The sequence below is a fragment of the Actinoplanes sp. NPDC051537 genome (genome assembly GCF_055586105.1).
Genome location: NZ_JBVJIU010000008.1, coordinates 207,389 through 264,223, shown reverse-complemented (window position 1 = coordinate 264,223; position 56,835 = coordinate 207,389). Strand labels below are relative to the sequence as shown.

The following is a 56,835-nucleotide window of genomic DNA, read 5'->3' as shown; positions in this document are numbered from 1 at the left end:
AGGCCGCGGCGCAGCAGCCAGTTCACGTTGATCCAGGTCGGGCCCCGCCAGTAGCGCAGGGTGTCGAAGTCCGGCGCCGTGCGGTCGTAGCTCGGGGCCGGCCGCTCGCCCAGGCCGAAGCGCTCGGAGCGGGCCTCGGCCATGATCGCCTCGACCTGGTCGCCGGGCAGGTCGGGCAGCATGAGCGGCAACAGGCCGGCCACCGTGTGCGCGTCGGTGAGCTTGCCGGCGAGCAGGTCGCGGGCGTGGAACATGCGGGTCTCCGGGCTCCACAGCCGCTTGGCGATCGCGTTGGTGATCGTCTCGGCCCGGTCGCGGTGCGCGGCGGCCTCGGCCGGCCGGCCCAGCACCCCGGCGATCTGCGCGAGCGACAGCTCGGCGGTCGCGAGGATCGCGTTGAACGCCGGGCACTCGACCGCGAACCCGTGCCGGCCGAGCAGGCCGGTGTCGTCGTAGCGCTCGGCGCGATAAGTCAGCACCAGGCCCACGTACCGGGCGTAGTCGAGGTCGGTCGGCCGGTGGGCCGCGTCGGCCCGATCCAGGTCACGCCGCCGGTACGTCGCGAGCAGCCCGAGGTCGCCGGGCACGTTCGCCATCGCCTCGTCCCAGGCCGGGCTGTTGTCGAGCCCCGACTCCCACGGGTGCACGATGCTCACCAGCCCGCCCCCGCCCAGGTCGCGGCGGCCGGTCAGGTAGCGCTGCTGGGCGACCAGGCGCGGGTAGAGCCACTCGAGCTCGGTGCGGGCTTCCTGCGCGCAGGCCGCGCCGTGCGCCGCCGCGTGCCGGTAGACGTCCCAGGCCGCGATCGCGTGCAACGGCGGCTGCACGATGCCGGTGCTGCCGCGGGGCGGGCGGTTCGCGTACGCCGGAATGTCCCAGAAACCCGGTCCCGGGAAGTAGTCCTCCTCGGCCGTGGCCGGATCGAAGACGATGTGCGGCACGCGACCGTCCGGCCATTGCGCCTCGAACAGGCTCCGCAGGTCGCGCCAGGCCCGGGTCGGGTTCACGTAGGCCAGGCCGATGGCGATGAAGGCGGCGTCCCAGCTCCACTGGTGGGGGTACAGCGAGCGGGACGGCACGGTGTGGTCGTCCTGCCAGTTGGTCTCGAGGACGCGAACGGCGGAGTTCCAGAGTTCGGCAGACATCTCAGTTCTCGGGGCAGCGGGGTGCAGGTCGCGGAGCATCTAATCAGAAACCCTTTCCACTCCGTGCATCGGCAAACTCTCTTATCGGGTCATCGGTAGAGAACCTGCACGTCGCCGCCCCCGCACGGACCGCGAGTGCGATCTTCAGGTCTCGATCGCCCGCCATCGGTCGTCGCGTTGCCCGGGCAGATAGGGCGAGTCGAGCCGTTTTGCCACGATATTTGGGAGGCCCTGGGCGCGGGCCGCTTCGAGCGCGAACCGGCCACCGCCCGGGAAGTAGGGCGGGGTCTGCCAGTGCTCACCCGCGATCGCCAGACCTTCCAGCAGCTCACGGCGCTGGGCATAGCCGATGTTCCCGGTCGTCGCGTGCCCCTCGAGCCAGAGCAGGTCGTAGGCGAGGTACTGGACCGGGGTGCGCTCGGCCGCCCGTCGCGCCGCGCCGGCGTCCTTCGGCGCCTTCCGGCGATCGAGCAACTGGGCGTCCGGTCGCTGTCCGTCGAACGCGACGATCTCGCCGTCGAGCACGGCCTCGATCGGCGCGAGCGCCGGCCCGAGCGCCCGGATCTCCGGGAACCACGAGGTCAGATCCTCGCCGCCGGCTCCCTGCAGGCGCACTCTTCCCCCGCTCACGTACGCGATGACGCGGCGACCGGACCAGCCCATCTCGTACGCCCATCGGTCGTCGTTCCGCGGGATCCGCGCCGCCTTCTCCGGCTCCATCGGCCGCAGGTCGTCGGGCATCGGCTCCCACCCCGGCTCCGGCGGGTCCATCCGGCGGACCATCCAGTCGGCGCCGCCGGTCTGGAAGAAGATGTACCGGCCGGTGGCGCGCTCGCCGTGGAACGTCACCTCGATCTCGTCGTCCCGCCACTTGAGCGTGTCGTAGGCGCCGGTGTCGAAGATCTTCATGGTGCCGGCGCCGTACTCGCCGGCCGGGATGTCGCCCGCGAAGGTCAGGTATTCCAGCGGGTGGTCCTCGGTGTGCTTGGCCAGGTTGTTGTGGGTGCGGTCGCGGGGGAGGCCGCGCGGGACGGCGAAGCTGACCAGCACGCCGTCGCGTTCCAGCCGCACGTCCCAGTGCAGGGCGCGGGCGTGGTGCTGCTGGATGACGAACCTGTTCTTCCCGGTCTCGTCCGGATGCTCGTCCGGGATCGGCTCGGGCGTCTTCGCCTTGTCGCGTTTGCGCCGATATTCACCCAGGCGATCGGTCATCCCCTCATTCTTGCCCGCCCGGCTTTTGTCATACCCCTGTGTCAGGGTTGCGATATGTACTCGGAACGGGCGTCGACGTTGCCGCACGTGGTGGCCTGGTGGAGCGTCTCCACGGCGGCTCGCCGGTCGCGCATCCTGCCCGATGGCTGTCTCGACATCATCTGGCAGGACGGGCGCGTCTTCGTGGCCGGTCCCGACACGACCGCCCAGGTCGGGTGCGCGTCGCCGGGCAGCCGATGTTTCGCGCTGCGCTTCGGCTCGGGCACCGGCCCGGGGGTGCTCGGCGTGCCCGCGTCGGCGCTGGTCGATCAGCAGGTGCCGCTCGATTCGATCTTTCCCGCTTCGGCGGTACGGCCGCTCGCCGGCGCCGATGATCCGCTGGCCGCCCTCACCGACTTCGCGGCGCGCCGCTGGGCCGAACCGGACAAATCGATGGTGGCGCTGGCCTCGGCCGCCCGCGCCGGTCGCTCGATCTCCGCCATCGCCTCGCTCTGCGGGCTGAGCGCGCGGCAGCTCCAGCGGCGCAGCAACGCCGCCTTCGGCTACGGGCCCAAGATGCTGGAGCGGATCCTCCGCATGCAGCGGGCCGTCTCGCTGGCCCGGCACGGCTCGCCGTTCGCCGCGGTGTCGGCCGACGCGGGCTATGCCGACCAGGCCCACCTCGCTCGTGAGGTGCGGGCCATGGCCGGCGTCCCGCTCGGGGTCCTTATTGCTTGAGCCACGCGAAAAGCTCGACGAGGTAGCCGTCGGGGTCGCGGAGCTGGGCGTACCGCTGGCCCCACTCGGCGTCCCACGGCGACTTCTCGTTCGCATGCCCGGCCGCCGTCAGGTCGGCGTGCACGCGGTCGACCTCGGCCGGGTCGGCACAGAGGAAGGCGAGGCTCGGTCCGGTCTTGCGATCCGGGCCGGAAATGTAGCCGGGGTCCATTGAGGCGAGCGACTTGTGGGTATCCCACATGAGCCGGATGCCGCCCGGCAGCTCCGTCTCGGCGTGCGGCTCGCTCTCGGCCGCGGCCGGCAGGTCCAGCCCGAGACGACGGTAGAAGGTGAAGGAGGTTGCCATGTCGGCCACCGCGAGGCCGATTCCATTGATGGTGGGTGCCATGCCATCGACGCTACGGACGCCCGCCCGGGGTGTCTTGAACAATTCGGACGCCGCGTTGATCGAGACTTTCCCCTCTCGGTGGCTAGGGGTAGTGTTCTGGCTCCGACGCGTGTCCGACCACCGGGAGGCAGTGCCGCGATGACCTTGCGCATCCTCGTGGTGGGCGCCGGAATTGCCGGTCTCTCCGCCGCTCGTGCGCTGCGGCTCGCCGGGTACCGACCGGACGTGGTCGAGGAACTGCCCGCCACCATGCTGCCCGGCGCCGGCATCTACCTGCCCGGCAACGCGTCCCGCGCGATGCGCCAGCTCGGTCTCGACGCGCCGCTGCGGCCGCTCGGCGACCTAATCTTCCGGCAGGTCTTCCTGGACGCCCGCGGCCGCTCGCTGTTCGAGATGGACGTGGCCGGTCTGTGGGCCGGCGTCGGCGAGTCCCGGGCCCTGTCCCGCGGCGATCTCCAGCAGGTGCTGCTGACCAGCGTCGGCGGCGAGGTGCGCTACGGCACGGTGGTCAGTGACCTGGAGATCTTCGACCGCACTGTCAAGGTCGAGTTCGGTGACGGCAGCGTCGCGGAGTACGACCTGGTGATCGGCGCCGACGGGCGCCGCTCGACGATCCGCACCAAGGCCGGGCTCGGCGGCCCGGCGACGCCCACCGGCCAGATCGTGTACCGCTCGGTGGTCAGCGGCGGGCCGCCGCTCAGCGACTGGACGGCGCTGCTCGGGCGCCGATCCTCCTTCGTGGCCATGCCGATGGGCGGCCGGCGGCTGTACTGCTACATCGACGAGACCGCGCCCGACACGCCCAACCCGCCCGATCCGCGGGCCCACCTGCGCAACGCGTTCGCGTCCTTCGGCGGCCCGGTGCCGGCGATCCTGGCCGCGATGGAGAAGGTCTCGGTCGCCCGCACCGACGAGGTCGTGCTCGACAGCTGGTCGCGCGGGCCGGTGCTGCTGGTCGGCGACGCCGCACACGCCACCGCGCCGACGCTGGCCCAGGGCGCCGCCATGTCGTTCGAGGACGCGGTGGTGCTGGGGGAGGAGCTCAAACGGTCTGCTGAGGACGTTCCGGCGGCGCTCCGGGCGTACGAAAATCGCCGCCGTCCCCGCTGTGGCGCGGTGCGTGACCGTACCCGCGAGCGCGATCGCACCCGCGACGTGCCGCCCGCGCTGCGCGATCCGATGCTGCGGCGGCGCGGCCTGCGGATCTTCGCCGACCACTACCGGCCACTGGTCCCACCCGCCTGACCCCGCGCCGAGGGGGCGTTGGTGAAGGACTATTCTGCCTGCGAGGTACGCCTATTCCTACGGACGTACTGAGCGGTACGAACGAGACGACGGAGGCTATTCGTGACGACCGTTGCGCCTAAGCCGATCGTGACCCGGCCCTACCCGGTGCGGCGGCAGGTCAAGGGTTCGGCTCTCGCCCGGATCCTGCGCACGACGGACGCGAAGCAGATCGGGATCATGTACATGATCACCGCCTTCGTGTTCTTCCTGCTGGGCGGCCTGATGGCCCTGCTCATGCGAGCGGAACTGGCTCGGCCGGGCATGCAGATCCTGTCGCCCGAGCAGTACAACCAGCTGTTCACGATGCACGGCACGATCATGCTGCTGTTCTTCGCGACGCCGATCGTGTTCGCCTTCGCGAACTTCGTGGTGCCGATCCAGATCGGCGCGCCGGACGTGTCGTTCCCCCGGCTCAACGCCTTCGCGTACTGGCTCTACCTCTTCGGCGGCACCATCGCGGTCGCCGGCTTCATCACCCCCGGCGGCGCGGCCGACTTCGGCTGGTTCGCCTACACGCCGCTGAGTGACTCGCTTCACTCGCCGGGCATCGGCGGCAACATGTGGGTGGTCGGCCTCGCGATCAGCGGCCTCGGCACCATCCTCGGTGGTGTCAACATGATCACCACGATCCTGACCCTGCGCGCGCCCGGCATGACCATGTTCCGCATGCCGATCATGACGTGGAACATCCTGGTCACCAGCCTCCTGGTGGTCATGGTCTTCCCGTTCCTGGCCGCCGCGCTGTTCGCCCTCGCCGCCGACCGCATTCTCGGCGCGCACGTCTTCGACGTGAATACCGGCGGCCCGATGCTGTGGCAGCACCTCTTCTGGTTCTTCGGCCATCCCGAGGTGTACATCGTGGCGCTGCCGTTCTTCGGCATCATCACCGAGGTCATCCCGGTCTTCAGCCGCAAGCCGGTCTTCGGCTACAAGGGCCTGGTCTCGGCGACCCTGCTGATCGGCGCACTGTCCATGTCGGTGTGGGCGCACCACATGTTCGTCACCGGCCAGGTGCTGCTGCCGTTCTTCAGCTTCCTGAGCTTCCTGATCGCGGTCCCGACCGGCATGAAGTTCTTCGTCTGGATCGGCACCATGTGGCGCGGCCAGATCAGCTTCGAGACACCGATGATGTTCGCGCTCGGCTTCCTGGTGACGTTCCTGTTCGGTGGACTGTCCGGCGTTCTCCTGGCCGCGCCGCCCATCGACTTCCACGTCTCCGACTCGTACTTCGTGATCGCGCACTTCCACTACGTGCTGTTCGGCACCATCGTGTTCGCCGTCTTCGCCGGCATCTACTTCTGGTTCCCCAAGATGTTCGGCCGCATGCTCGACGACCGCCTCGGCAAGGTCCACTTCTGGCTGACCTTCCTCGGCTTCCACGCCACCTTCCTGGTGCAGCACTGGCTCGGCACCGAGGGCATGCCCCGCCGCTACGCCGACTACCTGCCCTCCGACGGGTTCACCTTCCTCAACACGTTCTCGACGATCGGCTCGTTCGTGCTCGGCCTCTCGACGCTGCCGTTCATCTACAACTGCTGGAAGTCGTACAAGGTCGGCCAGGTGGTCAACGTGGACGACCCGTGGGGCCACGGCAACTCCCTGGAGTGGGCGACGTCCTCGCCGCCCCCGCTGCGCAACTTCGACCGCATGCCCCGCATCCGCTCGGAGCGCCCCGCCTTCGACGCCAAGTTCCCGGAGCTCGCCGCCGGCGCCCAGTCGATCGCCGGCCCGCCGGAGGGTGGCGCCCGCGTTTTGACCTCGGAGGCCGACGGCGGCGCCAGCTACGACGAGGACGTCGACGCCAACCGCGACCGCTGAGCGCTTAACTCAAGAACGGCCCGCCCCGCCTGGGGCGGGCCGTTCTGCTTTCCGTCCCGCCCCGCCCGCGCCCCGCGCCTCCGCGCCCGTGCCCCTGCTCCGGCCGCGCGCTGGTCGCCTTCGTCTCCGCGACCTCGCCGTCCCGTGCTCGCGCCGCCGCTTGCGTCCGCGGCCTGCGCCATCCCCTGCTCGCGCCGCCGCTTCCGCCCGCGAGCCTCGCCCTCTATCTGCCCGCCGCCGCGTCCCCGCCGCCTCGCGTTCCCCCGGCCGGGGTGTTGGTCGGGTGCCGGTCGGGTGCGGATCGGTTGCCGGCATCGGGCTGAAGTCCGGCCCATCGGCAGCCGGAAAGCCGATGTGAGGAAATCTCGGAGCTCTTGTACGATCGTACTTGTACAGACGTACAAGAAGAGGTGTGGACGTGGCTTACGTGTTTCTGCTCGGTGCGATTGCGGCTGAGATCGCGGCGACCAGCCTGATGAAGGCGACCGAGGGGTTCACGCGGCTCTGGCCGACCCTGGCGTGCATCGTCGGCTATGCGATCTCGCTGATCCTGCTCTCGCAGGCGGTCAAGGGAGTCTCGGTCGGCGTGGCGTATGCGCTGTGGTCGGCGGTCGGCACGGCGGCGATCGTGGCCATCGGCGCCGCGTTCCTGGGCGAGCCGATTACCGTCATCAAGGTGGCCGGCATCAGTCTGATCATCGCGGGAGTCGTCACCCTGAACCTCGGCGGTGCGAGTTGACCAAGTCCTCCGCGACGGCGGGGGAGCGGCAGGTCGCGGGTGAGCAGAAGGCTGCCGGGGGGCAAAAAGCCGCCGGGGGGCAAAAGGCCGCGGGAGAGCAGCAGGCCGCCGGGGAGCAAAAGGCCGCGGGCGAGAAGCAGGGCGCGGGCGAGCAGCAGCCCACCGGCGGGCGGCGGACCAGAAACCCGCAAGCTCGTCGGGAGGCGCTCGCGGCGGCGACCATCGAGGTCGTCGCCGAGCTCGGGATCGGGCGGACCACGCACCGGGCCGTGGCGGCTCGGGCGGGGCTTCCGCTGGGGGCCACCACCTATTACTTCCCGACGCTCGACGCCCTGATCGCGGCGGCGCTGCAGAAGGCGGCCGACGATCAGGAAGAGGACCTTCGGCAGTGGGCGGCCCGCCTGCGGGAGTCGGACGATCTCGCGGTGGCGCTGGTCGAGCTGGTGGCCGACTACATGGCGGACCGGCAGCGGGCGCGGATCGAGTTCGAGCTGTGTCTGGCCGCGGCCCGGGACACGACGTTGCGGCCGCTGGCCGAGGACTGGCTGCAGGGACTGCACGAACTGCTGGCCCCGCACGTCGGGAGCGACGCGGCGGACAACATCTCGGCGCTGCTCGACGGCACGATGCTGCACCTGTTGGTGACCGGCAGCCCGCTCAACGCGCCGGCCCTCACGGCGGCGATCCGGAGCCTCGCCGGGCGGTGAGGGTCAGTCCTCGAGGCAGCGGCCGTTCGGGAGTTTGCCGACGATGTCCTGCTCGGGGCGCTCCCCGACCTTCGCGTAGCCGACCAGGCACGCGGTCTCGGCCGGGTTCAGCGGATTGTTGACCAGCGTCGCGAACGTGACGGCGCCGTCCGGCGCGGGATCCTTGCGGCGGGTCAGGCGGACCTCGGGGTCCGGAAACCCGACATCGATCATCGTACGGCGAACCAGGTCGACATCGGCGTCGGTGGCCTTGCGATGCTCCTCCGAGGTCGCCCCGAGGCATTGGACCGTGCCCCCGGCAAAGCGGCAGACGACCTCGTCGAGCGCACGGTCGAGCTGCTCGGCCCGCGGGTCGGTAGGCGCCCAGTCCGGCGCCGCCCCCCGGCGAGAGGCATCAACCGCCCGGCGCTCGCAGTAGTCGTCCTGGGCCTTCCGCTCGGCCCCCGACTGGTCGCCGACGAACACGCACGCGTATGAAACAGTCGCGCCCGGCGCCCGGTTGGCCCACCACAGCACACCGGCCCCGGCGACCACCGCAATAGCGATCGCCAGGCCCGCGAACCGCCGCCGCCCGCCCGCGCCGGAGTCCTCGAAGACGAACACGCCCGCCACCGTCCCCCAACTCGGTTGCCATCCGGTTGCCGCGCCAGAGTAGGCGAGAAGCGGCGGTCGCGCGGGGCAGCCTACGAGCGGCGGTGCGGGTCAGGAGTGGCCGGCGGGGCTGCGGAAGATCTCGGCGGGGTCGGCGCCGGCCGTGGGCCGGCCGTCCGGAAACGACGACGGCGCATCGGCCGGAGGCGCGGGCGCCGGGATAGCGGCCGAGACCTCCGAGGCGACGAGCGCAGGCCCGGCGTCGGGCGCGACGAGCTCAACGTCGGGAGCGAGCGCGGCGGCGGGGGGCGCGGCGTGCGGCGCGTCGGGCGCAGCGTCGGGAACGAGCGCAGCGGCCGCAGCCTGGCGGCGGTGGAGGAACTCGGCCGGCAGGACGGCCAGGGCGATCAAGGTGCCGACGCCGCCGACGGCTACGAAACCCCAGGCGGGGGCCAGTTGGTCGGCGGCGAGGCCGGCCAGCGGGCCGCCCAGGGCAACGCCCACCGTGAGGGATGAGTTGTGCAAGCCCATGGCCTCGCCTCGGGCCGAGGCGGGGGTCATGCGGCTCACCGCGTCGGCGCTTGCCGTGATGGTGGGGGCGCAGAGCGCGCCGCACGGGATCAGCAGGATGGCCAGCAACCACCAATGGGCGGCGCCCAGGGCGACGGCCACCGTGAGGATGGCCATCGGGGTCAGCAGGGCGACCGCGGGCAGGCGGCGGCGCATCGTGCCGTAGGCGAAGCCGCCGAGCAGGGAGTAGAACGCCCAGAGGGACATCACGAAGCCCGTCCAGGACAGCTCGCCGTTCTCGCGGAGGACGGCGACGACCGTCACGTCGGTGCCGGCCAGGACCAGGGTCGCGGCCAGCGTCACGGCGAGGATGGCGACGAAGCGGGGGCGCAGCCAGGTGCGGCGCGACACCCGCTCGGCGGCCTCGATCGAGGCCTCGTGGTCGGCGCGGACCGGCGGGTTGAGCAGCCACAGGCCGAGGCCGGAGGCGAAGATGCCGGCGGCGATCGTGAGCATGGCCACGCGCGGGCCGGGGCCGGTGGCGATCACGACGCCGAGGGCGGGGCCGGCCATGAACGAGATCTCGGTGGTGATCGAGTCGAGGGCGAACGCGGGCAGGCGCTGGGCCTCGGGGGTCAGCGCGGCGATCGACTGGCGGGCCACCGAGAAGGCCGGCAGCGCCAGGAAGCCGCCGAACAGGGCCAGGATGAGCAGCGGCCAGTAGGGCAGCGCCTGCGCCACCGTCCAGAAGATGACCTCGGCGACCGTGGTGAGGACCAGCACCGGCCGCAGGCCGCGCCGGTCGATGAGGCGGCCCATGACCGGCGCGCCCAGCGAACCGCCGACGGTGAGGGCCGCGCCGACCAGGCCGGCCGCGCCGTAGCCACGGTCGAGGTCGGTGACGACGTGCAGGGTCAGGACGACGGCGCCGGCGGCGATGGGAATGCGCGCCAGCGTCGCCACGATCAGCAGCGACTTGATGCCGGGTAGGGCGAGCGTCTCTCGGTAAGGCTTGAGCAGCATGTGGTTCCTGACCTCCGCCCGTCATCCTGCCTCGGGGGTACGACAGAAAACCAACGGCTTTCGCGGGCGAAAAGGGGAAGGAAACCGGCAAAATCCGCCAAATTCCAGAGAACCTCAGGCGACGATCGGTGTGCCGCTCATCTCCACCGAGGCGGTCCGGAACTCTTCGAGCGCCGCCTCGGTGGTGCCCGCCGCCACGCCGGCGGTCAGATTGAGCAGGACCGTGGTCGCGAAGCCTTCCCGCCGGGCGTCGAGTGCGGTCGCGCGGACGCAATGGTCGGTCGCGATGCCTACCACCTCGACCTCGGTGACGCCGCGATCCCGGAGCCACCCGGCCAGCGACGCACCATCCGAGGAGTGGCCCTCGAAGCCCGAGTACGCCGCCTGGTGCTCGCCCTTGTGGAAGACCGCCTCGATACGGTCGGTGACCAGCGACGGGTGGAAGTCGGCGCCGCCCGAGCCGACCACGCAGTGCGCCGGCCAGGTGTCCAGGTAGTCAGGGTGGTCGCTGAAATGGTTGCCCGGGTCGATGTGCCAGTCCTTGGTCGCGACCACGTGGTCCCAGCGGTCGCCGCTCCGGTCCAGCACCAGCGAGACGCCGGCCGCCACGGCCGCGCCGCCGGTCACCGGCAGTGAGCCGCCCTCGCAGAAGTCGTTCTGAACGTCGACGATGATCAGCGCTCGTGCCACAGCTAACCCCTATGCGGTCGGGATGATGGTGACGGGAATGGCCGGGTCGCCGGCCGAGAGCTTCAGACCCTCCCACGGTATCGAGATCAGGCACTGGCGCAGGTGCTCGCGCGAATCGGCCAGCGACGGCGCCTCGACGATCTCGCCGCGCGCCACGAACGAGCGCTGGAGGAGCCGGTCGTTCGCCGCGTGGTCGGGCACGCCCTGGGAGACGATGATCTCCTCGGTCGCCGTGCCGGTGGGCTTGTGCCGGCGCACGGCCGTCTTGCGCCCGCCGACGGTGGCCTTGTTCTCCGAGCGCTTGACCACCGGCCGGCCCTCGACCTCGACCAGCTTGTAGACCAGGCCCGCGGTGGGCGCGCCCGAGCCGGTGACGACCGCGGTGCCGGCGCCGTACATGTCGACCGGTTCGGCGGCGAGCGTGGCGATCGCGTACTCGTCCATGTCACCCGAAACGATGATCTTGGTCTCGGTCGCGCCGAGCGAGTCGAGCAGCTCGCGGGAGTGCTGGGCCAGCACCGACAGGTCGCCCGAGTCGATCCGGATCGCGCGCAGATCGGGCCCGGCCACCGCGATCGCGTTGCGGATGCCCTGGGCGATGTCGTACGTGTCGACCAGCAGTGTCGTGTTCTTGCCCAGGGCCGACACCTGCGAGGCGAAGGCGGCCGGCTCGTCGTCGTGCAGCAGCGTGAACGCGTGCGCCGACGTGCCGGTGGTCGGGATGCCATAGCGCATGCCCGCGGCCAGGTTCGAGGTGGAGGCGAAACCGGCGAGGTAGGCGGACCGGGCGGCGGCCACGGCGGCGTCCTCGTGCGTACGCCGGGAGCCCATCTCGATGATCGGACGGCCGCGCGCCGCCGTGACCATCCGGGCCGCGCCGGTGGCGATCGCCGAGTCGTGGTTGAGCACCGACAGGATGAGCGTCTCGAGCACCACGCACTCGGCGAAGGTGCCGGAGACCGTCATGATCGGCGAGCCCGGGAAGAACAGCTCGCCCTCGGCGTACCCGTCGATGTCGCCCTTGAATTGGTAATCGGCGAGCCAGGCCGCCGTGCTCTCGTCGACGATCTGCGCCCGGCGCAGGAAGTCGATGTCCTCCGGGGTGAAGCGGAAGTCCCTGATCAGCTCCATCAACCGGCCCGGCCCGGCGACCACGCCGTAGCGGCGGCCGGTGGGCAGGCGACGCGCGAAGACCTCGAAGACGCAGGATCGATCGGCGGTGCCGTCCTTGAGGGCGGCGCTGACCATGGTCAGCTCGTACTGATCGGTCAGCAGGGCGGGGGCGAAGGAGTTCACGCCATCACCCTATTGCGCGTCGACGCCCCTTACGAAGAGCACGTTGACCTGCGGTTCGGCGTTCCGGTTCCCCGATGCGGCAAATCCGGTGGCAACATGGGGGTCATGGCGTTGCCACAGGTCGCTCCCGTCGAGGCACCGGAGATCGAGGAAGCACCGGCCGAAGATCGCCCTTGGGTGACCATCGTCTGGGACGATCCGGTGAACCTCATGTCGTACGTGACCTGGGTTTTCCAGAAGCTTTTCGGCTACAGCCGCGAGCGGGCCGAGGCGCTGATGCTCGACGTGCACCACAAGGGCAAGGCGGTTGTCTCGTCGGGCGCCCGCGAGCGCATGGAGATGGACGCCAACCAGCTGCATGGTTACGGTCTCTGGGCGACGGTTGACCGGGCCTGAGCAACCGCGGGAGAGGGCAGATGTTCCGACGCAACGGCAGCCAATGTGTGGCCACCTTCGCGATCGACGAGGTGCGCGTGCTGCGCAAGGTCGCCGGTGAGGTGGTCGGTCTGCTGACCGACGGCATGGATCACACCGATCCCGTGGTCTCCCGCCTCTTCCCCGACATCTACCCGGACCGGCCGGACGACTCGGCCGAGTTCCGCCTCTACACCGAGGGGGAGCTGAAGACCGGGAAGATCGATACGGCGGGCGCGATCCTCGCGGCCCTGCCGGACGAGGGCGAGGGAGAGGTACGCCTGGACGGCGAGGCCGCCGAGGCCTGGCTCCGGGCGATCAACGACGCGCGTCTCGCCATGGGCACCCGGCTCGAGATCGAGGCCGACACCGACCTGAGCGAGGAGCTCGAGTCGGCGGTGGTGCACGATCCGGGCTCGAGCCGCGTGTTCCAGCTCAGCGTGTACGCGTACCTGGGCTACCTCCAGGAGTCGCTGCTCAACGCGCTGCCTGAGATCGACTAGGTGTGGGGGCCGCCATACCCGGTCGCGTCAATGAGCCGGGTAATGTGAACGGCGTGCTGACCATCGACAGCGCGATCGTCGACGCGATCGTCGCCCACGCCCGCCGGGACCACCCCGACGAGGCCTGTGGCGTGGTCGCCGGCCCGGCCGGCAGCGACCTGCCGACCCGGCTCATCCCGATGGACAACGCCGCCCGGTCGATGACGTTCTACGAGTTCGACTCCCTCGAGCAGCTGCGCGTGTGGCGCGAGATGGACGACAACGACGAGGAGCCGGTGGTCATCTACCACTCGCACACGGCGACGGAGGCGTACCCCTCCCGGACGGACATCTCGTTCGCCGGCGAGCCGAGCGCTCACTATGTGCTGGTCTCCACTCGCGAGCCGGACTCGGAAGAGATCCGCTCGTTCCGCATCGTGGACGGTGTGGTGACCGAGGAAGAGATCAACATCGTGGATGCGACGGTAGACGCGTGAACCTGAAGGTCCAGTCGTACATGTTCGGGCAGAGCCCCGTTGCGGTGGTCTACGAGTGTCGCTGACGACACTCCCGTAGATCCCGTCCCGTTGTTCGACCCTTAATCAGGAGCATTACGTCATGGCAATCGAAGTTCGCGTCCCCACCATCCTGCGCAGCTACACCGGCGGCGCCAAGGTCGTCGAGGGCTCCGGCGACACGCTCACCGCGCTGATCGACGACCTGGACGCCAAGCACAACGGCCTCAAGGGCCGGCTGATCACCCCCGAGGGTGGGCTGCACCGGTTCGTGAACATCTACATCAACGACGAGGACGTCCGCTTCCTCGGCGCGCTCGACGCCAAGGTCAGCGACGGCGACTCGATCACGATCCTGCCGGCCGTGGCCGGTGGCGCCCTCGGCTTCGCGGCCGCGGCCGCCCTTCTCGGACGGTAGTTCCGATGGCTCGCTACGAGAGCCTGCTGGACGCATGCGGGGGCACGCCGCTCGTCGGCCTGCCCCGCCTCTCACCGGTGGTGCCCGACGGGGCACCTCCGGTGCGCCTCTGGGCCAAGCTCGAGGATCGCAACCCGACCGGCAGCATCAAGGACCGGGCGGCGCTGTTCATGGTGCGCGAGGCCGAGGAGTCCGGCCACCTGCGCCCGGGCGACACGATCCTCGAGCCGACCAGCGGCAACACCGGCATCGCGCTGGCCATGGTGGCCAAGCTGCGCGGGTACCGGCTGGTCTGTGTCATGCCGGAGAACGTCTCGGCCGAGCGCGTCCAGATTCTCCGGATGTACGGGGCTGAGATCATCTTCTCGCCGGCGGCGGGCGGCTCGAACCAGGCCGTCGCGACCGCCAAGCAGATCGCGGCCGAGCACCCGGACTGGAAGATGCTGTTCCAGTACGGCAACCCGGCCAACGCGCGGGCCCACTACGAGACCACCGGTCCCGAGCTGCTGCACGACCTGCCGACGATCACCCATTTCGTGGCCGGGCTGGGCACCACCGGCACGCTCATGGGCACCGGGCGGTACCTCAAGGAGAAGGTCGACGGCATTCAGATCATCGCGGCCGAGCCCCGGTACGGCGAGCTGGTCTACGGCCTGCGCAACATCGACGAGGGGTACGTGCCGGAGCTGTACGACGCGTCCGTCCTGACCCGCCGCTTCTCCGTCGGCACCCGCGACGCCGTGCTGCGCACCCGCCAACTGGTCGAGGTGGAGGGCATCTTCGCCGGCTTCTCCAGCGGCGCGATCCTGCACGCGGCGCTGGCCGTGGCCCACGAGGCGGTCAAGGCCGGGCGCCGGGCCGACGTCGCTTTCGTCATCGCCGACGGCGGTTGGAAGTATTTGTCGACCGGCGCCTACGGCGGCACCCTCAATGACGCGGAAGAGGCCCTCGAAGGGCAGCTGTGGGCCTAATAGAGGACCGCAATTAGGACGTCCAAGGCGAGCGGAACCGTGGCTGCCAACAGGAGCAGCCACGGCAACGCCGGCCGGTGGATCGAAAGGAACGATCCGACGGCCAGGGCGACGCTCACCAGTCCGAAAAGCGACAATGCGGGGACGTACCAGAACGCCGTGCCGCCGATAACCGTGACCATCGCGCGCACCCCGACCCCGATGCCGGCAAGACCGAGCGCCGCGGCGTAAAGCGCCATCGTGAGAAGGCGCGCCGGAGAAGGCGCCGGGTCGTCAGCCGCCGGAAAGCGGAAAAGCGTCTCGCGGTCACCGAAAGGCGCAGGCTCCGGTGTACTCTCCCAGCCACCGAACGGCATGATCTCCGCCGCCTCGGTCCGCGTGCTGCGGCTCTGCTCGACCGTGGTCACGCTGCCTCCGTCTGTTCCGTCCCTAGAAGTCCTCACTTTGTGCAACGCGAACGACTCACCGGACGTAACGGGAAATGCGTTAATGACCGAGGTCACGGGCGGTGTGATGTACGTTGTCGATTTAGCGACAAATCGATCAGACGTTTACGCGGTGCGCAGGTCCGGGGATACGCTTCGCACCGTGATTGACTGGTCTGACGACTCTCCCACGGACCGGTCCGGCGGGGTGTCGACGACCCAGCGTGAGCCAAAGGGACCCGCATGCGACTGACCGTTCTCGGCTGCGCCGGCAGTTTTCCCGGCCCCGAGTCGGCCTGTTCCGCGTATCTGGTCGAGGCCGATGGGTTCCGACTGCTGATCGATTTCGGTTCGGGCTCGCTCTCCGCCCTGCAGCGGTACTCGGACATGAACAGCATCGACGCGATCATCCTGACCCACCTGCACAGCGACCACATGCTGGACGCGTGCCTCTACGTGGTGGTACGGCGCTACGACCCGGCCGGGGCCCGGCCGCCGGTGCCGGTCTACGCGCCGCTGGGCGCGGCCGAGCGCATCTCGGCGGCGTACAGCTCCGAGAGCGAGTCGATGGACGACGTGTACACGTTCTACGGGCTCCAGCCGGGCACGTTCCCGATCGGGCCGTTCACGATCACCGTCGACCGGGTCAACCACCCGGTGGAGACGTACGGCGTACGCATCGAGCATGGTGGCAAGGTGCTCGCCTACTCGGCCGACACCGCCCCCTGCGAGGCCCTGTTGCGCCTGGCCGCGGGCGCCGACCTGTTCCTGTGTGAGGCGAGTTACCTTGACGGGATGGACAATCCGCCTGGCCTGCACCTGACCGGCGGCGAGGCGGGCGAGGCGGCCACGAAGGCCGACGTCGGACGGCTATTGCTGACCCATTTGATACCCGCGTGGTTCTCCGAGGCATCTATTGTGGATGCGGCCTCGGCGGCATATGCGGGGCCGGTTGAGGTTGTTCGCCCCGGCGCCCGGTACGATCTCTAGGCCCGAACCGGGGGGCGGGGTTGTTCCGCAGGGGCTGGTACGCACCATTTGCACCACCGGATCGTGATCTTGGAGTTGCTGCATGCGCATTGTTCGCCTGGCCAACTTCGTGACGAGTCATACCGGTGGCCTCCGGACAGCACTGCGCAACCTCGGCGAGGGCTACCAGCGGGCCGGTCACGAGGCGGTGCTGATCGTTCCCGGACGCGAGCGCTCCGACATCTCGACGTCCCAGGGGCGGGTCATCACGCTGCCCAGCTCACCCCTTCCGCGTACCGGCGGATATCGGGTGGTGGCCGGCCGCCGTGAGCTGACCCGCCTGCTCGACGAGCTCGAGCCCGATCGCATCGAGGTCTCCGACCGCGCCACCCTGCGCTGGACCGGCAACTGGGCCCGGCAGCGCGGTGTCGGATCGATGATGGTCTCGCACGAGAGCCTGGCCGGGCTGCTCGGCGTCTGGGGCATGCCCAAGCGCGACGCGCTCGCCGACCGGCTCAACGCCCGCACGGCCGAGAACTTCGACACGATCGTGTGCACGACGGCGTTCGCGGCGGCCGAGTTCCGGCGCCTGGGCGTGCCCAACCTGGTCGAGGTTCCGCTCGGTGTCGACCTCGAGGAATTCCACCCCCGACAAGCAGATGCGGCCGTACGCGCGAGGTATGCGCGCCCCGACGAGCTGCTCGTGGTCTTCTGCAGCCGGCTCTCCGCGGCCAAGCGGCCCGAGCTGGCCGTGGACACGGTCGCCGCGCTGCGCAACGGCAAGGTCCCGGCCGTGCTGGTGCTGGCCGGCGACGGCCCCCGGCGTACGTCCCTGGCCTACCGCGCGGCCCGGTTGCCGGTGCGCTTCGCCGGGCACATCGCCGACCGCGCCGCCGTCGCCGCCCTGCTCGCCAGCGCCGACGTGGTGGTGGCGCCGGGCCCGGTCGAGACGTTCGGGCTCGCCGCGCTCGAGGCGCTGGCCTGCGGAACGCCGGTGGTGGTCAACGAGTCGAGCGCGCTACCCGAGGTCGTGGGCGACGCCGGAGTGGCCGTTCCCGGGACGCCCGAGGCCTTCGCCGACGGGGTCCGCGCGCTGATGGACCGCCCGGTCTCGGCGCGGCGCGCCGCCGCCCGGGCGCGGGCCGAGCGGTTCGGCTGGCAGCAGGCCGTGGACGGCTTCCTCCAGGCGCACGGGGCCTCGCCGTCCCCGGCCATGTCGATCGCCCGGCAGCGTCCGGCGGCGACGATCCGGCCCGCCGTGCCCGGCCTGTAGTTATCCACAGGCCGCTGAGCGAGCTTGCCGCGGACCGAATAAGGTTCTGGGCATGGCACGCCCCGACGGCCGCTCGGCCGACCAGCTGCGACCCGTGACCCTCTCCCGCCGGTGGAGCATCCATCCCGAGGGCTCGGTGCTCGTCGAGTTCGGCAACACCCGGGTGCTCTGCACCGCCAGCGTCACCGAGGGGGTGCCCCGCTGGCGCAAGGGCTCCGGCCTCGGCTGGGTCACCGCGGAGTATGCGATGCTCCCGCGCGCGACCAACACCCGCGGCGACCGGGAAAGCGTCAAGGGCAAGGTCGGCGGGCGTACGCAGGAGATCTCTCGCCTGATCGGGCGCAGTCTCCGGGCCTGCATCGACCTCAAGGCGCTCGGGGAGAACTCGATCGTCCTCGACTGCGACGTCCTGCAGGCCGACGGCGGCACGCGCACGGCGGCGATCACGGGGGCGTACGTGGCTCTCACCGACGCGGTCACCTGGCTCGCCGACCGCAAGTCGCTGGCCGGCAAGGTCGACAAGGTGATGCACCGCTCGATCCAGGCCGTCAGCGTCGGCATCATCGACGGCGAGCCCCGCCTCGACCTGATGTATCTCGAGGACGTCGATGCCGAGGTCGACATGAACGTGGTGTGCACCGGCGACGGCGACTTCGTCGAGGTGCAGGGCACCGGGGAGAAGGGCGTGTTCCGCCGCGACCAGATGGACGCGCTGCTCGACCTGGCCGTGACCGGCTGCGCCGAGCTGGCCGCCGCGCAACAGAAGGCGCTGGCCTCATGACCGCCAAGCTGCTGCTCGCGACGGCAAACCAGAAAAAGCTCGTGGAGCTCCAGCGCATCCTCGACCTGGCGCTCGGCACCCAGCGGATCGCGCTGGTCGGGCTGACCGACTTCGAGGGCTACCCCGACGTGCCCGAAACCGGGCTGACGTTCGGCGAGAACGCCCTGATCAAGGCCCGCGAGGGTGCGAAGCGCACCGGCCTGCCCACGGTGGCCGACGACTCGGGCATCGCGATCGACGCGCTGAACGGCATGCCGGGCGTGTTCAGCGCCCGCTGGTCCGGCAAGCACGGCGACGACGCGGCCAACCTCGACCTCGTGCTGGCGCAGATCTCCGACGTGAGCGAGGAGCAGCGCGGTGGCGCCTTCGTCTGCGCCGCGGCCCTGGTGTTGCCGAACGGGCGGGAGCACCTGGTCGAGGGCAAGCAGCGCGGCACGATCCTGCGCCAGCGGCGGGGCGATGGCGGTTTCGGCTACGACCCGATCTTCCTGGGCGACGGCCAGAACCGGACGAATGCCGAGCTGAGCCCGGCCGAGAAGGACGCGATCAGCCACCGCGGCAAGGCGTTCCGCGAGCTGGCCAAGGTGATCGCCAAGGAGCTGCCGAGCTAGCCCCGCTCGTGGAAGGGGTAAAGGCGGAAGCCCGGCTTGTCGAAATGCGGGAACGACCGGTAGAAGTCGGCCGCGGCGTCCTCGCTGAGCAGGTCGACGCGCTCGCCGCCGGCCCGGCGCAGGGCCTCGCCGACCAGCCGGCGGCCGAGCCCGGTGCGGCGGTGGGTGGCGGCCACGGCGAGGTTGGCCAGGTAGGCCTGTAGCTCGCCGTCGCTGAACAGCTCGGCGAAGCCCACTACGGCGCCGCCCCCGCCCGCGCGGTCCTCGTCGGCGTCGCCGCTGTCGGGCGCGCGGTTGTCGGCGGCGTCGTCGTTGTCGGGAACGCGGTCCTCGTCGGCGTCGCTGTCGGGCGCGCGGTTCTTGGCGGCGTCGCTGTTGTCGGGCGCGCTGGCGTCGATCGCGACCATGGTGGTGACGCCGGGTGCGGTCAGGATGCGGAGTGCGCGGGCCGGGTCGGCCGGGAAGGACGGCCAGCCCTCGGCCTCGCACAGGCGCAGGATGCCGGGCAGGTCGCCGGGCCGGAACGGGCGGATCACGGGGCCGTCACCAGGTTGACCAGCTTGGGGGCGCGGACGATGGTGCGGGCCACGGTGTGTCCGGCCGCGGCGGGGGAGGCCAGGGCCAGGGCGGTCAGCTCGGGCTCGGTGATGGTCGCGGGGACCTCGATGCGGTCGCGAACCTTGCCGTCGACCTGGATGGCGCAGACGACGGTGTCCACGGCGGCCAGGGCGGGGTCGATCGGAGGCCAGGCGGTGTGGGCGATGCCGGGCGGGTGGCCGAGGCGGTGCCACATCTCCTCGGCGGTGTAGGGCGCGAAGAGCGACAGCACGACGGCGATCGCCTCGACGGTCTCGCGCGGGGCGGGATCGTGGCGGGCGGCGGCGGAGACGAGCTGCATGGTGCGCGCGATGGCGACGTTGAGGCGGCGGTCCTCGACCAGGTCGGTGATCTCCCGCAGCAGCCGATGCGTGGTGCGGCGCAACGCCAGCGCGGCCGCCGGTCCATCGCCCGCGGACCCATCGCCCGCGGACCCATCGCCCGCGGACCCATCGGCCGCGGACCCATCGCCCGCCGACCCATCGGCTGTGGACTCAGCGGCCGAGGGGCCACCGGGGGCCGGCGGGACGGTGGAGGCCAGGCGTAACGCTCGCGCCAGGAAGCGGGTTGCGGCGGTGGGGGAGACGTCGGCCCAGTCGATGTCGTCGGAAGGCGGGCCGGCGAACAGCATCGCGATGCGGACGGCGTCGACGCCGTGGCGGTTCAGCTCGTCGCCCAGGGTGACCATGTTGCCCTTGGACTTGCTCATTGCGGCGCCGTTCAGGATCACCTGGCCCTGGGTGGTCAGGGTGCGGAACGGCTCGTCGAAGTCGATCAGGCCCTCGTCGTGCAGGAACTTTGTCATGAAGCGGGCGTACAGCAGGTGGGACACCGCGTGCTCGGCGCCGCCTATGTAGTCGTCGGCGGGCAGCCACTGCCGGACGGCGGCCGGGTCGAACGGGCCCTGGTTGTAGGCCGTGTTCGGGTAGCGCAAGAAATACCACGACGAGTCGACGAAAGTGTCCATCGTGTCGGTGTCGCGGGTGGCGGGGCCGCCGCACGACGGGCACTCGGTCGAGACGGGAGAGGACAACAGCACGGGGAGCGACGCGGCCGGGACCAGGCCGCAGGACGGGCAGTGCACGATCGGAATCGGGCAGCCCCACCGGCGCTGGCGGGAGATCAGCCAGTCGTGCAGGCCGGGGATCCAGTTGCGCTGCATGGCCAGGACGGGGGACGGCCAATGACCCTCGAGCCTCGTCAGATCGGTCAGCAAGCGGTCCGCGTACGCGGTGATGCGAAAGAACCATTGCGTCAGCGACCGTTGAATGACGGAACTGCCGCATCTTTCGCACCGGCCGCCGATGACCTGTTCGTTGGCCAGCACCGTGCGGTCGGTGGGGCACCAGTTGACCGGCGCCTGGCCGCGATATGCGAGGCCGCGCGAGAACAGGCGCAGGAACAGCCATTGCGTCCATTGGTAGAACGACGGATCGCTCGTGTGCAGACGGGTGTCCCAGTCGATGGAGACGCCGTAGCGGCGGAAAGTCGCGGCCTGCGTCTCGATGTTCGCGTACGTCCAGTCGGCGGGATCCAGGCCCCTCTTTATCGCCGCGTTCTCGGCCGGCAACCCGAACGAGTCCCAGCCGATGGGGTGCAGAACATCGAAGCCGCGCAGGCGCCAGAAGCGGGCGATGGCGTCCCCGATCGCGTACGCCTCCGCGTGTCCCATGTGCAGATCGCCGGACGGATAGGCGAACATGTCGACGACCGTCCGCCGCGGCTTTCCGGGGAGATGGCGGGCGGGCGTCCAGACCGGTTGCCAGCGGTCCTCGATCGCGCGGAAGTCGTAGCCCGTCATGCGGGGACGTTAACCCCCGTCCAGGAATGCGCGCCTCCGCTTTCTCGCCCGCCGGAGCACCCGCGGCTACCGTAGAGCGCCCACTTCCGCCTCGATGGTCCCGCGCAGGTCGCGGCCGGCGACGACCGCCCGCGCCTTCTCGAGCACCGGCGCCAGGAAGACGTCGGGGCCGGGGGTGCCCGCGAACGGCTCCACCGCGGCGATCGCCAGCCGGCCGGCCGGGGACGGGGTGAGCGGGTGCCGCAGCTGGAGGCCGCGGACGGCGGCCAGCAACTCGACCGCGAGCAGGCTGGTCAGGTTGTCGAGCACGGTCCGCAGCTTCTTGGTGGCGGCCCAGCCCATCGAGACGTGGTCCTCCTGCATACCGCTGGTCGGCAGCGAATCGGCCGAGGCCGGCACGGCGAGCCGCCGGTTGTCGGCGACGATCCCGGCCGCCGTGTACTGGGCGATCATCAGGCCCGAGTTGACGCCGGCGTCGGGAGAGAGGAACGGCGGCAGCTCGCGGGAGCGGGTCACGTCGAGCAGCCGGTCGACGCGGCGCTCGGCGATCGAGCCGACCTCGGCCGCGGCGATGGCCAGGAAGTCGGCGGCGAAGGCGAGCGGCTCGCCGTGGAAGTTGCCGGTCGACTCGACCTGGCCGTTGGGCAGCACGACCGGGTTGTCGACGACCGAGATCAGCTCGCGGCCCGCGACCTGGGCCGCGAAGTCGAGGGTGTCCCGGGCCGCGCCGGCGACCTGCGGCGCGCAGCGCATCGAGTACGCGTCCTGCACCGCGTGGGCCAGGTCGTCCTTGTGCGAGTCCATGATGGAGGAGTTCTGCAGGAGCGACAGGATGTTCGCGGCCGAGGCGGCCTGCCCCGGGTGCGGGCGGATGGCGTGCAACTCGGGCCGGAACGGCCGCTCCGAGCCGAGCATCGCCTCGATGGCCAGGGCCGCGGTCACGTCGGCCATCGCGAACAGGTGCCGGCAGTCGTCGAGGGCGAGAAGCAGCATGCCGAGCATGCCGTCGGTGCCGTTGATGAGCGCCAGGCCCTCCTTGGCGGCCAGGTTGAGCGGCGCCAGGCCGGCGTTGTGCAGCGCCTCGGCGCCGGCGATCCGGGCGCCGTCCTTGCCGAGCACCCAGCCCTCGCCGAGCAGCACCAGCGCGCAGTGGGCGAGCGGCGCCAGGTCGCCGGAGGCGCCGAGCGAGCCGTGCTCGGGCACCCACGGCGTGATGTCGTGGTTGAGCAGGTCGGCGATCCCCTGGGCGAGCTCGGGCCGGATGCCGGAGTGGCCGAGCGCGAGCGAGCGCAGGCGCAGCAGCATCATCGCCCGCACGACCTCGCGGGCCATCGGCGCGCCGATGCCGGCCGCGTGCGAGCGGATCAGCGCGTGCTGGAGCTCGGCCCGGCGGCCCGGCGCGACGAACGTGCCGGCCAGGGCGCCGAATCCGGTGGTGACGCCGTAGACGGGACGGCCGGACTCCTCGATGCGCTCGACGATGGCCCGGCTGGTGGCCATGGCCTCGACGGTCGCGGGGGCGATCTCGACGCGGGCGTCGCCGCGAGCCACGGCGGCGACGTCGGCGGGGGTGACTCCGGTGGGCTGGACTGTGACGATCATCATGATTGGGCCTTTAAGTCCGGTCGTGGGTGGTGGGTGGGGTGGTTGGACGGCCGTTGTGCAGAACGTTTCTAATCAGGGGTACGCCGGGCCGGTAGGCCAGGTGCAGGTGGGTGGGCGCGTCGAGGACGACCAGGTCGGCCCGCGCCCCGGGACGCAGCACGCCGATGTCGTCGCGGCGCAGCGCACGGGCGCCGCCGAGCGTGGCGGCCTCCAGCGCTTCCAAAGGGGTCATCCGCATCTCGCGCACGGCGAGGGCAATGCAGAAGGGCATCGAGGACGTGTACGAGGAACCCGGGTTGCAGTCGGTGGCGAGGGCGACCGTGATGCCGGCGTCGAGCAGCCGGCGCGCGTCCGGGTAGGGCGACCGGGTCGAGAACTCGGCGCCCGGCAGCAGCGTGGCCACCGTCTCCGAGCCGGCCAGCGCGTCCACGTCGTCGTCGCTCAGGTGCGTGCAGTGGTCGACGCTGGCCGCGCCCAGCTCGACGGCGAGGCGCACGCCCGGTCCCGGCCCGAGCTGGTTGCCGTGCACCCGCAACCCGAGCCCGGCGTCCCGGCCGGCGGTCAGAATCGTGCGGGCCTGGTCCTCGTCGAACGCCCCGCGCTCGCAGAAGACATCGACCCATTTCGCGTACGGCTTCGCGGCGGCCAGCATCGGGCCGCAGACCATCGCCACGTACCGCCAGGGATCGTCCGCGAACTGCTGGGGCACGACGTGCGCGCCGAGAAACGTGGTCTCGTCCGTGAACTCGCGGGCGATGCGCAGCAGCCGTGCCTCGTCCTCGACGGTGAGCCCGTAGCCGCTCTTGATCTCGATGGTGGTGGTGCCCTGCGCGCGGGCCTCGTCGACCAGCCGTCCGGTCGCGTCGCGCAGGTCGTCGTCGCTGGCCGCCCGGGTCGCGCCGACGGTCGTGCGGATGCCGCCGCCGGTGTACGGCTCGCCGGCCATCCGGGCCGCGAACTCGGCCGCCCGGTCCCCGGCGAAGACCAGGTGGGAATGGCTGTCCACGAAGCCGGGCAGCACCGCGGCGCCGGCCACGTCGATGCGGCGGTCGCCGGCCGGCGCGTGATGGCTCCGCCCGACCCAGGCGATCTTCTTACCGTCGACCAGCACGGCGGCCCGGTTGAGCGGCGGCCCGTCGTTGGTGACGAGCTCGCCGATGTTGTCGATGAGCAGCGTCATCGGATCGCCTGCCCGAGCGCCCGGGCCACGTCGATGGTGGTGTGCCGGCCGTGGGCCACGACGTGCCGGCCGTCCACGATGACGTCGGTGACGTCCGACGCCGTGGCGGCCAGCAGCGCACCGTCGGGGTCGGCCCCGGCCGTACGCACCGAATCGAGACGAACCGCGACCAGATCGCCGCGCTTGCCCACCGCGATCTCGCCGGCGTCGGACCAGCCGATCGACGCGTGGTTGGCGGCGGCGCCGATCAGCTCGGCGACCGTGAACCGGCCGCGCTGCCGGGAGGCAAGGCGCTCGTTCATCTCCAGGCCGCGCGCCTCCTCGAGCAGGTCGATCAGGGCGTGGCTGTCGCTGCCGAGGCTGAGCGGCGAGCCGGCGTCGGCCAGGTCCCGGGCGCGGCCGATGCCGTCGGCCAGGTCGCGCTCGGTGGTGGGGCACATGCAGATTCCGGTACGGGTCTCGCCGAGCAGCCGCACGTCGTAGTCGGTGAGGTGGGTGGCGTGCACGGCGGTCGTGTCCGGGCCGAGGATGCCGTGCCGGTCGAGGAGCTCGGCCGGGGTGCAGCCGTGAACCGCCCGGCACTGCTCGTTCTCGGCCGGCTGCTCCGAGAGGTGCACGTGCAAGGGCGTCCAGCCGGCCACCTGCTTGAGATGGTGAGCGGCAACCGCGCGTACGGAATGAATTGCCGCACCGATGTGAGCGTGCGGCGCGGCAACCAGCCCGGCCACCCGCTCGGCCCAGCGTTGGGGATCGCCGTCGCCGAAGCGGCGCTGCACACCCTCCAGCGGCTTGCCGTCCACACCGGACTGGAGGTAGATCGTGTCGAGCAGGGTGATCCGGATGCCGGCCTCGCGCGCCGCCTCGATCAGCGCCTCGCCCATGATGTTCGGGTCCTGATAGGGCGTGCCGTCGGGCGCGTGGTGCAGGTAGTGGAACTCGCCGACCGCCGTGATGCCGGCCATCGCCATCTCGGCGTAGGTGGCGCGGGCGAGCTTGAGATAGCCGTCGGGGTCGAGCGTCTCGGCGATTCCGTACATCTGGTCGCGCCAGCTCCAGAAGTCGCCCTTGCCCCGGTGCGTGCGCCCGCGCAGGGCCCGGTGGAAGGCGTGGGAGTGCGCGTTGGCGAGTCCCGGCAGGACCAGGCCGCGCAGCCGGATGTCGGCCTCGGCCGACGAGTCCGGATTTACGGCGGTAAAGGTACCATTTACTATTTCTATTTGGACATTTTGGGCGACGGCGTTGTTGATCCACGCATGGTCGGCCTGGTAGACGGTCATGTGAGCTCGCTCAGAACCCGGGCGAGCGCGTCGATGCCAGCCGCACAGTCCGCGGGCTCGGCGTGCTCGGCCGGTGAGTGCGAGATGCCGGTCGGGTTGCGCACGAAGAGCATCGCGGTCGGCACCTGCGCCGACAGCACGCCCGCGTCGTGGCCGGCGCCGGTCGGCAGGATCGGCGCGTCGCCCAGCAGCTCGGAGATCTTCCGGGCGAGCGCCGTGTCGAAGGTGACCTCGGTGCTCAGCGACTCGGCCGTCACCGCCACCTCGGTGCCGTCCCGCCCGGCCCGCTCGGTCGCCCGCTTCACGACCGCGTCGACCACCGCGTCCATCGTGGCCGTGTCCGCCGCCCGCGCGTCCAGCCAGCTGCGCACCAGCGACGGGATGGCGTTGGTCGCGTTCGGCTCGACCTCGACCCGGGCCATCGTGGCGTGCGCGCCGGCCAGGCGGGCCTCCTTGTTGGCGGCGAGCACGGTGTACGCGAAGGTCAGCATCGGGTCGCGACGGTCGGCCATCCGGGTCGTCCCCGCGTGGTCGCCGTGCCCGGTGAAGTCGAGCCGCCACCGGCCGTGCGGCCAGATCGCGCTGGCCACGCCGACCGGGGTGTCGAGTTGCCGTCCTTGCTCTATGTGCAGCTCGACGAGGGCGCCGATGCGGCTCCGGAGGCCGGGCAGCTCGCCGGCCGGCGTCGCTCCGAGTGCTTCACCGAACGTGATGCCGTCACGGTCGGTGAGGGCGGCCGCCTTGGCCGGATCGATCGCGCCGCTCAGCAGCCGGGAGCCGAGACAGGGCAGCCCGAACCGGCCGCCCTCCTCCTCGACGAACGCGACCACCGCCAGCGGGGTCGCCGGCCGGTGCCCGGCCGCGCGCATCTGGTCGACGGCCAGGAACGCGCTGACGATGCCGAGCGGGCCGTCGAAGCCGCCGCCGTGCGGGACCGAGTCGAAATGCGAGCCGGTCAGCACCGCGCCCCGGCCCCAGGCGTCGCCCCACCAGGCGAACAGGTTGCCGTTGCCGTCGTCGGTCACCGGCATGTCGCGGCGGTCGGCCTGGTTGCGGAACCAGTCGCGCAGGGTCAGCTCGGGACCGTCCAGCGCGTACCGCAGATAGCCGCCGCTTTTCGCCCGCCCGATCGCCTCGATCTCGGACCAGAGGGCTTCGAAGACTTTTTCGCTCATGACTTCATCGGGATGTGTACGCCGGCGGCCGCGGCCGAGTCATAACCGGCATCCACGTGCCGGATCACCCCCATGCCCGGATCGTTGGTGAGCACCCGCTCGATCTTCTCCCCGGCGAGCGGGGTGCCGTCGGCGACACACACCTGCCCGGCGTGGATGGACCGGCCGATGCCGACGCCGCCGCCGTGGTGGATCGACACCCAGGAGGCGCCGCTGGCGGTGTTGACCAGGGCGTTGAGCAGCGGCCAGTCGGCAATCGCGTCGGAGCCGTCGAGCATCGACTCGGTCTCCCGGTACGGCGAGGCGACCGAGCCGGCGTCGAGGTGGTCCCGGCCGATCACGAGGGGCGCGCTGATCTCGCCGCGCGCGACCATGTCGTTGAAGCGGACGCCGGCCTTGTCCCGCTCGCCGTAGCCGAGCCAGCAGATGCGCGCGGGCAGGCCCTGGAACGCGACCCGCTCGCCGGCCATCTTGATCCAGCGGGCCAGCCCCTCGTTCTCGGGGAAGAGATCGAGGACGGCCTTGTCGGTGGCGGCGATGTCCCTGGGGTCGCCGGAGAGGGCGGCCCAGCGGAACGGGCCTTTGCCTTCGGCGAAGAGCGGGCGGATGTACGCGGGGACGAAGCCCGGGAAATCGAAGGCGCGCTCGAAGCCGCCCAGCTTGGCCTCGCCGCGGATCGAGTTGCCGTAGTCGAACACCTCGGCGCCGTCGTCCAGGAAGCCGACCATCGCCGCGACGTGCCTCGCCATGCTCGCGCGGGCCCGGTCGGTGAACTCGTCCGGCTTCGTCCGCGCGTATTCCGCGGCGTCGTCCAGCTCGATGCCGACCGGGATGTAGCTGAGCGGGTCGTGGGCACTCGTTTGGTCGGTGACGATGTCGATCTCTACGCCCCGTTGCCGCAGCTCGGGGAAGACGACGGCGGCGTTGCCGACGACGCCGATAGATTTGGGTGACTTTTCGGATTTAGCGGTTATCGCCAGGTGGATGGCGTCATCGAGGTTGTCGGCGATGACATCGAGATAGCGGTTGTCGACGCGGCGCTGGAGGCGGGACCGGTCGACGTCGACGATCAGGCAGACGCCGCCGTTCATGGTCACGGCCAGCGGCTGCGCGCCGCCCATGCCGCCGCACCCCGCGGTGAGCGTGAGCGTGCCGGCGAGCGAGCCGTTGAACCGCTTGGCGGCGACGGCGGCGAACGTCTCGTACGTGCCCTGGAGGATGCCCTGCGTCCCGATGTAGATCCAGGAGCCCGCGGTCATCTGCCCGTACATGGTCAGGCCGAGCTTCTCGAGCCGGCGGAACTCGGGCCAGGTCGCCCAGTCGCCGACGAGGTTCGAGTTCGCGATCAGCACCCGCGGCGCCCACTCGTGCGTGCGGAACACGCCGACCGGCTTGCCCGACTGCACCAGCAGCGTCTCGTCGCCCTTGAGCACGTCGAGCTCGCGCACGATCGCGTGGAACGAGGGCCAGTCGCGGGCCGCCTTGCCGGTGCCGCCGTAGACCACGAGGTCCTGCGGCCGCTCGGCCACGTCGGGGTCGAGGTTGTTCATCAACATCCGCTTGGCGGCCTCTTGCGGCCACCCCTGCGCCGTGTACGCGGTGCCGCGCGCCGCCCGGATCTCGGACATCGTTCGTCGCCTCCTATGCCGTGAAAACATGCCGCCGTGCGGCCGTCGCCTCGAACTCCTCCAGCCGGCGCTGAACCGGTTCCGGCGCCGCGTCGCACATCGCCTGAAGCAACACCATGGCCATCGCCATCGGCCCGGTGTGCAGATCGAACACGAGCTGCGTGCCGACCGCGGCCGGCAGCACCACGTCGGCCACATCGGCCACCGGGCTCACCACCGAGTCGGTGATCGCCACGACCGCCATCCCCACCCGCTTGGCCTCGGCGACCGCCTCGAGCGACTCACGCGGATAGCGCGGAAGCACCATGGCCAGCATCGCATCGGCGCCCGCGGTTTTCGCCTGATCGAGTCGATCGAGCAGGTTCGTGCCGCCGGTGTCGAGAACCCGCACGTCCGGCAGCACCTTCGCCGCGAAGTACCCGAAATACCCGGCCAGCGGCGCCGCCGCCCGCAGTCCCAGCACCGGCAGCGGCCGCGACCCGATCAGCAGCTCCGCGGCCCGGTGCACGTCGTCCAGCCGAGCCAGCTGATCGTGCAGCCGCCCGAGGTGGTCGGCCTCGGCCCGTACGGCAAGCTGCATGGCGTTCTTCTCGCCCGCCGCGCCGCTCGCGTCGGGCGCCTCGCCGGTCAGCTCCCGCAGTTGCCGCCGCAGTGCCGGGTAGCCCTCGTAGCCGAGCGCCATCGCAAACCGCGTGACGGAAGGCTGGCTGACGCCGGCGAGGTCGGCCACCTCGGCCGCGGAGAGATAGGCGGCCTTGGCCGCATGCTCGACCAGGCTGTGCGCGATGCGGCGCTGGGTGGGCGTCAGTCGAGCCCCACCAAAGAGCTCAACGAGCGCCCGTGCCGTGTCGCCATTCACCACAGCAGCTTATGCATAAAAACTTTCAACGGGAACCCATGTGACGAGTTCGCACATCCGACAGGCGGATGGGGTGCGCGACGGGGCGGGCGTAGCGTCGGGGCGTGCGACGGGTATCGCGACTCGTCCTGTCCCTCGCCGGGTGTCTGCTCCTGGCGGCCATCGTGGCGCCGACCGCGGCTGCCGCCGCGGCCGCGGGGAGTTTTCTGGACGACGGGCCGCTCGTCGTCGATCTCTCCGCCGACCCGTATCCGGCCACGGTCCCGGTCGAGGTGGCGAACGCGTCCGCGGCGGCGGCAAAACTGACCCTCGCCGTCTCCGGCCCGGCCGCCGAGTTCGTGACCGTCACCGACTCACCCGGGCGGTCCGTGCCACCCGGTACCGGACGGTTCACGCTCGCGGTCGATCCGGCCGCGCTGCCGGCCGAGGGCACGGTGACCCTGGTGGGCGAGGACGGCACCCTGCAGCGCCGCGATGTCCGGCTCGTCGGCGGCGCCGTCCCCTCCGGTGCCCTGGTCGTCGGCACGTTCGAGACGCTCTCCCTGCCGCTGATCTCGTTCGTCCCGTCGCTGTTCCGCCCCGTCCCGACCTGGTGGTGGCCCGGGCTCGTCGTTTCGGTCGTCGTCGTGGTGCTGTGCCTCCTGGGCTACCGGCAATTCCGGAAGAAGGGCCGCCAGTGGTGGCAGCTCACCGCGGCCATCGTCACGGTCGCGGCGTCGGTCGCGGCCCTCGTCTTCGGTGGCGCCGCCCTTACCGCCCTCACCGACGCCGCCCGGGACGGGAAAGCGGTGGCGCCGTGGACGACGTCGATCTGGCCGCCCGCGACGGGGAAGGGACAGTCGGCGAGCGTCGTGAGCGACCGCGGCTATGCCGGCCGGGCGACCGCGAAGAATCAGGAGCTGACGGTCGACTCGCTGACGGCGGCCGGCTCCTACTCGGGCACCGTGGACGTCCGGCCGACGGCGCAGGGCGGGGACGTGAAGCTCACCGTGCGGGTGCGGGATTGGTGGCCGTACGCGTTGCTGGCCGTCGCCATCGGCGTGCTGGTCGGTCTCCTCGTCAACGTGTACTACACCTGGCGTCGCGAGCGCGGGGCGTACCGGCTGTCGGTGGCGAAGCTGCGCCGCGATGTCACGCAGCAGGAGGGCGCCTGGCGGAAGAAGGCCGCCGGGAAGCCGTGGGGGCCGGCCTACCTCGGCCTCGGCGAGTTCGCCGCTCGGTTGCTCGCGGAGGCCGAAGAGACCGCGAAGGACGATCTCGCGGAGGCCGCGGCCACGGTCGCCGGGCTGTGGACGCTGACCGGCCGGTTCGAGGCCGAGCGCGGTCGGGCGGAGCGGCTCGGCCGGCGCCGGGAGGAGCTGTGTGCGCTGTTCCCCGGCATCCCGGACCGGGACTGGCCGGGGCCGTGGGCCTTGGTGACGAGGAAGCAGCTCGAGCTCGGCGACGGGACGCCCGACGCCGCCCTGACGGAGGTGACGGAACGGGCCGAGCAGATCAAGTCGGCCCAGGCCCTGGCGGACCGGTCGTTCGACGCGGCGAAGGCGCTCCAGGAACCGGCGCGGCTGATCCGTGAGCTCGGAGACGCGACGCTTTTGCGGCGGTGGCGGCAACTCGCCGGGGCCCTCCTGCGGGCGGACAGTGTCGAATCCCTGGCCAACGTGATCACCAAAGCCGACGCCCTGAGGGAGGAGCTCCAGAAAGCCGGTGTGGCCGCCACTCCGCAGACGGGTGTTGCGGGTGGCACCGAGGGGCTCGAAGCGCTCGCCGGGGCGTCCATCGAGGACGCGCCGGCGGCGATCGATGACGAGAAGCTGATCACCGTGACCGCCTCCGACGTGGCGCGCCTGCGCTCGGCCACGTCCGCCGACGACTGGGCGATCGGGGTCATCGCCGCCGCCCTCGCCGTCGGCTCCGGCATGGTCGCGCTGTACCTGACGAACCCCACCTGGGGCGCGCCCGGTGACTACCTGACCGCGCTGCTGTGGGGCGCGGCGACGGCCGAGGGCATCAAGGTCATCTACGGCCTGATCACCGACCTGGTCAACCGGGTCGGCGGCCAACCGGGACCCCATCCGGCCTGAGACGAGGAGAGGCGCATGCCGCTGACGAACTACGCGGGACCGGCGTTGCTCGCGAGCGAGGTGGAGTGGCTGGCCGACAAGGTGCTCCGCTCGATCGACGGCCTGCCGCCCACGCCGGTCGGTTCCAAGCGCCTGCCCTCGGACGCCGCATGCGTCGGCTTACTGATCGGGGATCACTGGGGCATCTACGGTGCCGGTGGCACCTTCGCGGTCACCGAGCCCGGGTTCCGGGCCGGGTTGCGCCTCCAACTGCTGTTGGATCCGGCCTGGCTGGACCGCGACTTCCGGGAGCACCAACCCGGCGAGCCATGGCTCTTCGCGTACCAGGCGGACTGGGCGCGGGACCGCCTCCGCTACCTGCTCGGGTTCGAGTTGCCGCCCAGCGCCGTGTTCCGGGCCTCGCTGCCGCCACGGCCGCAGCGGCACGCGCCGGGCGACAAGATCTCGTATCCGTCGGCGGCCGCCGGAATCCCGCGGAACGAGGGCAGACTCGGGCCCCCAGTCAGCTACGCCGACGCCGGCGGCGCCCAGGTGCAGGGTTTCCTCACCGCCGGGCACTGCGTAGACGACCCGGCGCACAACACCGTCGATCTGCCCGGGCCGACGACGGTCTCCGTCCTGCGGTGGAACGTGCCGGCCGGCATTCAGGGGCTCGGCAAGGCGCTCGTCGGTGCCGTCGACGCGGCGATCATCGGGCCCTTCCCGAGCCCGCTCACCGGCGTGGGCGTATCCGGCCGGGCCGGGCATCTCGCGGCCGTACGGCAGTGCGGGAAACCCGGCAGCTCGGGCTCGGTGGTCGGGTACGCCACCTGGGTGGCGACGTCCACGAGCGCCTGGCGTGACTGCTACACGGTCGCCACGCCCGCCGGCGACTTCACCGTGCCCGGGGACTCCGGCGCGGCGATCGTGACGACCGCCGGCGACGTCATCGGCATTGTCGCCGGCGCCGCGAAGGCCATCGGCGGATGCGCGACGGCCCTGTCCTACGTGCAGGACATCGACGCACTGACCGCGCACTTCAAGGCGGTCGTCATCCCCTGACGAGGTGTGACGGGCATGTGACCCGGGGCGCCGTAGGCTGGCGACGACGTCAGGGGAGGCGGATGAGAGTCCTGGTGGTCGAGGATCACGTGCGGCTCGCCGGGTCGGTTGCTCGGGTTCTGCGGCGCGACGGGATGGCCGTTGACGTTGCTCATGACGGGGTGGCGGCGCTCGAGCGGGCCGCCGAGACCGAATACGACGTGGTGATTCTCGACCGGGATCTGCCGGGTGTTCATGGCGACGAGGTCTGCCGGCGGCTCATGCGGGAACCCTCGCGGACCAAAGTTCTCATGCTCACGGCGGCCGGAACCGTCGCCGATCGGGTTGCGGGGCTCACGCTGGGGGCCGACGACTATCTGCCCAAGCCGTTCGCCTACCCGGAGCTGGTTGCCCGCATCCGGGCGCTTGGGCGCCGGGCGCAACCCGCGGTCCCGCCGGTGCTGGGCAGCGGGGACCTTGCGCTTGATCCGGGGCGGCGCGTCGCTACCCGGGCGGGGGTGAAGCTCGCGCTCAATCCCAAGGAGCTGGCCGTCCTCGAATGCCTGCTCGCGGCGCAAGGCCGGGTGGTGAGCGCCGAGGAGCTGCTGGAGCGGGTGTGGGACGGGGACGCCGACCCGTTCACCACGACCGTCAAGGCGACGATGAATCGGCTGCGCTCGAAGCTCGGCGAACCGCCGGTGATCGAGACCGTCCCTCGTGGGGGATATCGAATATGACCGTACGGCTGCGGCTGACCCTTCTCTACGGCCTGCTCTTCTTGATCTCGGGTGCCGTGCTGCTGGCGATCACCTATGTGCTGGTCACGAACAGCGGTAGCCGCACCACGATCGCCGAGCGCAGCTTGTCGGCCGACGGCGGGCAGATCTTCAGCACGTACGTGACGGACATCCGGGATCAGCGAGCGGAGATCATGCACCAGCTGCTCACCCGGTCGGCGCTGGCGCTCGCGATCATGGCGGTCGCCTCGGCCGCGCTCGGGTGGCTGGTCGCCGGGCGGGTGCTGCGGCCGCTGCGGACGATGACCGACCGTGTCCGGCACATCGAGGCGCGCAACGTGCACGAGCGGCTGGCCGTGGCCGGGCCGGGCGACGAGCTCAAGAACCTCGCCGACACCATCGACGGGCTGCTCGGCCGGCTGGAGTCGGCGCTCGACTCGCACAAGCGGTTCGTTGCCAACGCCGCGCACGAGCTGCGTACGCCGCTGACGCTGGAGCACGCCCTGCTCGAGGAGGCCGTGCTCGACCCGGAGGCGACCGCCGACTCGTTCCGCGCCCAGTTCGGCGAGCTGATGATCGTGAGCGAGCAGCAGGCCCGGCTGCTCGAGTCGTTGCTGGTGCTGGCGACCAGCGAGCGCGGCCTGGACCGCCGCGAGGAGGTCGACCTGGCCGCCGTCGCCGGCGCGGCGCTGCGGTCGGTCGGTGGCCTGACCGTCGCGGCCGATCTCGCGCCCGCGCCGATCACCGGCGATCCGGTCCTGGTCGAGCGGCTGGTGGCGAACCTGATCGACAACGCGATCAGCTACAACGTCCCGGGCGGCCGGGTGGAGGTGACGACGGGCGGGTCGGTCCTGTCGGTGGTGAACACCGGGCCGGTCGTGCCGCCGGAGATGGTCGACCGGTTGCTCCATCCGTTCCAGCGGCTCGACCGGACCGGCGACGACGGTCACCACGGCCTCGGTCTGTCCATCGTGCAGTCGATCGCCGCGGCCCATTCCGCGGATCTGCTCGTAACGGCGCGGCCGGCCGGCGGGCTCGACGTGCGAGTGCGCTTTCTTGTGCCCGTGGTGTGACCGGTCGGGGCGTACAACCTAATGCATGAAAACCAACAGGATCGCCTTTCTGATCATTGTGGCGATTGCCGGGTGCGGACATGATTCCGGTACGAATCCGGGCTCGGCGAAAGACTACGAGCAGGCGCTGAACTACGCGAAGTGCCTGCGTGCGAACGGGATCCCGGATTACCCCGACCCGCAGCGGCACGGCAGCGGCATCGACGACAACGGCGGCCGCCTGCTCGATTCGCCGGCCGGGAAAAAGGCGCTCGTGGCCTGCCGTGACAAGATGCCGCAGGGTGCGGCCGACGCCGGCGGAACGCTCGATTCCACGAAGGTCCTGGACTGGACGAATTGCATGCGCGGGAAACTCCCGAAATTCCCCGACCCGGAGGTGAGCGGCAATTCCCTGACGCTGAAATTCCAGGGGACCGGCATCACCGAGGCCGTGTACCTCAAGGCGCAGGAGGCGTGCGCGTCCCGCTCGCCGGGCGGCGCCGTGAAGGCGGAGTACCAGTGAGCCGCCGCGGCGTCCTGATCGTCGCGGTGGCCGCCGCGGGAGTCCTGGCCACGGGCACCGGCCTGCTCGGCCGTCGCGACCCGGCGCCGGCCGGCGAGGCGAGCACGATGCCGGCGACCGCCACCGTGGAGAGGCGCACGCTGACCCGCACCGAGACCGTCACCGGCACTCTCGGGTACGGCGATGTCTCGACGGTCCAGGCCACCTCGGCAACCGGCATGATCACCTGGCTGCCGCGGGCCGGCGACGTCATCGCCCGCGGCGACCCGGTCTACCGCGTCGACCAGCGCCGGGTCCCGCTGCTGTACGGCGCGATCCCGATCTACCGGACGCTGTCGGCCGGCCGGAAGGGCGACGACGTGCGCCAGCTCGAACGCAACCTCGCGGCCCTCGGCTACGCCGGGTTCACGGCCGACGGCGAGTTCACCGCGGCCACCGCCGGGGCGGTGCGGAAGTGGCAGCGCGACCTGGGCCGGGAGCGGACCGGCGAGGTGCGGCCGGGCGACGCCGTGGTGTCATCGGGGGCACGTCGCGTCGCCGAGCTCACCGCCGAACCGGGCTCGCCCGCGGCCGGGGTCGTGCTGCGGTGGACCGGCGCCACCCGGGTCGTCACGGCCGACCTCGACACCGACTACGCGGACCTGGCCGCGGTCGGAGCGAAGGCGACCGTCGAGCTGCCGGACGGCGCGAAGGTGGCGGCCCGGATCACCGCGGTCGGCGCGGAGGGCGCCAAGGGGACCACGCCGGTCGAGCTGGCCCTGGCGCCGGCGGCGAAGCTCGCCCCGGCGGCGCAAGTCACGGTCACGCTGTCCGCCGAGGCCCGCAAGGGTGTGCTCGCGGTGCCGATCACCGCCCTGGTGGCACGGCCCGGCGGCGGGTACGCGGTGGTGGCGAGCGGCCGGTATGTCCCGGTCAAGACGGGGATGTTCGCGGACGGCTATGTGGAGGTGTCCGGCGTAGCGGCCGGGCTGGCCGTGGAGGTGCCGCGATGATCGTCGAGCTCGAGGGCGTGTCCAAGTCGTACGGAAATATCGTGGCACTGCGCGAGACGGACCTCAGGATCGGGCGCGGCGAGCTGCTGGCCGTCGTCGGGCCGTCCGGCTCCGGCAAGTCGACTCTGCTCAACATCATGGGCACGCTCGATCGACCGACAAAAGGCACACTGCGCATTGACGGGTACGAGGTGAGCACGCTCACCGATCGGGAGCTGTCGGCGCTGCGGGCCCGCACCATCGGGTTCGTCTTCCAGCAGTTCCACCTCGCCCGCGGCGTGCCGGCGATCGACATCGTGGCCGACGGCCTGCTCTACGCCGGCCGCCCGCGCGGGTTTCGCCGGCAGGCGGCCGAGCGGGCGCTGCGCCGGGTCGGCCTCGGTCACCGCCTGCGGCACCGCCCGCACGAGCTCTCCGGCGGCGAGCAGCAGCGGGTGGCGATCGCCCGGGCGGTGCTCGGCGACCCGCCGTTGCTGATGGCCGACGAGCCCACCGGCAACCTCGACTCGCGCTCCGGGGAGACGGTCATGGCGCTGCTGCGCGAGCTGCACGCCGGCGGGACGACCGTCGTGATCATCACGCACGACCGGGACGTGGCGGCCTCCCTCCCGCGCGAGGTGCGGCTGCGGGACGGGCGGGTGACGGCATGAGCGCGCTCACGCCGGAACGGATGCCGCTCGCCGACGTCGTCCGGGTGGGCGGCTTCGGCCTCCGGTCCCGGCCGCTGCGGGTGTTCCTGTCGGCGCTGGGCATCGCCATCGGCATCGCGGCGATGATCGGCGTGGTCGGCATCTCCACCTCATCGACGTACGAGCTGAACCGCCGCCTGAGCGCGCTCGGCACCAACCTGCTGACCGTCGCGCCCGGGCAGTCGATCGGCGACGAGCGGGTGCACCTGCCGGACACCGCGATCCCGATGATCGCCGCGATGCCCGGCGTCGAGGGGGTCTCGGCCGTCGGCGCCACCGACGCCCACGCCTACCGCAACGACCACATCCCGGTCCAGCAGACCGGCGGCATCATCGTCTACGCCGCGCGCGCCGACCTGCCGGCGGTGGTCGGCGCGCATCCCGTGGCCGGCGCCTGGCTCACCGCCGCGACCGGTCGCTACCCGGCCGTCGTGCTCGGCTGGGCGGCGGCGAACCGGCTGGCCGTGTCCCGGGCCGGCGACCAGGTGTGGCTCGGTAACCGCTGGTTCACCGTGGTCGGCGTCCTCGCGGCCAACGAGCTGGTGCCCGACATCGACTACGGCGCGTACGTCGGCTGGCCCGAGGCCGAGGCCGAGCTGTCCTTCGACGGCTACCCGACGACCGTCTACACCCGCGCCCGGGAGGCGGACGTGACGACCGTGCAGCCGCTGCTGGGCGCCACCGCCAACCCGGAGAGCCCCGGCGACGTGACCGTCTCGCGCCCCTCCGACGTGCTGGCGGCCAAGCGCGAGACCGACAAGACCCTCGGCGCGCTGCTGCTCGGCCTCGGCGCGGTGGCGCTGCTGGTCGGCGGCGTCGGGGTGGCCAACACGATGGTCATCTCGGTGCTCGAGCGCCGCGGCGAGATCGGCCTGCGCCGCTCGCTCGGCGCCACCCGCGGCCAGATCCGCACCCAGTTCCTGGCCGAGGCGCTGCTGCTCGCGCTGCTCGGCGGCGCCGGCGGCGTGGTGCTCGGGGCCGCCATCACCGCGGCCTACGCGACCGTCCAGGGCTGGACGACCGTGGTGCCGTTCTGGGCGATGGCGGGCGGGGTGGCCGCCACCGTGGTCATCGGCGGTCTCGCGGGGATCTACCCGGCGATGCGCGCGGCCGGCCTCCCGCCCACCGAGGCCCTGGGCGCACCGACCTGACCCGGCGAGCCGCACCGGCCCAGCCGCGGGGAGCCGGGGGCCAGGGAGCCGGGGGCCAGGGAGCCGGGGGCCAGGGAGCCGGGGGCCGGGGAGCCGGGGGCCGGGGGAGCCGGGGGCCAGGGAGCCGGGGCCGGGGAGCCGGGGGCCTCACCCCGGCGAGCCGGGCGCGCCCCCGTGGCGCGCCCGGCTCGGGGAAGGGATCTCATGCCGCCATCGGCAGGGCCGGCTCGAGCGTGATGCGATGGGCCGGCACCGCCTCGGCCACGCCCCGCACCCGCACCAGCGCCTCGGTGGCCGGCGGGGCCAGGTGGCCGGCGTCCGCGTACGCGCGCGGCCCGAGCACCAGCTCGCCCGGTCCCGCCACGCCGCACATGCGCTGCGCGAGGTTCACCGCCCGGCCCCAGACGCCGAACGTGGCCGGCTCCCAGGACTGTGTGACGAGCACCTCACCCGACTCGACGCCGACGTGCACCTCGGGACGGCCGGGCCCGGTCGCCCGCAGCATCTCGTAGCCGGCCTCGGTCGCCCGCTCGGTCTCGGCGCCGCGCGAGTCCCGGGGCGAGCGGCGCAGCCCGAAGACCGCCATGAAGCCGTCGCCGAGCACCTGCTGAACCTCGCCGCCGTGCCGGTGGACGCAGTCGACGAGGTCGTCCAGGAGCGGGCGGACGATCCGGTAGACGGCCTCCGGCTCGACGGTCTCGACCAGGCGGGTGAACCCGCAGATGTCCGCGAACAGCACCGCGACCTGGCGGCGGTTGGGGTCGGCACCCGGGACCGGACTGCGGTCCCGGGGCGCGTGGAGAAGCGTGGGGGCGCCGAATTGTCCGATGTGGTCGATCATGATGGGCCTCCCTGTTGGGTTTCCGACAATGAGGGTGACTCCGAGCCCTTAACCTGCCGTCCAACAAACGCCTAGGATCGGCCGACCCGCTCACTTACATGCGGTCGGAATGGTCCGCCGGGAAAGTGGATGTCCGGGTTTGGCCACGCCTGGCATACTCCGTTCTCGTGCGGCGGAGACGACCCTCGCCCTTGGTCGGACGGCACGCTGAGCTCGGCGAGATCAGCGCGGTGTGGAGCGACGTCTGTCACGGACAGGCCGCCGGCATCCTGATCTCCGGCGAGGCCGGTGTGGGTAAAACGCGCCTCGTGCAGGAATGGATCGAGCACGTGGTCGCCGAGGACGGTCAGGTTCTGGCCGGCGTTTCGGTCCGCATCAGTACGGGGGGCCTGCCGTACGGCCCGATACTCGACGCCCTCCGCCGGTTGCTGCGCGACCGTTCCGCCGCCTCCCTGGCCGAGCTGGCCGGGCCGCGGTTCGCGCTGCTCGACGAGATGTTCTGGCCGGATTCCACCGCCGCGCCCCCGGAGGCAGGGGCCCGGGTCTTCGACGTCTTCCTCGCCCTGCTCGCGCAGCTCGCCGAGCAGGCGCCGGTGCTGCTCGTGATCGAGGACGTGCACTGGGCCGAGCAGGCCACGCTCGACCTGCTCAGCTACCTGACCGTGGCGCTGCGCCGCGAGCGGGTGCTGCTGATGGTGACCTACCGCGACGACGAGCCGGCCGCCGGTCCGCTGCCCGCCGCCCTGGTCGAGCTGCTGCGCGGCGTCTTCATGAGCCACCTGCCGCTCGCCCCGCTCGGCGCCGGCGAGCTGGGCGTGCTGCTCAGCAACCTGGCCGGGGCCGCGCTACCGCCGACGGCCGTCGACCGGATCGCCGACCTCTCCGGCGGCAACGCGTTCTTCGCCGAGGAGCTGCTCGAGGCGCGCGGCCTCGGCGACGGCGAGCAGGTGCCGGCCCGGGTGCGCGACGTGGTGCTGCTGCGGGTGTCGACGTTCTCGCCCGAGGCTCAGGCGGTGCTGCGGATCTGCTCGGTGGTCGGCCGCCGGGTCGGCTACCCGCTGCTCGCCACGGTCGCCGAGATGCCGGAGAAGTCGCTGCTTGCGGCCCTGCGCGAGCTGGCCGGCAACCGGGTGCTGCTGGCCGACTCGGGCGACGCCTACCGGTTCCGCCACGCGCTCGCCCAGGAGGCGGTCTACTCCGACCTGCTGCCCGGCGAGCGGGCCCGGCTGCATTCCCTGGTCGCGGTCGCGCTGACCGAGCGGCCGCAGCTCGGCGACGGACCACGCTCGTCGGCCACGGCCGTGGTCGCCCACCACTGGGAGGCGACCGGCGACCTGCCGCGGGCGCTGTCCGCGGTGATCGCCGCCGGCCGGGCCGCGGCCGAGGTGCGCGCGTTCCGGGCCGGGCTCACCTACTACACCCGGGCGCTGGAGCTGTGGGACGACCTGGACGGCACGGCCGACACCGACGCCGATCACCAGCAGCTGCTCGCGGCCGCGGCGCGCTGCGCGCACGACGCGGGCGAGCACGAGGCGGCCGTACGCCTGGTGGAGGAGGCCCTGGCGGCGACGGCCAAGGACGACGTGGTCGCCCGGGCGCTCCTGCACGAGGCGATGGGCACCTATGTCGACCGGATCGACGGCGCCCGGGCGTTGAAGGCGTTCACCCAGGCCTACCACCTGCTCGCGACCAGCGACGCGCTCGCCGAGCGGGCCCGGGTCACCGCCGCCCTGGCCAACTCGCTGTCGATCCGCGGCCTCTACCCCGACTCGGCGCCGCTCTGGGAGGAGACCCTGACGCTGGCCCGATCGGCCGGCAGCCGCCGCGAGGAGGTGCTCGGGCTCAAGACGTCGGGCTGGCACTTCGCGATGCACGGCGAGCCGGAGAAGGGCATCGGCCGGATGCGGGACGCGCTGCGGGTGGCCCGGGACGAGGACGACGTCGAGGGCATCTGTCTCACGTACAACCATCTCTGCCTGGCCCTGGATTTCATCGGCTGGTCGTCGGACGCGGTGGCCACCGCCGAGGAGGCGCTGCGCTGGGGCGCCGACCTGGGCGTGATGTTCCCGCCGATGATCGACATGCTCGACTCGATCGTGCTGGTGCTGTGGCGCAACGGGCGCTGGGGACAGGCCGAGGAGGTCGCCGACCGGCTGCTGGCCAGCCATCACGCGGCGGCCCGGGCGCTGATGACGTTCGTGGTGCTGGCCGAGCTGGCCACCGCCCGCGACCGGCCCGAGGAGGCGGACCAGCAGCTCAAACAGGCGCTCGAGCAGCTCAAGCACGACGAGGACCCGCTCGACCACGGGCTGGTGCGGGCGGCCGCGGCGGCGCACGCGCTCTGGCAGGAGGACTACGACACGGCGCGGGCCGAGGTGGCGGCCGGTCTCGAGGTGGTCGGCGCGCACGGGGACGACCAGCAGACGGTGGCGCTCTGCGTGCTCGGCCTGCGCATCGAGGCGGACGAGGCCGAGCGGCTGCGGGCGCGCGGCCGGGACACATCGGACATCGAGGGGCACGGCGGGGACTTCATCGTGCGGGTCCGGCAGCTGTGGCGGCAGATGGGCGTACGGCAGAAGTCGTTCCCGGAGGCCGCGGTGGACGCGGCGATGGGCGAGGCCGAGTTCGCCCGGCTGCTCGGCGGTGACCCGAACCCGGACGCATGGGACGAGGTGGCCTCGGGCTGGGACCGGCTCGAACGCCCCTATCCGGCCGCCTACGCCCGCTGGCGGGAGGGCGAGGAGCTGGTACGCCGGCGGGACGCCCGGGCCGGCGAGGTGCTGCGGGCCGCGTACGACGCCGCCCGGTCGATCGAGGCCCGGGTGCTGCTGCGCGAGATCACCGCGCTGGCCGACCGGGCCCGGCTCGACCTGCGCGCGCCGGCCGTGGCGCCGCACGCCGAGCCCGAGCACCCGTTCCGCCTGACCGACCGGGAGCTGCAGGTGCTGGCGCTGCTCAAGGAGGGACGGCGCAACCGGGAGATCGCCCGGGCGCTGTTCATCAGCGAGAGCACGGCGAGCGTGCACGTGTCGAACATCCTCGGCAAGCTGAACGCGGCGAACCGGGTGGAGGCGGCGGCGATCGCGCACCGGCTGCACCTCGGCGGGGATCAGGTCTGACCGGCGCGGGCGGCCCAGAACTCCGTACCGGAAAAGCGGGTCTCCTGGCGATAGAACCAGGCCAGCTCGTCGAGGTAGCGGCGGTATCCCGAGGCGATGGTGGCGGCGTAGTCCCCGGTCGTGCCGTTCAGCAGGGCCTCGGCCGCGGCGATGCCCCCGGTCAGGGCGTCGTGCAGGCCGCGGGCGGAGAGCGGCTCGTGCGCGCAGGCGGCGTCCCCGGCCGCCACCCAGCCGGGACCGGCCGCGACCTCGAGTGCCGAGCTGCCGGCCGCCACCGTCCGCAGCACGGGCGAAGGTGGGCGGCCCACCCGCGCCGCGGCGTGCTTGGTGTCGCCCAGCAGCTCGGACCACGGTCCCGGCTCGGTGAGGTGGTCGCGGACGGCGATCGCGGCGTCGGTGAAGAGCACGGCCACCAGCTTGTCGCCGGGGACGCGGGAGACGTACCACCAGCCGGTCGGGACCGCCTCGACGATGCTCACCGCGTCCTCGGGGTCGGGGTCGTCCAGCAGCGCCGCGATGCCGACCAGGCTGCTGTCGACCCGGCGCCGAATGCCGAGCATGCGTGCCACCGCCGACGCGCGACCGGTGGCGTCGACCAGGAAATCTACCGAAATTTCGGGCGAGTCGGCGAAAGTTAGTGTCCAATTTGTCCCAGGGGACAAACCGACCAGCTTTCGGGGAAGGACGGCGGTGGCGGCTTCCCGCAACGCGTCGTTGAGGGCGGCCCGGTCCAGCTGCCACGAAGGCCCGCGCGGGTCGAGAAGGGCGGGCCGGAACTCCTCCGTACCCCAGCTCGAAAGGAACCCGCTGCACCGCAGATGGCCGTCCGTCCGCACGCCCAGCCCCCGCAGGACCGCCCCGGCCGCCGCCGGCAGGCCCTCGCCCGGCTCCCAGCCGGTGACCGGCCGCGGATCGATCAGCGTCACCTCGGCGCCGGCCCGGATCAGCGTGATCGCGGCGGCCGAGCCCGCCGGACCGGCGCCCAGCACCGCCACTCGGGTCGCTTTCACGCCACCAGTGTGTCGTTTATCAGGCTGTCTCGACACCCGCCGATGAGCAGGGTGTTCGCAGGGGGGCTCGACGAGAGGAGTACGTGCCATGCTCAGCTGCCGATTCGGTGGCAGCTCCGGATACCGCCTGGAGCTCGAGGACAACGAAGACCTGGTGGTCATCCGGTCGGTACGCCGGGGCGCCCGGCACGATGTCTCTCCACTGTCGTCACCCAGTCGCACCGCGCAGGACCGGCTGACGCCGCTGTTCGGGTTTCCCGAGGCCGGCGTCGGCGTCTACGGCGCGCCGATCGGGGCCGCCGAACAGCTCGCCGTCGTGATCAACGAGGATCCCGAGGTCGAGTTCGCCGGCCGTGGCCTGCGCGATCAGTTCGGCGCCCCGGTCGTCTACACCGAGAACCTCTTCGTGAAGTTCCGCGACGACCTGCCGGTCGAGGAGTGCCTGCGGCTGCTCGACGACGCCGGCCTCACGGTCAAACGCCCGGTCGCGACGGCGCCCAACGCGTACTTCGTGGGCGCGCCCGCGGGCATCGGCCGGGCCGTGTTCCCGCTGGCCGAGGATCTGCTCGATCGGGACGAGGTCGACCTCTGCCACCCCGAGCTGGTCCGCGAGGTCGACCGCCGGCAGATGTTCCCGCAGCAGTGGCATCTCGGCCCGGCCACGATCGGCGGTCAGGACATCGTGGCCCACGCCAACGTGGTCGCGGCCTGGGCCGACACCCGGGGTGAGGGCACCGTGATCTGCGTGATCGACGACGGGGTCGACGTCGACCACGAGGAGTTCGCGGCGGCCGGCAAGGTGCTCGCGCCGCGCTCGGTCAGCCGGCCCAAGTCCGACGATCCGCGGCCGGGCGAGGGCGACAACCACGGCACCTCCTGCGCGGGCGTGGCCTGCGCCGACGGCGTCGGCAAGGCCTCCGGGGTGGCGCCCGCGGCCCGGCTCATGCCGCTGCGGCTGGTCTCCGGGCTGGGCTCGCAGGACGAGGCCGACGCGTTCGTCTGGGCCGCCGACCACGGCGCCGACGTGATCTCGTGCAGCTGGGGCCCGTCCGACGGGCGCTGGTGGGACCCGACCGATCCGGTGCACAACCAGGTGGTGCGGCTTCCGGACAGCACCCGGCTGGCGATCGAGTACGCGATCGAGCGCGGCCGGGGCGGCAAGGGCTGCGTGATCACCTGGGCGGCCGGGAACGGCGCCGAGAGCGTCGACAACGACGGCTATGCCGGCTATCCGAAGGTGATCGCGGTGGCGGCCTGCAACGACCAGGGGCGGCAGAGCCGGTACAGCGATTTCGGCAAGGCGGTCTGGGTGAGCTTCCCGAGCAGCAACGGCTCACCATCCCGTACGCCCGGCATCTGGACCACCGACCGCAAGGGCCGGGAGGGCTACAACTCGGGCGACGAGACGCTCGGCGACGAGGCCGGCGACTACACCAACTCGTTCGGCGGCACGTCCAGCGCCGCGCCCGGGGTGGCCGGCGTGGTCGCGCTCATCCTGGCGGCCAACCCCGGCCTGCGCTGGGACGAGGTCAAGGACGTGCTGCGGGAGTCGGCCGACCGGATCGACGACAACGCGGGGGAGTACGACGCCGACGGCCACAGCGACCGGTACGGTTTCGGCCGGGTCAACGCGGCCGAGGCCGTACGCCGCGCGCTGGCCCGCCGGGGCGCGCTGATCGAGACCGCCTAAGGGTTCCGGCCGCGCGGAACTGGGAGATCTGCCAGGTCCGCGCGGCACCCGCGATGTGAGGGTGTCCAGCATGAGCAAGTTCGCCTACTGCGCCATTCATCCCGCCGTCGGCGTGGCCAGGGTCGGCGACAGCCCCGACGACTACTTCCTCGGGCCCGAGACGCCGGGCTCGGACGAGGAGCCGGCGTCCTACAAGGACAAGGCCGGCCGGGTGAAGCGGCAGGCCGCCCGCTTCCGGATCTTCGGATTCGACCAGGACAAGAAGCTGATCGGCGAGATCACCGCCGAGGACGCCGAGATCACCTGGACGGTCCACCTGGTCAACCGCAAGGGCGCGGCCGACCGGTTCGCCGCCTCGTCGGGCCGGCGTAACAACGACGTCCCCGACGCACGTCGCGGCGAGCTGGTCATCGACCCGGGGCCGCGGGACATCGCCGGGAAGCAGGCCGCCGGCGTCCTCGCCGACACCGGCACGTTCCTCGGCGCCGCGGTGCCGCTGGGCGAACTGCGCACCGACGACGAGGGCCGGCTGATCGTGCTCGGCGGCGCCGGTCACTCGGCCTCGGTGCCGGGCGACGCGCCGCTGCCCAGCTTCGCCGACAACGACGGCTGGCACGACGACACCTCGGACGGCCCGGTCACCGCCCGCGTGGTGCTGACCGGCGGCGAGGAGGTCGAGGTGCGGCACCCGGCCTGGGTCGTGGTGGCGCCGCCCGACTTCGCGCCCGCGGTCGGCAACCTGGTCACCCTCTACGACGTGGCCGAGCAGGCGGCGTACGAGCGCGGCTGGATCCTCGATCCCAAGGAGGTGTCGTTCGAGCGCGACGTCGTGCCGGTGCTCGAACGGGCCATGGGCTATCAGTGGGTCAACCAGTCGGCGACCCGGGGCCACCGGCGGGCCGTCAACGAGGGCCGCGGCGCCGAGCGCATCGGCGACTTCTTCGAGCCCGACCACCTGGCGCAGCTGCGCGACCCGGGCGACCGGGGCGCGAAGGCGCGCAAGCGGGTCTTCGCCGTGATCCGGAAGCCGGTGTCGGAGGCCGACGCGGCCACGGCGATCAAGCAGGCGACGGCCGCCTACATGCCACAGCTCTCCGGCGACGACGGCACCGCGACGACGGGCAACCCGGGCACCTGGTTCACGGTCACCCCGCTGCAGTACCGGCGGCTCGCCCTCTGGGCCGACGGCAACTTCACCGCGGGCGACGCCGACCCGGCGACGCCGACCGTGCCCGAGCAGCTCGACCGGGCGGCGATGGAGTCGTGCGTGGGCGGGCCGTTCTTCCCCGGCATCGAGATGAGCCGCCGCTGCCGGGAGCCCGAGCGGTACGCGGCGCAGTTCCGGTTCCGGGCCGACATGGAACCCGGCTGCATGACCGAGCGGATGGCCGTGCCCTGGCAGGCCGACTTCACCGACTGCCGGCACTTCTGGTGGCCGGCGCAGCGCCCGGACGACGTGATCGTCGACCAGGACTACCGGGCCGTGACGTCGGCGCTGTTCCCGGACGGGAACACGCCGAGCCGGCCGATCAACACGACCGCGTTCCCGCGCTGGCGCTGGGACCGCGGCATCGGGGACTCGTTGCCGACCTCGCTGGACGCTAGGCGGCGCGCCGACAGGAGGCACCGCGAGATGGTCCAGGAATGGTCGCAGCTCGGTTTCGTCAGGCCGGCCGCCGACGACACCGGAGTGCACGTGGAGACCGAGCGGGCGCCGTTCGCGGGGCTGCGCGACCGCGACTACTTCCACATCATGCTCAACCTGCATAAATATCCGGAGTTCCTGCCGACCGCGGCCCGGCTCGCCCACGGCTATCTGGACGCCGCCGCGGCGTACCAGCAGGACCCGATGGTCGACACCGAGCTCAAGCCGTTCCGCTTCGAGGAGCGGGCGTTCGACGCCCGCCTGGACAGCATCTACCAGGATCTGGTCGACCGGGTCGGACGCTACGACCCGGCGAACGACCGGCAGTTCAAGACCCGGGCCGACGCGATCGACCGGGTGCGGCAGTCCGGCCCGCTCAACCAGACCGACGGCGTGTGGCTGCGCAACGTCGCCACCGTCGGCCCGATCGACGACCTCACCGGCTTCCTCACCCAGATCTGGGTCGACGAGGTGGGCGCCGGCGATCCCGCGCAGAACCACGCGAACATCTACACCCAGACCCTGTCCAGCGTGGGCATCAACACGGCGCCGCTGACCAGCATCGAGTACGCGCAGGACGACAAGCTGCTCGACTCGGCCTTCACGCTGCCGCTGTTCCAGCTGGTCGTCTCCCAGTTCACCGACCAGTTCCTGCCCGAGCTGCTGGGCATGACGCTGTTCTTCGAGTGGGAGTCGGTCGAGCTGGCCACCACCGCCCGCCTGCTCCAGCGCTTCGAGATCGATCCGACGTACTACCGGCTGCACGTGGCGATCGACAACGCCGACACCGGCCACGGCGCGATCGCGAAACGCGCGGTGAAGCGTTACCTGGCCGGTTTCTCCGACGAGGACGTACGCCAGCAGCAGTGGGCGCGGATCTGGAACGGTTACGTGGCCTTCCGCGTCACCGGCACGCTCGGCCAGGACGTCGTCGACACCCTGCTGTCCCCCGACCGGGCGCGCGAGCGGGTGCTGCAGATGATCGACAACAAGAAGCGCTACGGCAGCCTCAACCACGGCGGGCTCCCGTCCGGCGGCATGACCAACAACCTCTTCGACAACCCGTCCCAGCTGCTCGACGTGCTGGTGAAGAGCGGCCAGGTGGTCCGCGGCGACCCGGAGAACAGCCCGTTCCTCAAGCAGATGGACTTCGGCGGCCACATGTACCGCGTGTTCTCCCCGGAGGAGCGCGGCGACTGGGAGGACTGGATCCGCTCGCTGGCCCGGCCCGAGGCCGCCGCCCCGCCCGCCGCCCCGAACGCCTTTGCGGCCGCGGCCAAGCCGGATGCCGCCCCCGAGCCCGAGCCGGCGACGCCGGCCGAGGTCCCGCACCTGCTCTACTCCTCGTCGGCCGAGGAAGTGAGCAAGCACCCACGCCACACGCTCCTGGGCCACGGCGCCGCCCATTGAGAATGGGGCCATGGCTATCGAGTTTCTGGTGGATCCGCCGCTGACCGACGACCTTCGGGAACGCCTCGTCGCGCTCTGGGTCGAGGTCACCAACGCCGGCGGGGCGGTGGGCTTCGTGGCGCCGGTCGAGGCGGCGGCCGTGCGGCCGGTGGCCGAGGCGGCGTTCGCGGGGGTGGCGGACGGGCTCGATCGGCTGCTGGTCGGGGTGGACGACGGCGAGATCGTCGGGTTCCTGTTCGTCACCGACAACCGGTTCCGGCTCAAGGACCACTGGCGGGTGCTCAAGCGGGTCATGGTGACGCCGCGCGGCCAGGGCAAGGGCTACGGCGCGGCGCTGATGCGCGAGGCCGAGGCGCTCGGGCGCAAGGCGGGGCTGGCCGGGTTGTCGGTGACCGTGCGCGGCGGACAGGGGATCGAGGGCTTCTACCTCAGGCTTGGCTATCGCGAGGTGGGCCGGCTGCCGGGGGCGCTGCGGGTCGGGCCGGGAGACGACCGGGACGAGGTCTACATGTGGCTCGACCTTGCGGGTCCCGTCGGCCTTGTGGGCTCCGCCGGTCTCGCCGGCTGAAAGATGCCGCCGTGGCCGCCGGGTCGGCGACGCCCCTGGGGGTGATGGCGTCGCCGCCGGCGGCCGGGCGGCCGCGCGGGCACCGGGGGATCAAGCCCGGGCGCGGCGGGTGGTGGGGCGCGGAAGCTTGGGAGGGCGCGTCAGCAGGACGACGCGAAGCCTGGGAGGACGCGTCAGCAGGACGACGCGAAGCCTGGGAGGACGCGTCAGCAGGACGACGCGGCCAGGCCGACGGCCTGTTGCGCGGGGGGCACCTCGACGTCGCCGGTGGGGGCGGCCAGCTCGGTGGACTCGAGCGCGGGCGTGGCCGACGACGTGGCGGGGGCGGCGGACGAGGCGGCCGGCGACGGGCTCGCCTTCTTCTTCGCCTTCGAGGGCGTGGCGGCGGTGGTACGGGACGAGACCGTCGAGCCGCCGCCGACCAGGCGCACGGACGTCTTCTGGGTGGCCCCGGGCGTCAGCCTGATGCCAGTGGCGACGGTGCTGTGGCCGTACACGTCGCTGATCTTGATCTTGAATGGTCCGCTGCCGGCGCCGCCGTCGATGACCCAGTAGTTGTAGTCCTCGCGGTGCGTGGCCTTGCCGTTGACGGTGACCGACTTGAGCTGGTTGCCGTGGTTGTCGATCAGGACGGCCAGCCAGTACTGCGAGGAGCCCTCCTTGACCCGCACGCTGATCGGGCCCGGGGTGCTGACGCCGGTGACGGTCTTGTAGGTGATCGGGATGATCCCGTCGACCTCGGCGCCGATCTTCTTGAACGCCGTGCGGCTCAGGTCGAGATGGCCGGCCGCGCACTCCGGGCAGGAGTCGGTGACCTTGACCCGGACCTTGCCCTTGGGGCCGGTGACGTCGAGGTACGTCCCGCAGGCCGCGCCGGCCGAGTACTGATCCGGGCCGAGCGCCACGAACAGATCATCGGCGGGGGAGGAGGGAAACGAGCAGTTGCCGGTGCCGCCACCCAGGTCGTAGAACGTCGCCTTGCCCGACTTGGCCGACGTCGACGGCGGCGCGGCGCACGCGGAGCCGGTGTTCTGCAGCAGCAGCGCGACACCGAGCACGGCGGCGAGGACCACGGCGCCGCCGGCGGCGAGCCAGCGGGGCGAGAGGAGACGGGAGCCGGTCACGCTGAGGGATCCTGCGCGGCCGCCGGGATTCCGGCAACCTTCCTAAGACAGACCTAAGGCGCGGGGGACGAGCGTCACCGGATCAGTGGACAACCGTCACCGGGTCGCCCTTGTGAATTGCCCCCCGCCCGCCCGGCGCCGGGATCAGGTTGATCGCGAAGAGCAGCTCCTTGCCGAACCGCCGGCGCCGGCCGAGCATGCGCAGCGGCTCCCGCCCCTTGGCGCCGGTCTCCTGATCGATCGTGGTCACCACGCAGCGCGCGCAGCCCGAGTCGGCGATCAGCTCGACGTCGCCGACCCGCAGCCGCACGCCGCGCTCGACCCACTCGTCCTCGGCCCACGGCTCGGCGCCGCCGACCACCAGGTTGGGCCGGAACCGGGTGATCGGCACCGGCTCGTCGCCCGCCTCGGCCAGCCAGTCGTTCAGCGCCGCCAGCGAGGCCGCGTTGGCCAGCAGCATCGGATAGCCGTCGGCGAAGCTCACCGGCTCGCCCTCGGCCGTCTCGCCGCCGACGGCGCGCCCGCCCGGGTCGGCCTGCCAGACCAGCCGGGCCGGCTTCCCGAAGAACGCGCTGCTCCACTCGCTCTCGGCGATCCGGGCCGGCGCGGCGACCTGGCTCGAGAAGACCCGCACGAACTCCTTGGGCCCGTCGGCCGGCTCGTCCACGTCGAGGTCGGGCCGGCCGGGCGCGGAGAGCACGATGCCGCCTTCACGGGGCGTGACGCGCAGCTGGGTGAGGCGCGCGTGGCCACGCTGGGTGATCCCCACGCCATCGGCGTCGACCATCATCCACCGCCGATCACCGGCGAGACCCCACGGCTCCACCCGCGCCACGTCGTGGTCGATCCGGTGACAGCCCTTGACCGGGTACGTGTAGAGCGCCGCGACGTGCATGCGCCCAGCCTGCCACGACCGCGCCGCCGGGGTGTCCTTCCGGCCGCGACCGTCAGGCGGCGCCGGGTCGCGGGCGCCGCCGCAGCCGGTCGAGCAGCCCGCCCGCGCGGGTCGTCATCCGGGGTTCGGAGCCGGTGTCCGCGGGCGGCTCGGTCCGGGCTCGCTCCTCGGTGCGGGCCCTTTCCTCGGCAAGGGCGCGCATGTGGTGTTGCAGGCGCTGGATGATCTCGGGGGTCGGCGGGTCGTCGTCGCTCTCGTCACCCGGCGCCTCGCTCTCGCCACGCTCGCCGGCGGCGTGTGCGTCCCGGCCCAGGCTCGAGACCGTCAGGTCCCAGGCGGCGTTCAGGCGGTCCGGGTCGTCGAAGACCGATTCCTGCAGCGGCGCGTACGGCGTGACGAAGTCGGTGGACTCGACCAGCCAGATGGCGTCGTGGGCCGCCGCCGACGGCTCGTTCTCGGGCATCGGATCCCCTTACTAGTTGGCCTGGACCGCTGACCAATGGCCGTGCGTACGGCTCAAGAGGTCGCGGTAGTGGACCAGCTTGAGGAGGAATCGGTAGTAGACGTACAGGAAGTTGAGGAAGGAGACGACGCCCAACGTGATCCACGCGGGCTGGGTGATGCCGAGGAACGCGACGTGGGCGTGCGCGGCATGGCCTCCGCTGCCGCTGGTCGGGGCGGTGATCAGGTACGTCACGATCGAGACGATCGACAGTACGCCGCTAACTATGAGCGAAACCCGGGCCAGGAGGGATCCCCCGACCAGCGCGTTCCGGTCGGAGGCGATGCCGAACCAGGACGCCACCACCGCGGGCAGGCCGAGTACGACCGCCGGATAGTCGCTTCCCGGTGACACCCGGTGGTGGGAGATGAGGAAGCCGACCACGGCGAGCAGCACGGTCGTCGCCAGTGCCGTCATGACGGCCTGCAGCCGTGATCCCGGTGGCACCTCCTTGAACCGCCCGATGATCCGTAGCCCGCCCATCTTCGGGCGCATCGCCCCGAATCCCCGGAGGTAGAGGTGGATGAAGTTCTGGCCGCGCCGCCGCTGCAGGCGGAAATAGTGACGGTCGTCGAACCATTCGCCCGACGGTTTGCGGCCCGAGCGATGGCAGCATCCGCGCGCGTTCGGCGTCGATCCGATCCAGGATGCCTCGACCGGGCGCTTGCAGTGCATGCAGACCAGACGCTGCTCGAGGACGTACTTGCTCTCCGGCGCGTTGAGTCGCAGGTGATACGAGGACGCGGTCAGCGCGAGGTCGATCGGCACGGCGATCTGCGAAGGGCGCAGGCCGAGGGCGATCCGGGCCAGGCCGCGCCAGCCCCGCATCCGGCGGCGCAGCTTCCGGTTGCCGTCCGGCGCGATGCGCGACGACGCCGTCAGGGTCCGCTCGTACTTGAGCAGGACGCGGCCGCCGGTCACCGAGGCGGCGTGGACGACGGCGACGATGGGATAGGCGCCGCACAGTTCCAGCACGTACCGGCCGAGCCGTTCCTTCGCCAGGCCGTCCAGCGGAAACCCGTCGATCTGGTCGTCCACCTCCCGCTTCGTGGCCGCGATGTCGACGTACCCGCGCATGGCGAGAAGCTGAAGAAGGTGCTTCTCCCGCAGCCGGGTGACCTCGTCGGGCCAGCTCCCGGTCGCCGCCGGGCTCGCGCCGGCCACCACGCTCTCGTAGCCCAGCGCCAGGAGCAGGCGCAGGCCCGCCGCGGCCAGCCGGGTGGTCTCGTCGTAGGTCAGATCGGCGAGCGTGCAGTCGCCGGCGTCCTGCAGCTGAAAGTTGTCGATCAGCTCGCCCTTCACCGGATGCAGGACCGGGAGGTACAGGAACGTCGCCCGTTCCCAGCCGGGCGGGAGAGCGAGCTCGACCGTGACCCGCTGAACCATGAGCGACCCTTCGAGGTCGATGGTCTCCGCGACGCGCACGCGATGCTTCGCCGGATTCATGATCAGTTCGACGAAGACGCCGACCGCCTCCCGATAGTCATCGTGGATCACGTGGTCCGCCGGGCCGGCCGGGATCCAGCCGGCCGGATCCGCCGTTCCTCTCCGCGTCCGGAACCGGATCCGCCGCGCCGCCTCGGCGGAAAGCTGGTCGAGCCACCGGTCGTGCGGGATCGCCAGACCGGGGCGAAGGCAGTCCTCCGCGGCCAGCCGGTCCCGGCGGCACAGGAAAAGGCCGGCGGTGATCAGCACGGCGAGCACGCCCGCGGCCGTCCGGGCCACCAGCTCCCAGCCCTGCCAATGCGGGATTCCGCGCAGAAAACCGCTCGACAGGACGACTACCGCCAGGAATCCGCCGAGCAGGGCGAAGGCGGATTTGGCGAGGCGCACGCCGAGCCCGTCGCGCTTCCATGCCGGGTCGTATGCGGACATGTCTGACCCATAACGACGTAACCGTTGGCAACCGTGGAACGCGTCCGGCGCTTCCTCGCCGAGCATAGGACGACGGCGGGCGGGGGACCCGGGGAATGGGTCAGGTCGGACGCCGGCCCGGGCAATCCGCCCATTGAGGGCGCGACCGCTACGCCGTTCGGCCGTGCGGCGCGGCCGAACGGTCGAATCAATGGCATCAATATTGGGTGGGCGGGACCGGGCTCGTATCTTCATGGCTATCACCAACGGAGGTGACCCGTGGGGCGGGTGCTCGTGGTGGAAGACGATGATCGGATCGCCGGGCTGGTCACGCGAGCCCTGCGCGCCGAGGGGCACGTGGTCGACCGGGCCGCGACCGGGACCGACGGGCTCGAGGCGGCTCTCGCCGCCGAGTTCGACCTGATCATGCTCGACCTCATGCTGCCGGACCTGGACGGCGCCACCGTGCTCGACGAGGTGGTCCGCGCCCGGCCCGAACAGCGGGTGTTCGTCCTCTCGGCGGTGCCCGAGATCGGCGCCCGGGTCGCCTGCCTCGAGGCCGGCGCCACCGATTTCCTCGGCAAGCCGTTCGCCATGGCCGAGCTGGTGGCCCGGGTGCGCACCCGGATGCAGGCGCCGGCGCCCGGCGCGCAGCGGCGCTGGCTGGTGGTCGGGCTGATCAGCCTCGACCTGCGGCTGCACCGGGCCCTGGTCGGCGGGCGGCAGATCGACCTGTCCTTCCGGGAGTTCCTGCTGCTCCGCCACCTCATGGAGCGGGTCGGTCAGGCCTGCACGCGGTCGGAGCTGCTGGCCGATGTGTGGGGAATGATGTTCGACCCCGGCAGCAACGTCGTCGACGTCTACGTGCGCCGGTTGCGCAGCAAGCTCGACGACCCCGAGAGCGTGGAGACGGTGCGCAATGTCGGCTACCGCTTCGTCCCGGGTTAGCCCGCTGCTGATACCGCTGCTGGTCGGCGCCGGCCTGCTCAACCTGGGACTCATGTACGTGCTGCCCGGCGCCGAGACCATCCCGTTCCACCTGGTGTGGATCGGGCTGTCGGTGGTGTACGGCCTGGTCACCTGGCCGTTGCGGCCGATGCTCGCGACGCTGGCCGTCGTCGCCGTGACGACCGGCTACGTGCTGGTCCACCACGCCGCGGCCGGCGTGATCGGCTGGGAGGAGACCACCGAGGTGCCGCTGATGGCGGCGGTCTTCGTGGTCATGGTGTGGCACGTGCGCCGCCGCCAGCTGGTGTCCGCCGAGATCGCCCGGCTGGCCGAGGGCGAGCGCCGCCGCGCCATGGCCCGCGACCATTTCGTCCGCCTCGCCTCGCACGAGCTGCGCACCCCGATCACGGTCGCGCGCGGCTACGCCGAGCTGCTCCGGACGGCCGCGGACGACCCGTCGGTGATCGCCGACAGCACGATCGTGCTCGAGGAGCTCGACCGGCTGGCCGGCATCACCCATCGGCTGGTGACCCTGGTCCAGCTGGAGGGGGCGGACGTGCGGGAGACCGCGGACGTCGACGCCGCGCTGATCGCCATGGTCGACCGCTGGCGGCCGGCCGCCGACCGGCAGTGGCGGGTGTGCTCGACCGTCGGCCGGGCGTCGTTCAACCCCGAGCGGCTCAAGGCGGCGCTGGACAGCCTTCTGGAGAACGCCGTCAAGTTCACCGAGCCCGGCGACGTCATCGCGGTCGAGGGCGATGGCACCCGGGACACCTGGGCGGTCACGGTCACCGATTCGGGGCCGGGTATGTCGGCCGAGAGTCAGACCCGGCTCGCCGCGCTCGGCGCCGACGCGCTGGGGGTCACCGCCTCGGGCACCGGGCTGGGCCTCGCCACGGTGAGCGCGGTCGTCCGGTCGTGGAACGGACGTCTCACCATCACCACGCCGCCGGACGGCGGCACCGCCGTGCGGATGGAGTTTCCGCGCGGCGCCACCGTCCATGACGGACTCATGACAGTTCTGTCATGAGTCGCTCACCCCGCGTATCGGGCGATCCATCATCAGCCTGATGCGCCCGGCACACCGGCCGGCGCGTCACGCGTGGGAGGTGGGGTCCGATGCGGGATCGACGATGGCGCGTACTGGCCGGGATGTCGGCCGTCGCGATCGTGGTGGCCCTGCTCCCGCCGGTGGCGGCGGCCCGGCCGGCGGAGGCCGCGACCGCGTGCCCCGACGGAGGATGCGCCGTGACGGTGGACGTGCGCGACTTCGCGAGCGCCCAGCCGCTGACGAACTTCAACTACCTCGTCAACGTGGACAACACGAAGCTGCCCGGCGATCCGCTCGCCCTCAGCACCGAGAGCAACAGCCCGATCGTGGCCGAGGGCGACCAGGACCGCACCGCGCTGCGCCTGCCCGCCGGCCGCTACCTGATCTCGGCCCGCTCCCTGAACCACAAGATGTGGGGCGCCTACCTCACGCTGCCCAACCCGGCCACCGCGGACGGCTCGGCCACCGCGCGCATCGACCTCACCGAGGCGAGTGACGCGCACCCGCTGCCGCTCGGCAAGATCCGGGTGTTCGTCTTCGACGACAACGCCTGGACGAACGGCGCGCCGGACACCGAGGAGGGTGGCGTCGACGGCTTCCAGGTCGAGCTCAAGGAGCAGACCCAGAGCGACGTCACCGTGGACTACCACAACAACCCGCTGTGCGGCGGCCAATGCCTCACCGACGGCGACGGCTTCTCCCAGATCGACAACCTCGGTCCGGCCACGTACTACATCGAGGTGCACCCGCCGGACAAGGCGTGCAACGACGACCCGGACAGCCGCTGGCACCAGACCACGACCATCGACGGCGGCCTGCAACTGCTGGCCCCGGTCGAGGAGGGCAGCGACGGCACCGGCGCGCCCGGCGAGCAGCTCTGGGAGCCGCCGAACACGCGCACCGCGTACTGGTTCGGCTTCGTCTGCTCGCCGCAGCCGTTCGCGGCGAGCGGGACCGGCGAGATCACCGGGCAGGCGCGGAACTGGGCCGAGTGGGCGCCGTACACCACGGGCACCTACAACGACCCGGTGGAGAGCCCGTTCGTGGCGCTCTCCGACGCGACCACCGACCAGACCGTCTACGTCGGGCAGGGCGACGGCGCCGGCAACTTCGACATCCAGAACGTCCCGGCCGGTTCGTACAACCTGGCCATCTGGGACGAGCAGCTGAGCTACATCATGCGGTTCAAGCCGGTGACGGTGGCCGCCGGGCAGACCGTCGACGTCAACGACACGGGTGACGACGGCCAGTCCGGCATCGGGGTGTCCCGCTGGTTCGGCTGGCTGGACGGGCACGTCTACAAGGACACCAACGGCAACGGCCGGCTCGACCCCGGCGAGCCGCTGCTCGCCAACACCGACGTCGACCAGCGCTGGCGGGATGGCTCCATCAAGGAGGCGACCTTCACCGACGCGCACGGGTACTACCAGTACCCGACGGCCGAGGGCGGCCCGCTCGGCCGGTGGATCGTCAACGAGCAGGGCTTCGCGCGCTTCTCGGCGTACCCGGGCCCGTCCGTGCACGACGAGCAGACCGGCGCCGTGACACCGTCCTGCGCGTCGCCCGCGCCGGCCAACCCGTGCCTGCCCACCGACCAGGGCGGCGGCCTGCTCACCAACCAGAAGCTGCTCGAGGGCCACCGGGCCACCGTCGACTGGGGCAAGCGCGACTACCCGGCCGGCACGCCCGGGCAGATCGTCGGCATCACCTACTTCGCCACCACCCGCAACGAGTTCGACGCCCGCTTCCAGAACCACGAGGACTACGAGCCGGCCGTCCCCGGCGTGACGGTCTACCTCGAGGGGCCGGGCCCGGACGGCGTGCCGAACACCGGCGACGACGTGGTGCTCAACAAGTACGTGACCGACAAGTGGCAGCAGCCGGACGCGAGCCAGGATCCGCAGCAGCCGACCGGCAACACGTTCACCCAGAACTGCAACCCGATCCGGGACTTCACCGGCGCCGACATCACCTCGCAGTTCAACCCGCGGATCGGGCCGAACTGCCTGGAGGTCCCGCTGGCCGGGCAGCCGACCCGGGACGGCGCCTTCGACGGCGGCTACGCGTTCGCCGACTACTGTCCGGGCGGCTACGACCTCGCCGCCGACGACGGCACCTGCGTGGGCGGCGGCGACCCGCAGCCGCTGGTGGCCGGCACCTACGTCACGCACGCGGTCATGCCCACCGACGCGGCCGACACCCGCGCCTGCGGCACCCTCGTCAGCGCGGCCAAGGGTGGCGTGCCCGGCGGCGGCGTGGGCTGCCTCTACCGGCCGGTCCGCGAGGAGGACGTCAACGTCGATCTCGGCAACGTCTTCACCCCCGCGCTGCCGCCCCCGCCGTGCACCGGCGACGACCACGTGATCGACCAGTCGACCCTGACGCCGCGCAGCGTCCACTACGGCGTCCCCGGCGCCCACGCCCCGCTGTGCGACAAGCGGCTCGTGGTGCTCACCAACGGGCAGAACGCGAACGCCGACTTCCACCTGATGACGAACTTCCGCACCGACCCCAACGGCGAGGACCCGGCCGACAACCGGGTCGGCGACGTGGCGGTGCCGGGCCGCTTCGTGGGACAGGTCTTCAACGACATCTACTTCGAACGGAACCCGCAGTCGCCGTGGTACGGCGAGCCGCGCCCGATCGCCGGCATCCCGGTCGGCATCTACGCCCGCGTGGACAGCGACGAGAACAACTGGCGGCTGCTCACGACGGTGACGACGAGCCCCGACGGCTCGTTCGAGGCGCTGCTGCCGTCGACCGAGACGTTCAACTGCCCGATACCGCAGGGCCCGTGCCCCGGCATGTACCTGGTCAAGGTCGACGACC

At 71.7% G+C, this 56,835-nt stretch carries 50 protein-coding genes and 1 pseudogene (2 of these 51 only partly in view); 29 read left to right on the top strand and 22 right to left on the bottom strand.

What is annotated here, in order from left to right; genetic code table 11:
- Together ACZ6TB_RS21450 and ACZ6TB_RS21445 are read right to left on the bottom strand one after the other, a co-directional pair.
- Positions 1-1,145 carry the 5' portion of an MGH1-like glycoside hydrolase domain-containing protein gene (locus tag ACZ6TB_RS21450; protein WP_465556300.1) on the bottom strand. Its footprint begins 199 nt before the window's first position, so 1,145 of the gene's 1,344 nt are visible here — the first part of the coding sequence; the start codon lies at positions 1,143-1,145; its stop codon lies off the left edge, out of view.
- Positions 1,146-1,289: 144 nt separating this feature from the next.
- On the bottom strand, positions 1,290-2,357 hold the full coding sequence (locus ACZ6TB_RS21445; protein WP_465556299.1) for a DNA polymerase ligase N-terminal domain-containing protein: 1,068 nt from the start codon (positions 2,355-2,357) through the stop codon (positions 1,290-1,292).
- A gap of 54 nt (positions 2,358-2,411) precedes the next feature.
- Here ACZ6TB_RS21445 and ACZ6TB_RS21440 point away from each other — a divergent pair, with 54 nt between their 5' ends.
- Positions 2,412-3,074 (top strand): helix-turn-helix domain-containing protein, encoded by a 663-nt coding sequence (locus tag ACZ6TB_RS21440; RefSeq protein ID WP_465556298.1) that lies wholly within the window; start codon positions 2,412-2,414, stop codon positions 3,072-3,074.
- Here ACZ6TB_RS21440 and ACZ6TB_RS21435 read toward each other — a convergent pair.
- Positions 3,064-3,462: a VOC family protein gene (locus ACZ6TB_RS21435; protein ID WP_465556297.1), complete on the bottom strand. Its 399-nt coding sequence runs from the start codon at positions 3,460-3,462 to the stop codon at positions 3,064-3,066. The two genes, ACZ6TB_RS21440 and ACZ6TB_RS21435, sit on opposite strands and share 11 nt — an antisense overlap.
- Positions 3,463-3,600: 138 nt before the next feature.
- On the opposite strand from ACZ6TB_RS21435, the gene ACZ6TB_RS21430 reads away from it, so the two are divergent.
- The 4 genes from ACZ6TB_RS21430 to ACZ6TB_RS21415 all read left to right on the top strand — a co-directional run bounded on the left by ACZ6TB_RS21430 (position 3,601) and on the right by ACZ6TB_RS21415 (position 8,013).
- A complete protein-coding gene (locus tag ACZ6TB_RS21430; protein WP_465556296.1) occupies positions 3,601-4,707 on the top strand; it encodes an FAD-dependent monooxygenase in 1,107 nt (368 codons plus the stop codon).
- A 102-nt stretch (positions 4,708-4,809) separates the two neighbouring features.
- Positions 4,810-6,567 (top strand): aa3-type cytochrome oxidase subunit I, encoded by a 1,758-nt coding sequence (gene ctaD / locus ACZ6TB_RS21425; RefSeq protein ID WP_465556295.1) that lies wholly within the window; start codon positions 4,810-4,812, stop codon positions 6,565-6,567.
- A 412-nt stretch (positions 6,568-6,979) separates the two neighbouring features.
- Complete coding sequence (locus ACZ6TB_RS21420) at positions 6,980-7,306, top strand: DMT family transporter (RefSeq protein ID WP_465556294.1); 327 nt, start codon at positions 6,980-6,982, stop codon at positions 7,304-7,306.
- A complete protein-coding gene (locus tag ACZ6TB_RS21415; RefSeq protein ID WP_465556293.1) occupies positions 7,303-8,013 on the top strand; it encodes a TetR/AcrR family transcriptional regulator in 711 nt (236 codons plus the stop codon). The genes ACZ6TB_RS21420 and ACZ6TB_RS21415 overlap by 4 nt, the downstream gene beginning before the upstream one ends.
- A gap of 3 nt (positions 8,014-8,016) precedes the next feature.
- Here ACZ6TB_RS21415 and ACZ6TB_RS21410 read toward each other — a convergent pair whose 3' ends face one another.
- The 4 genes from ACZ6TB_RS21410 to ACZ6TB_RS21395 all read right to left on the bottom strand — a co-directional run bounded on the left by ACZ6TB_RS21410 (position 8,017) and on the right by ACZ6TB_RS21395 (position 12,123).
- On the bottom strand, positions 8,017-8,616 hold the full coding sequence (locus tag ACZ6TB_RS21410) for a hypothetical protein (RefSeq protein ID WP_465556292.1): 600 nt from the start codon (positions 8,614-8,616) through the stop codon (positions 8,017-8,019).
- 99 nt (positions 8,617-8,715) lie between these two features.
- Entirely contained in the window at positions 8,716-10,137 is a 1,422-nt protein-coding gene (locus tag ACZ6TB_RS21405; protein ID WP_465556291.1) for an MFS transporter, read from the bottom strand.
- A gap of 114 nt (positions 10,138-10,251) precedes the next feature.
- Entirely contained in the window at positions 10,252-10,827 is a 576-nt protein-coding gene (locus ACZ6TB_RS21400) for an isochorismatase family protein (RefSeq protein WP_465556290.1), read from the bottom strand.
- Between the two features lie 9 nt (positions 10,828-10,836).
- Positions 10,837-12,123, bottom strand: a complete 1,287-nt coding sequence (locus tag ACZ6TB_RS21395) for a nicotinate phosphoribosyltransferase (protein WP_465556289.1) — start codon at positions 12,121-12,123, stop codon at positions 10,837-10,839.
- Between the two features lie 105 nt (positions 12,124-12,228).
- On the opposite strand from ACZ6TB_RS21395, the gene clpS reads away from it, so the two are divergent.
- The 5 genes and pseudogenes from clpS to ACZ6TB_RS21370 all read left to right on the top strand — a co-directional run bounded on the left by clpS (position 12,229) and on the right by ACZ6TB_RS21370 (position 14,923).
- Entirely contained in the window at positions 12,229-12,519 is a 291-nt protein-coding gene (gene clpS / locus ACZ6TB_RS21390; protein ID WP_465556552.1) for an ATP-dependent Clp protease adapter ClpS, read from the top strand.
- 20 nt (positions 12,520-12,539) lie between these two features.
- Positions 12,540-13,040, top strand: coding sequence for a DUF2017 domain-containing protein (locus tag ACZ6TB_RS21385; protein WP_465556288.1), 501 nt, complete (start codon positions 12,540-12,542; stop codon positions 13,038-13,040).
- 53 nt (positions 13,041-13,093) lie between these two features.
- A pseudogene (locus tag ACZ6TB_RS21380) lies at positions 13,094-13,581 on the top strand (M67 family metallopeptidase).
- Positions 13,582-13,637: 56 nt separating this feature from the next.
- Positions 13,638-13,952, top strand: a complete 315-nt coding sequence (locus ACZ6TB_RS21375) for a MoaD/ThiS family protein (protein WP_465556287.1) — start codon at positions 13,638-13,640, stop codon at positions 13,950-13,952.
- Between the two features lie 5 nt (positions 13,953-13,957).
- Positions 13,958-14,923 (top strand): PLP-dependent cysteine synthase family protein, encoded by a 966-nt coding sequence (locus ACZ6TB_RS21370; protein WP_465556286.1) that lies wholly within the window; start codon positions 13,958-13,960, stop codon positions 14,921-14,923.
- Here the strand turns inward: ACZ6TB_RS21370 and ACZ6TB_RS21365 are convergent.
- Positions 14,920-15,330: a hypothetical protein gene (locus ACZ6TB_RS21365; RefSeq protein WP_465556285.1), complete on the bottom strand. Its 411-nt coding sequence runs from the start codon at positions 15,328-15,330 to the stop codon at positions 14,920-14,922. The two genes, ACZ6TB_RS21370 and ACZ6TB_RS21365, sit on opposite strands and share 4 nt — an antisense overlap.
- A gap of 261 nt (positions 15,331-15,591) precedes the next feature.
- On the opposite strand from ACZ6TB_RS21365, the gene ACZ6TB_RS21360 reads away from it, so the two are divergent.
- The 4 genes from ACZ6TB_RS21360 (at position 15,592) to rdgB (ending at position 18,982) form a co-directional block, all read left to right on the top strand.
- Positions 15,592-16,338 (top strand): MBL fold metallo-hydrolase, encoded by a 747-nt coding sequence (locus ACZ6TB_RS21360; protein WP_465556284.1) that lies wholly within the window; start codon positions 15,592-15,594, stop codon positions 16,336-16,338.
- A gap of 82 nt (positions 16,339-16,420) precedes the next feature.
- Positions 16,421-17,590, top strand: coding sequence for a glycosyltransferase (locus ACZ6TB_RS21355; protein ID WP_465556283.1), 1,170 nt, complete (start codon positions 16,421-16,423; stop codon positions 17,588-17,590).
- Between the two features lie 52 nt (positions 17,591-17,642).
- A complete protein-coding gene (gene rph, locus ACZ6TB_RS21350) occupies positions 17,643-18,371 on the top strand; it encodes a ribonuclease PH (RefSeq protein WP_465556282.1) in 729 nt (242 codons plus the stop codon).
- Positions 18,368-18,982 (top strand): RdgB/HAM1 family non-canonical purine NTP pyrophosphatase, encoded by a 615-nt coding sequence (rdgB, locus tag ACZ6TB_RS21345; RefSeq protein ID WP_465556281.1) that lies wholly within the window; start codon positions 18,368-18,370, stop codon positions 18,980-18,982. Before rph ends, rdgB begins: the two co-directional genes overlap by 4 nt.
- Here the strand turns inward: rdgB and ACZ6TB_RS21340 are convergent.
- The 8 genes from ACZ6TB_RS21340 to ACZ6TB_RS21305 all read right to left on the bottom strand — a co-directional run bounded on the left by ACZ6TB_RS21340 (position 18,979) and on the right by ACZ6TB_RS21305 (position 29,104).
- Positions 18,979-19,518: a GNAT family N-acetyltransferase gene (locus ACZ6TB_RS21340; protein ID WP_465556280.1), complete on the bottom strand. Its 540-nt coding sequence runs from the start codon at positions 19,516-19,518 to the stop codon at positions 18,979-18,981. The genes rdgB and ACZ6TB_RS21340 overlap by 4 nt on opposite strands.
- Positions 19,515-21,380: a class I tRNA ligase family protein gene (locus ACZ6TB_RS21335; protein WP_465556279.1), complete on the bottom strand. Its 1,866-nt coding sequence runs from the start codon at positions 21,378-21,380 to the stop codon at positions 19,515-19,517. The genes ACZ6TB_RS21340 and ACZ6TB_RS21335 overlap by 4 nt, the downstream gene beginning before the upstream one ends.
- Before the next feature lie 66 nt (positions 21,381-21,446).
- Positions 21,447-22,985, bottom strand: coding sequence for a histidine ammonia-lyase (gene hutH / locus ACZ6TB_RS21330; RefSeq protein WP_465556278.1), 1,539 nt, complete (start codon positions 22,983-22,985; stop codon positions 21,447-21,449).
- Between the two features lie 10 nt (positions 22,986-22,995).
- Positions 22,996-24,165 carry an imidazolonepropionase gene (hutI, locus tag ACZ6TB_RS21325; protein WP_465556277.1) on the bottom strand — a complete coding sequence of 390 codons (1,170 nt, stop codon included), beginning with the start codon at positions 24,163-24,165 and terminating at the stop codon, positions 22,996-22,998.
- Positions 24,162-25,442, bottom strand: a complete 1,281-nt coding sequence (locus tag ACZ6TB_RS21320; RefSeq protein WP_465556276.1) for a formimidoylglutamate deiminase — start codon at positions 25,440-25,442, stop codon at positions 24,162-24,164. Before ACZ6TB_RS21320 ends, hutI begins: the two co-directional genes overlap by 4 nt.
- A complete protein-coding gene (locus tag ACZ6TB_RS21315; RefSeq protein ID WP_465556275.1) occupies positions 25,439-26,617 on the bottom strand; it encodes an allantoate amidohydrolase in 1,179 nt (392 codons plus the stop codon). The genes ACZ6TB_RS21320 and ACZ6TB_RS21315 overlap by 4 nt, the downstream gene beginning before the upstream one ends.
- The gene (gene hutU, locus ACZ6TB_RS21310; protein WP_465556274.1) at positions 26,614-28,245 is read right to left on the bottom strand and encodes a urocanate hydratase; all 1,632 of its coding nucleotides are present in this window, start codon (positions 28,243-28,245) and stop codon (positions 26,614-26,616) included. The genes ACZ6TB_RS21315 and hutU overlap by 4 nt, the downstream gene beginning before the upstream one ends.
- A gap of 13 nt (positions 28,246-28,258) precedes the next feature.
- Positions 28,259-29,104: a MurR/RpiR family transcriptional regulator gene (locus ACZ6TB_RS21305; RefSeq protein WP_465556273.1), complete on the bottom strand. Its 846-nt coding sequence runs from the start codon at positions 29,102-29,104 to the stop codon at positions 28,259-28,261.
- 104 nt (positions 29,105-29,208) lie between these two features.
- Here ACZ6TB_RS21305 and ACZ6TB_RS21300 point away from each other — a divergent pair, with 104 nt between their 5' ends.
- From ACZ6TB_RS21300 to ACZ6TB_RS21265, 8 genes are all read left to right on the top strand, one after another.
- A complete protein-coding gene (locus tag ACZ6TB_RS21300; RefSeq protein ID WP_465556272.1) occupies positions 29,209-31,185 on the top strand; it encodes a hypothetical protein in 1,977 nt (658 codons plus the stop codon).
- Positions 31,186-31,200: 15 nt separating this feature from the next.
- Positions 31,201-32,226, top strand: a complete 1,026-nt coding sequence (locus tag ACZ6TB_RS21295; protein WP_465556271.1) for a chymotrypsin family serine protease — start codon at positions 31,201-31,203, stop codon at positions 32,224-32,226.
- A gap of 62 nt (positions 32,227-32,288) precedes the next feature.
- Entirely contained in the window at positions 32,289-32,942 is a 654-nt protein-coding gene (locus ACZ6TB_RS21290) for a response regulator transcription factor (RefSeq protein ID WP_465556270.1), read from the top strand.
- The gene (locus ACZ6TB_RS21285; protein ID WP_465556269.1) at positions 32,939-34,015 is read left to right on the top strand and encodes a HAMP domain-containing sensor histidine kinase; all 1,077 of its coding nucleotides are present in this window, start codon (positions 32,939-32,941) and stop codon (positions 34,013-34,015) included. Before ACZ6TB_RS21290 ends, ACZ6TB_RS21285 begins: the two co-directional genes overlap by 4 nt.
- Before the next feature lie 25 nt (positions 34,016-34,040).
- On the top strand, positions 34,041-34,517 hold the full coding sequence (locus ACZ6TB_RS21280) for a hypothetical protein (protein WP_465556268.1): 477 nt from the start codon (positions 34,041-34,043) through the stop codon (positions 34,515-34,517).
- Positions 34,514-35,509, top strand: a complete 996-nt coding sequence (locus tag ACZ6TB_RS21275; protein WP_465556267.1) for a peptidoglycan-binding protein — start codon at positions 34,514-34,516, stop codon at positions 35,507-35,509. Before ACZ6TB_RS21280 ends, ACZ6TB_RS21275 begins: the two co-directional genes overlap by 4 nt.
- Positions 35,509-36,159, top strand: a complete 651-nt coding sequence (locus tag ACZ6TB_RS21270; protein WP_465556550.1) for an ABC transporter ATP-binding protein — start codon at positions 35,509-35,511, stop codon at positions 36,157-36,159. Before ACZ6TB_RS21275 ends, ACZ6TB_RS21270 begins: the two co-directional genes overlap by 1 nt.
- Complete coding sequence (locus ACZ6TB_RS21265; RefSeq protein ID WP_465556266.1) at positions 36,156-37,349, top strand: ABC transporter permease; 1,194 nt, start codon at positions 36,156-36,158, stop codon at positions 37,347-37,349. The genes ACZ6TB_RS21270 and ACZ6TB_RS21265 overlap by 4 nt, the downstream gene beginning before the upstream one ends.
- A gap of 202 nt (positions 37,350-37,551) precedes the next feature.
- Here ACZ6TB_RS21265 and ACZ6TB_RS21260 read toward each other — a convergent pair whose 3' ends face one another.
- Positions 37,552-38,190, bottom strand: a complete 639-nt coding sequence (locus ACZ6TB_RS21260; RefSeq protein ID WP_465556265.1) for an adenylate/guanylate cyclase domain-containing protein — start codon at positions 38,188-38,190, stop codon at positions 37,552-37,554.
- A 167-nt stretch (positions 38,191-38,357) separates the two neighbouring features.
- Here ACZ6TB_RS21260 and ACZ6TB_RS21255 point away from each other — a divergent pair, with 167 nt between their 5' ends.
- Positions 38,358-41,309: a helix-turn-helix transcriptional regulator gene (locus ACZ6TB_RS21255; protein WP_465556264.1), complete on the top strand. Its 2,952-nt coding sequence runs from the start codon at positions 38,358-38,360 to the stop codon at positions 41,307-41,309.
- On the opposite strand, the gene ACZ6TB_RS21250 is transcribed toward ACZ6TB_RS21255, so the two are convergent.
- Positions 41,300-42,319 (bottom strand): NAD(P)/FAD-dependent oxidoreductase, encoded by a 1,020-nt coding sequence (locus tag ACZ6TB_RS21250; RefSeq protein WP_465556263.1) that lies wholly within the window; start codon positions 42,317-42,319, stop codon positions 41,300-41,302. The two genes, ACZ6TB_RS21255 and ACZ6TB_RS21250, sit on opposite strands and share 10 nt — an antisense overlap.
- Positions 42,320-42,407: 88 nt before the next feature.
- Here ACZ6TB_RS21250 and ACZ6TB_RS21245 point away from each other — a divergent pair, with 88 nt between their 5' ends.
- The 3 genes from ACZ6TB_RS21245 (at position 42,408) to ACZ6TB_RS21235 (ending at position 47,632) form a co-directional block, all read left to right on the top strand.
- The gene (locus tag ACZ6TB_RS21245; RefSeq protein ID WP_465556262.1) at positions 42,408-44,009 is read left to right on the top strand and encodes a S8 family peptidase; all 1,602 of its coding nucleotides are present in this window, start codon (positions 42,408-42,410) and stop codon (positions 44,007-44,009) included.
- Positions 44,010-44,079: 70 nt separating this feature from the next.
- Positions 44,080-47,064: a LodA/GoxA family CTQ-dependent oxidase gene (locus ACZ6TB_RS21240; RefSeq protein WP_465556261.1), complete on the top strand. Its 2,985-nt coding sequence runs from the start codon at positions 44,080-44,082 to the stop codon at positions 47,062-47,064.
- 10 nt (positions 47,065-47,074) lie between these two features.
- Positions 47,075-47,632, top strand: coding sequence for a GNAT family N-acetyltransferase (locus ACZ6TB_RS21235; RefSeq protein ID WP_465556260.1), 558 nt, complete (start codon positions 47,075-47,077; stop codon positions 47,630-47,632).
- A 206-nt stretch (positions 47,633-47,838) separates the two neighbouring features.
- On the opposite strand, the gene ACZ6TB_RS21230 is transcribed toward ACZ6TB_RS21235, so the two are convergent.
- The 4 genes from ACZ6TB_RS21230 to ACZ6TB_RS21215 form a co-directional block, all read right to left on the bottom strand.
- Positions 47,839-48,756 (bottom strand): expansin EXLX1 family cellulose-binding protein, encoded by a 918-nt coding sequence (locus tag ACZ6TB_RS21230; RefSeq protein WP_465556259.1) that lies wholly within the window; start codon positions 48,754-48,756, stop codon positions 47,839-47,841.
- Between the two features lie 82 nt (positions 48,757-48,838).
- Positions 48,839-49,651 carry an MOSC domain-containing protein gene (locus tag ACZ6TB_RS21225; protein WP_465556258.1) on the bottom strand — a complete coding sequence of 271 codons (813 nt, stop codon included), beginning with the start codon at positions 49,649-49,651 and terminating at the stop codon, positions 48,839-48,841.
- 52 nt (positions 49,652-49,703) lie between these two features.
- On the bottom strand, positions 49,704-50,114 hold the full coding sequence (locus tag ACZ6TB_RS21220) for a hypothetical protein (protein ID WP_465556257.1): 411 nt from the start codon (positions 50,112-50,114) through the stop codon (positions 49,704-49,706).
- 12 nt (positions 50,115-50,126) lie between these two features.
- On the bottom strand, positions 50,127-52,028 hold the full coding sequence (locus tag ACZ6TB_RS21215; protein WP_465556256.1) for a hypothetical protein: 1,902 nt from the start codon (positions 52,026-52,028) through the stop codon (positions 50,127-50,129).
- Between the two features lie 276 nt (positions 52,029-52,304).
- On the opposite strand from ACZ6TB_RS21215, the gene ACZ6TB_RS21210 reads away from it, so the two are divergent.
- From ACZ6TB_RS21210 to ACZ6TB_RS21200, 3 genes are all read left to right on the top strand, one after another.
- Positions 52,305-52,955 carry a response regulator transcription factor gene (locus ACZ6TB_RS21210; RefSeq protein WP_465556255.1) on the top strand — a complete coding sequence of 217 codons (651 nt, stop codon included), beginning with the start codon at positions 52,305-52,307 and terminating at the stop codon, positions 52,953-52,955.
- Positions 52,927-53,985: a sensor histidine kinase gene (locus tag ACZ6TB_RS21205; protein ID WP_465556254.1), complete on the top strand. Its 1,059-nt coding sequence runs from the start codon at positions 52,927-52,929 to the stop codon at positions 53,983-53,985. Before ACZ6TB_RS21210 ends, ACZ6TB_RS21205 begins: the two co-directional genes overlap by 29 nt.
- An 89-nt stretch (positions 53,986-54,074) precedes the next feature.
- Positions 54,075-56,835 carry the 5' portion of a hypothetical protein gene (locus ACZ6TB_RS21200; protein WP_465556253.1) on the top strand. 2,372 nt of this gene lie beyond the right edge of the window, so only the first 2,761 of its 5,133 coding nucleotides appear in the window; its start codon is at positions 54,075-54,077; its stop codon lies off the right edge, out of view.

Coding starts and splice junctions, on each gene's coding strand:
- ACZ6TB_RS21445 (WP_465556299.1), bottom strand. CDS start 2,357: ATGACCGATCGCCTGGGTGAATATCGGCGCAAACGCGACAAGGCGAAG.
- ACZ6TB_RS21440 (WP_465556298.1), top strand. CDS start 2,412: ATGTACTCGGAACGGGCGTCGACGTTGCCGCACGTGGTGGCCTGGTGG.
- ACZ6TB_RS21435 (WP_465556297.1), bottom strand. CDS start 3,462: ATGGCACCCACCATCAATGGAATCGGCCTCGCGGTGGCCGACATGGCA.
- ACZ6TB_RS21430 (WP_465556296.1), top strand. CDS start 3,601: ATGACCTTGCGCATCCTCGTGGTGGGCGCCGGAATTGCCGGTCTCTCC.
- ACZ6TB_RS21405 (WP_465556291.1), bottom strand. CDS start 10,137: ATGCTGCTCAAGCCTTACCGAGAGACGCTCGCCCTACCCGGCATCAAG.
- clpS (WP_465556552.1), top strand. CDS start 12,229: ATGGCGTTGCCACAGGTCGCTCCCGTCGAGGCACCGGAGATCGAGGAA.
- ACZ6TB_RS21385 (WP_465556288.1), top strand. CDS start 12,540: ATGTTCCGACGCAACGGCAGCCAATGTGTGGCCACCTTCGCGATCGAC.
- ACZ6TB_RS21375 (WP_465556287.1), top strand. CDS start 13,638: ATGGCAATCGAAGTTCGCGTCCCCACCATCCTGCGCAGCTACACCGGC.
- ACZ6TB_RS21370 (WP_465556286.1), top strand. CDS start 13,958: ATGGCTCGCTACGAGAGCCTGCTGGACGCATGCGGGGGCACGCCGCTC.
- ACZ6TB_RS21360 (WP_465556284.1), top strand. CDS start 15,592: ATGCGACTGACCGTTCTCGGCTGCGCCGGCAGTTTTCCCGGCCCCGAG.
- ACZ6TB_RS21355 (WP_465556283.1), top strand. CDS start 16,421: ATGCGCATTGTTCGCCTGGCCAACTTCGTGACGAGTCATACCGGTGGC.
- rph (WP_465556282.1), top strand. CDS start 17,643: ATGGCACGCCCCGACGGCCGCTCGGCCGACCAGCTGCGACCCGTGACC.
- rdgB (WP_465556281.1), top strand. CDS start 18,368: ATGACCGCCAAGCTGCTGCTCGCGACGGCAAACCAGAAAAAGCTCGTG.
- ACZ6TB_RS21335 (WP_465556279.1), bottom strand. CDS start 21,380: ATGACGGGCTACGACTTCCGCGCGATCGAGGACCGCTGGCAACCGGTC.
- hutH (WP_465556278.1), bottom strand. CDS start 22,985: ATGATGATCGTCACAGTCCAGCCCACCGGAGTCACCCCCGCCGACGTC.
- hutI (WP_465556277.1), bottom strand. CDS start 24,165: ATGACGCTGCTCATCGACAACATCGGCGAGCTCGTCACCAACGACGGG.
- ACZ6TB_RS21320 (WP_465556276.1), bottom strand. CDS start 25,442: ATGACCGTCTACCAGGCCGACCATGCGTGGATCAACAACGCCGTCGCC.
- ACZ6TB_RS21315 (WP_465556275.1), bottom strand. CDS start 26,617: ATGAGCGAAAAAGTCTTCGAAGCCCTCTGGTCCGAGATCGAGGCGATC.
- hutU (WP_465556274.1), bottom strand. CDS start 28,245: ATGTCCGAGATCCGGGCGGCGCGCGGCACCGCGTACACGGCGCAGGGG.
- ACZ6TB_RS21295 (WP_465556271.1), top strand. CDS start 31,201: ATGCCGCTGACGAACTACGCGGGACCGGCGTTGCTCGCGAGCGAGGTG.
- ACZ6TB_RS21290 (WP_465556270.1), top strand. CDS start 32,289: ATGAGAGTCCTGGTGGTCGAGGATCACGTGCGGCTCGCCGGGTCGGTT.
- ACZ6TB_RS21285 (WP_465556269.1), top strand. CDS start 32,939: ATGACCGTACGGCTGCGGCTGACCCTTCTCTACGGCCTGCTCTTCTTG.
- ACZ6TB_RS21280 (WP_465556268.1), top strand. CDS start 34,041: ATGAAAACCAACAGGATCGCCTTTCTGATCATTGTGGCGATTGCCGGG.
- ACZ6TB_RS21265 (WP_465556266.1), top strand. CDS start 36,156: ATGAGCGCGCTCACGCCGGAACGGATGCCGCTCGCCGACGTCGTCCGG.
- ACZ6TB_RS21260 (WP_465556265.1), bottom strand. CDS start 38,190: ATGATCGACCACATCGGACAATTCGGCGCCCCCACGCTTCTCCACGCG.
- ACZ6TB_RS21245 (WP_465556262.1), top strand. CDS start 42,408: ATGCTCAGCTGCCGATTCGGTGGCAGCTCCGGATACCGCCTGGAGCTC.
- ACZ6TB_RS21240 (WP_465556261.1), top strand. CDS start 44,080: ATGAGCAAGTTCGCCTACTGCGCCATTCATCCCGCCGTCGGCGTGGCC.
- ACZ6TB_RS21235 (WP_465556260.1), top strand. CDS start 47,075: ATGGCTATCGAGTTTCTGGTGGATCCGCCGCTGACCGACGACCTTCGG.
- ACZ6TB_RS21225 (WP_465556258.1), bottom strand. CDS start 49,651: ATGCACGTCGCGGCGCTCTACACGTACCCGGTCAAGGGCTGTCACCGG.
- ACZ6TB_RS21220 (WP_465556257.1), bottom strand. CDS start 50,114: ATGCCCGAGAACGAGCCGTCGGCGGCGGCCCACGACGCCATCTGGCTG.
- ACZ6TB_RS21215 (WP_465556256.1), bottom strand. CDS start 52,028: ATGTCCGCATACGACCCGGCATGGAAGCGCGACGGGCTCGGCGTGCGC.
- ACZ6TB_RS21205 (WP_465556254.1), top strand. CDS start 52,927: ATGTCGGCTACCGCTTCGTCCCGGGTTAGCCCGCTGCTGATACCGCTG.